This is a genomic window from Xanthomonas hortorum (genome assembly GCF_011305375.1).
GTDB classification, from domain to species: domain Bacteria; phylum Pseudomonadota; class Gammaproteobacteria; order Xanthomonadales; family Xanthomonadaceae; genus Xanthomonas; species Xanthomonas hortorum_E.
In genome coordinates this window covers 309,059-365,398 of the sequence record NZ_VCME01000001.1, presented here as the reverse complement: position 1 = coordinate 365,398, position 56,340 = coordinate 309,059, and the positions used below count along the sequence as shown (strand labels likewise).

The following is a 56,340-nucleotide window of genomic DNA, read 5'->3' as shown; positions in this document are numbered from 1 at the left end:
CGCTGATCGTCGATGGTTTCTGCAAGCAGGTGTTCCGCGAACTGCCGATGGAGTTCGCAGTGGAAGCCAAGAAGCTGCTGGAAGTTTCCTTAGAAGGCAGCGTCGGCTGACACCTTTCCCCTTCTCCCCTCGGGAGAAGGTGGCGCGCAGCGCCGGATGAGGGTACGGGCGAAGCCAAGTGCACCCAAACAGCACGCTGCTTCGCACGAACCCTCACCCCAACCCCTCTCCCGGCGGGAGAGGGGCTCAATCACTGGATACGAATATGCTCAAGATCAACAATCTCCACGCCAGCATCGCCGGCAAAGAAATCCTCAAAGGCCTGTCGCTGGACATCAAGCCGGGCCAAGTGCACGCCATCATGGGGCCCAACGGCGCGGGCAAATCCACGCTGGGCAACGTGCTCGCCGGGCGCGATGGCTACGAGGTCAGCGCAGGCAGCGTGCAGTTCGAAGGCAAGGACCTGCTCGACCTTCCGCCGGAAGAACGTGCAGCCGCCGGCTTGTTCCTGGCCTTCCAGTACCCGGTTGAAATCGCCGGCGTCAACAACACCTATTTCCTGCGTGCCGCGCTCAACGCGCAGCGCAAGGCGCGTGGCGAGGAAGAGCTGGACTCGATGCAGTTCCTCAAGCTGGTGCGCCAGAAACTGGCGGTACTGCATCTGAAGGACGAGCTGTTGCATCGCGGCGTCAACGAAGGTTTTTCGGGTGGCGAAAAGAAGCGCAACGAGATCTTCCAGCTGGCCGTGCTCGAGCCCAAGCTCGCCATCCTGGACGAAACCGATTCGGGCCTGGATATCGACGCACTCAAGAGCGTGGCCGACGGCGTCAACGCGCTGCGCTCGCCGGAGCGCTCGTTCCTGGTGATCACCCATTATCAGCGCCTGCTCGATTACATCACCCCGGACGTGGTGCATGTGCTGGCCGAAGGCCGCATCGTGCAGAGCGGTGGCCCGGAACTGGCGCTGGAGCTGGAAAAACACGGCTATCACTTCCTCAAGGACCGCGTGGTGCCCGAGGCGGCTGCCTGATGAGCGCCCTGCTGGAATCCCTCGCCCGCGGTTTCTGCGGCAATGATGTACGGCGTGCCGAACTCGATGCCGCGCTGCAGACCGGCCTGCCCGGCCCGCGCGCCGAAGCGTGGAAATACACCTCGCTGCGGCAGCTGGAGCGGCGCAGTTTTCAGACTGCGCCCTTGGTACCGACGCTGGTCGATGCCTCCGTGCTGGACGATATCGCCTCGCCACGGCTGGTGTTCGTCAACGGGCGCCCGTCCGACGCACTGAGCGACCTTTCGACGCTGCCCGACGGCGTGCAGCTGGAGACCTTGTCTGCCTCGCTGGCTGCCAGCGATGACGCGCAGCAGCTGCTCGGTCGCCGTTTCGAAGGCAGCGATGAAATCTTCGCCCGCCTCAATGCCGCGCTTGCCGACGAAGGCGTGCTGGTGCGCGTGCAGGAAGGCACGCAGATCGATATTCCGCTGCACCTGGTCTTTATCAGCGTGGCCGGCGAGCACGACCTGTCCTGGCATCACCGCCACTTGATCGAACTGCGTGCCGGCGCGGCGCTGAGCGTGGTCGAACATCACCTGCATGTCGGCGATGCCGCGCATCTGGATAACAGCCTGATGCATGTGCATCTGGCCCAGGATGCGGTGTTGTCGCATGCACGCGTGCAGGCCGACAGTGCGCACGCCACTTCACTGTTGCGTACCGATGCCGTGCTGGCGCGCAATGCGCGCTACCAGCGCGTGGATCTGGAACTGGGCGCCAACCTGTCACGGCACGAACTCAACGTGCGCCTGGAAGGCAACAACGCGCAGCTCACCGCCAATGGCGTACTGCTCGGCAACGGCCGCCGCCATGTCGATACGCGTCTGGGCATCCAGCACATCGCACGCGATACCAGCTGCGAGCTGGTCTGGCGCGGCGTGGGCGCCGATCGCAGCCGGGTGGTGTTTCATGGCGGCATCCACATTCGCCCCGGTGCAGACGGCAGCGATGCGCGACTGTCGAACAAGAATCTGCTGCTGTCGGCCAACGCCGAGATCGACACCCAGCCGGTGCTGGTGATCGATGCCGAGGAAGTGCAGGCCGCGCACGGTGCCACCGTCGGCCAGCTCGACGACAACGCCTTGTTCTATCTGCGCTCGCGCGGTCTGCCGCAGGCCGATGCACAGCGTTTGCTGAGCGCCGCGTTCTGCCACGAACCGCTGCGTGTGCTGCCCACCGCGCTGACTGCGGTACTGGCGTTGCAGCTGGACCGCGCACTGACCTCGGCAGGCGTGGCATGAACGCGCCCGCCGTCCCGCAACTGGCCGCGCCGGATTGGGAGCGTGTGCGCTCGGATTTCCCGTTGTTGATGCGGCAGGTGCACGGCAAGCCGCTGATCTACTTCGACAACGCCAACACCGGCCAGAAGCCGCTGCAGGTGATTGCCGCGACCGACGAGTTCTATCGTCGTCAAAACGCCAATGTGAGCCGCGCGGTGCATGCGCTGGGCACCGAAGCCACTGATGCGTTCGAAGGCGCGCGCAGCAAGCTCGCACGTTTTCTCAATGTGCGCGCCGACGAGCTGGTGCTGTGCAGCGGGACGACCTTTGCGATCAATCTGGTCGCTTATTCCTGGGCGCTGCCGCGCCTGGGCGCCGGCGATGTGATCCTGATTTCGCGCATGGAGCACCACGCCAACATCGTGCCGTGGCAACTGGTGGCGCAACGCACCGGTGCGACCATCCGCGTGGCCGAGATCACCCCAGACGGCGCGCTGGATCTGGATGCCTTGCGCAAGGCGATGACGCCGGAGGTCAAGCTGCTGGCGATCACGCACGTGTCCAATGTGCTGGGCACGGTCAACCCGGTGCGCGAGATCTGCCGCGAGGCGCGCAAGCGCGGCATCGTCACCGTGGTGGACGGCTCGCAGGCCGCGCCGCATCGGCGTATCGACGTGGCCGGCATCGGTTGCGATTTCTACGCCATCACCGGCCACAAGATGTGCGGGCCAACCGGCACCGGCGCGCTGTGGGCACGTCGCGAACACTTGCAGGCAATGCCGCCGTTTCTGGGCGGCGGCGAGATGATCAAGGAAGTCAGCTTCGAGGGCACGGTGTTCAACGATGCCCCGCACAAGTTCGAAGCCGGCACGCCCAACATCGCCGGTTTCATCGGCCTGGGCTCGGCGGTGGATTACCTGGAGTCGGTCGGGCTGGCGCACGTGGAAGCACGCGAAACCGAGTTGCTCGCACACTTCACCGAAGAACTGCAGCGTATCGAGGGCCTGCGCATTTTCGGCACCACGCCGGACAAGGCCGCAGTGGTCTCGTTCCTGATCGAAGGCGCGCATGCGCATGATCTGGCCACCCTGCTCGACCTGGAAGGCATCGCCATCCGCTCGGGCCAGCATTGCGCACACCCGCTGCTGCAGTACTACGGCGTCGCCGCCACCTGCCGCGCCTCGCTGGCGTTCTACAACACGCACGACGAGATCGAGCGCTTTGTTGCTGCGTTGGTGAAGGTGCGTCGGTTGCTGGCTTGAGGCAGTGATTGGTGAGTCGGGATTAGGGATTCGGAGAACCTTTCGCCGAGTTGCGGTGCTTGCGCCAGACGTCCGTGCGCTGGCGCACGTGCCCCCACGATAGACTCAGAGCAACGCCCCAATTCGGGTATCCGGCAAGGCACAAGGAACAGCGTTTCTTGCGCTTTGACCAATCCCCAATCCCGACTCCCGCTAAACTGCTCCCCATGCAGACCACCACTTTCCGCACCGCCACCGTCGACGATATCGACGCCCTCGTTTCGCTGGTGACGTCCGCCTATCGCGGCGATGTCAGCCGCGTTGGCTGGACCACCGAAGCCGACTTCCTCGACGGCGCGCGGATCGATCCCGCCGTGCTGCGCGAAGACCTGTTGCGTGACCGCAGCCTGGTGCTGCTGGTCGAACAAGACGGGCGACTGCTGGCCTGCGCGCATATCGCCGACGACCACGGCGCCGGGTATTTCGGCATGTTTGCCGTCGACCCGTCGCTGCAAGGCAGCGGGCTCGGCAAGACGCTGCTGGCCGAAGCCGAGCGCATCGCCTTCAGCGAGTGGCAGCTACCGGTGATGCGCATGACGGTGATCGACATCCGCGATGAGCTGATCGCGTTTTACGAGCGACGTGGCTATCGCCGCACCGGCATCACCAAGCCGTTTCCATATGGCGACGAGCGTTTCGGCGTGCCGCTGCGCCAGGATCTGCGCTTCGAAGTGCTGGAAAAACCGCTCGGCGGCGCAGCGCTGTGAGCGAGACCTGGACCTTCGTCTGCGCCAGCGAGGCGCTGCTGCCCGGCGAGTTGCAAACCGTCTGGGATGAGGTGACCGACGCCCCGATCGTGGTCTTCAACCTCGACGGCGAGCTGTATGCGCTGGAAGACCGCTGCAGCCACGAAGATTACGAATTGTCGCCCGGGACGTTCGACCCGGCGGCCGGCACCATCGAATGCCTGCTGCACAGCGCCCGCTTCGATATCCGCGACGGCCGCCCGTTGTGCGCACCCGCCTACACCGCCGTGCCCAAGTTTCCGGTCAAGCGCGAACACGGCGGCATCTGGGCACGCGACGACCGCTGAGAGCGGTGAGATCTAGTGAGTGCGGTAGGTCGGCTGTGGCTGTGATCGTGGCTTTGCCCGTAGAAGCCAAGGTTAAAAAGCCTAGTGAGTCGAGCGCGCGGTGCCCTCGCCGCTCGCGGGACACGCCGTGAATCCGTCCCTGGAGGCTCAGTGGCGGCATCCATGCCGCCACATGGTCCCGCAAGCGGCGAGGACACCGCACCAGACAGATTGCTGGTTGCTTGAAAACATGCACACCGACCACCTCGACTGGTCCTTGCCCGCCCCACCGTCGCGGGACCTTACGCGGCATGGATGCCGCGTAAGAGCCTACACGGACGTACTTGCGGCGTGTCCCGCGATGGTGGGTGGGCAAGGGCCCTGCAGCCAAACAGCAGATCAGCGGCCCTTGCAGCAAACCGGCATGAAGTAGTTTGGTCAGCCATTCAAATAGCGCACAAACCTTTCTGCCACAACGCTTCAGGCAGCGGGAACCACCGCGCGACGTCGGCCGACGACAAAGATTGCAAAGAAGAATGATTTGCATTTAAGATCGCAGCCCTTCAGGCCTTCTTAACAACTGGCCTGCCCTGCGATCCCATGCGCCCAGCTCTGCCAGACCGTTTTCTGCTGCGTTCGCCCCGCCTGCGCCCTTCCGCGCGGCGCCTCGACGTGTGCGACATCGGGTCATGCCAGCACATCGCATCGGGCTAGCCGGCGCGCACTGTCGATCCACCTTTTCAATCCTCACCCCCATTCCCGCATCCGCCGAGCCATCGCCAGGCCGGAGCCTCGCTTTCCTCTTCGAGACGCCTCATGACTCCCAGGATTTCCCCGCTCACCTCGGCCGTGCTGCTGACGCTGTCCGCTCCTGCCTTCGCCCAGCCTGGCGATGCGCCGGCGCCTCCAGGCGCGGTCGATCTGGACGCCATCCGGGTGCAGCAGGAACGCGCGCAAAAACCATCCTCGCCCAAGTACACCGAGGCCCTGCGCGACACGCCGCAGACGATCACCGTGGTCACCAAGCAGACCATGGACCAGCAGAACCTGCTGTCGCTGCGCGATGTGCTGAGCACCCTGCCCGGCATCACCTTCGGCGCGGGCGAAGGCGGCGGCGGGTATGGCGACAGCATCAACCTGCGCGGCTTCACCGCCAGCAGCGACATCACCACCGACGGGGTGCGCGACAGCGCGCAGTACAGCCGCAGCGACACCTTCAACCTGGAAGCGGTGGAGCTGATCAACGGCGCCAACTCGGCCATGTCCGGCGCCGGCTCTGTCGGCGGCAACATCAATCTGGTCACCAAGACCGCCGGCCAGGGCGACTTCACCAATGTCGTGGTCGGTGGCGGCAGCGACCGCTACGGCCGGCTCACCGCCGACAGCAATTACGACTTCGAAAACGGCACCGCCGTGCGCTTGAACGCGATGGGCCATACCCAGGACGTGCCGGGCCGCGATGAAGAATTCCGTCACCGCTGGGGCTTTGCGCCGTCGGTCGCGTTCGGCCTGGGCTCGGATGCGCGCTTTACGCTGAGCTACCTGCACCAGCACGACAACAACCTGCCGCAGTACGGCGTGCCGTTCGCGCTGAGCCCGTTCAACAACGGCCCGCTGCCGGGCGTGGACCGCGAAACCTATTACGGCTACCGCAACGTGGCACGTCAGGAAATCGACGTGGACATGCTGACCGGCGTGCTGGAAATGGACTTCGACGACAACGTCAAACTGCGCAGCCTGGCGCGCGTGCAGCGCGTGGACCAGACCACCTCGGCCACCGCACCGGAAGGCACCTGGTGCCTGCCCAACAACACCAACGCCTACACCGGCCGCGCCTGCGTCGGCCAGCCACCGGCCACCTGGAACCCCAACAGCGGCCCGCGCGGCCTGGTGCGCGAGACCGAAAATTTCATCGCGCACAGCCAGACCGACCTGACCGCCACCCTGCATACCGGCGCGATCGAGCATCGCCTGGTTGCAGGCATCGCCTTCAGCAAGGAAGACTTCGAGCTCAATAGCGGCAGCATCTTCCGCAACGCCGATGGCTCCACCACCGGCATCACCTATCCGCTGCAGTCGTTCGACAATCCGTACAACATCTGGACCGGCCCGCAGAACTACTTCCGCACCGGTCGCAGCAAGGGCAGCCTGACCAATCAGGCGGTGTATCTGTTCGACACGCTGCAGTTCAACGAGCAATGGATGCTCAACCTGGGCGGCCGCTACGAGCACAACGAAGGCGACAGCACCACCTACACCGTCAACGCCGCCGGCAATGTCACTGGTGTGACCCCGGGCTTCCCGGCCGGCAGCGAAGAGGACCTGTTCTCGTATCGCGCCGGTCTAGTGTTCAAGCCGGTCGAGAACGCCAGCCTGTATCTGTCCTACGCCAACAGCAAGACGCCGTCCAAGGCCTCGGTCAACGGCTCGTGCACGCCGATCGCTACCGCCACGGCGGGCGCCAATTGCAATGTCGAGCCGGAAAGCGCGGTCAACATCGAACTGGGCGGCAAGTGGGACGTGTTGAACGAGCGTCTGGCGCTCACCGCGGCGGTGTTCCGCAACGAGCGCGAAAACTACAAGGTCAACAGCGGCGACCCGCTGATCCCCGAACAGGTGCTGGACGGCAAGGCCCGTGTGGACGGCATCGCGCTGGGCGCGGCCGGCTACCTGACCGAGCGCTGGTCGATCTTCGCCAACTACACCTTCCTCGATAGCGAAGTGCTGCAGAGCGTGTCCAACCGCACCGAAAGCCTCACCGGCGATCCCATCGCCGGGCGCGAGCTGGTGCAGACGCCGCGCAATGCCGGCAACATCTGGACCACCTATCAGCTCAACCAATGGACCTTCGGCTACGGCGTCACCTACCAGGGTGGCTTCTATCCGAATAATTCCTCGGTGGCCGGCTACGTCAAGACCGACGATTACTGGGTGCACCGTGCGATGGTCGGCCTGCGCGTCAACGACTGGCTCAGCCTGCAGTTGAACGTCAACAACCTGTTCGACGAGGAGTACTACACCAGCATCCGTAACAACCTCACCGTCAACGCGGCAGGCACTGTCACTGCCGGCAATGGCTGGGCGCTGCCGGGCGATGGCCGCTCGGCGGTGTTGAGCGCCACCTTTAGTTTCTAAGCCTCCGGCACGCCGTCCGCACAGTGCGGGCGGCGTGGAGATCTGCGCATGTTGCTGCCCATTCCCGATGTCCTCACTCCCGCACAACTTGCCGAGTTGCGTGCGCGGCTGGACGCGGCCGACTGGGCAGACGGCCGCATCACCGCCGGCCATCAATCGGCGCAGGCCAAGGACAACGCGCAACTGCCCGAAGACAGCGCCATTGCGCGCGACGCCAGCGCGCTGGTGCTGGAGGCGCTGGCGCGCAGCAGCACGTTCTTTTCGGCGGTGTTACCACGGCGCATCTATCCGCCATTGTTCAATCGCTACAGCGGCGGGCAATCGTTCGGGTATCACGTCGACAACGCAATCCGCTACGACCGCAGCCGCGGCGGCGCAGACCCTGTGCGCACCGACGTTTCCGCCACGTTGTTTCTCAGCGACCCGGATAGCTACGACGGCGGCGAGCTGGTGATCGAAGACACCTACGGCACGCAATCGGTGAAGCTGCCGGCCGGGCACCTGGTGATCTATCCCGGCACCAGCCTGCATCGGGTGATGCCGGTGACCCGCGGCACCCGCGTGGCGTGTTTTTTCTGGACCCAAAGCATGCTGCGCGATGATGCGCAGCGCCGCCTGTTGTTCGAGCTGGATGTCTCGATCCGCCGGCTGACGCAAGACACGCCCGGTCACCCATCACTGATCCAGCTCACCGGCGTGTATCACAACCTGTTGCGGCAATGGGCCGATGTCTGAGCACGCACCGGACACCGCGCAGCTGATCGACCTGCTGCGCACCCAACCCGATCAAGCGCTTGCACTGCTGCGCAAGGCCGCTGCGCGCCAGGATGTGGAGGCACAGCTGCTGCTCGCGCAGATATACGCCGAAGGTCGCGGCGTCGCGGCCGATCCGGCCATGGCGATGCTGTGGTACGAAGTCGCCGCCAATGCAGGGCATGCGGAAGCGATGAATCAGTTGGGGCGTTGCCACGAACTCGGCTTCGGCACCGCATGCAATATCGTATTGGCCGCGCTGTGGTATCGCCGCGCCGCCGAGCACGGGCTGGATTGGGGCATGTATAACCTCGCGCATCTGTATGGCTCCGGCCGTGGCGTGGCGCAGGACCACGCGCAGGCGTTGGCGCTGTACCGCACTGCTGCCGAGCGCGGGCATGCCAAATCGATGAACTTTCTGGCGCGTTATCTGGATAAAGGACTGGCCTGCGATGCCGATCCAATCGCTGCGCGCGACTGGTATTGCCGCTCCGCAGAAGCAGGCGATTTCCGCGGCCAGGCCAGTTACGCCACCTTGCTGGCAGATGGTGGCGACCTCGATCAGGCCGAACACTGGATGCAGCGTGCGATCGCAGGCGGGCATGCCGGCTTTCTGCAACAACTCACACCGCTGCTGGCGAGTGCGCGCCATCCACGCTTGCAGGCATTGCTGAGCGAAATCGCTGCACGGCAATCGCTGCTGCAGGTATCCACCGCAGCGAATGCGGCCTGAGCGCAGCATGTCGACCTCCAACGACACCATTGCCACCACCCAGCAACGTCGCGGTTTCTGGCTGCGCATGCTGCATCAATGGCACTGGATCAGTTCGGCGCTGTGCCTGATCGGCATGCTGCTGTTTACCCTCACCGGGCTGACCTTGAATCACGCCACGCGCATCGAAGCCAGCCCTTCGACCGAACAGCGCACGCTCACGCTGCCGCCTGCCTTGCTCAAGACTTTGGGCAACCGGCAGGACGGCAATGCACCGCTGCCGCCGCGGGTGGCGCAATGGCTGGGGCGCGAACTGGATATCAGCGTCGGCACACGCAGCGGCGAATGGTCGGCCGACGAGGTGTATCTCGCGTTGCCACGGCCAGGTGGCGATGCGTGGTTGAGCCTTGACCGCAGCACCGGTGCGATCGAGTACGAACGCACCGGACGTGGTGCAATCGCCTATCTCAACGATCTGCACAAGGGACGCAATGCGGGGCCGGCCTGGGGCTGGTTCATCGACGTGTTCGCCATCGCCTGCCTGGTGTTCTGCATCACCGGGCTGTTCCTGCTGCACCTGCATGCGCGCCAGCGCCGGATGACCTGGCCGCTGGTCGGCCTGGGTCTGCTGATTCCGCTGCTACTCGCCCTGCTGTTGATCCACTGACTTTTTCCCACCGGAGACGACCATGCGCGCCACCCTGACCATCGCCCTGAGCGGCCTGCTCGCCATGCCGGCGTATGCGGCCACGCTCGACATCAATGTCGAAATCCCCAAGCTCAACGTCGCCGAATATCACCGCCCGTATGTGGCGATCTGGCTGGAAGGTGCAGACCAGAAAGTCGCTGCCAATCTGTCGGTCTGGTATCAATCCAAGGACACCGCCGAAGGCCACGGCACCAAGTGGTTGCCGGACCTGCGCCAGTGGTGGCGCAAGAGCGGTCGTACCCTGGATGTGCCGGTCGATGGCGTCACCGGCCCCACCCGTCCGGCCGGCGCACACGCGCTGTCGTTCTCCGATACCAAGGGTGCGTTGAAGTCGCTGCCGGCCGGCCAGTACACGCTGGTGGTAGAAGCCGCGCGCGAAGTCGGCGGCCGCGAATTGGTCAAGGTGCCTTTCACCTGGCCGGCAAACACTTCGCAAACCGCAAAGGCCAGCGGCAGCAGCGAGCTCGGTGCCGTCAGCCTGGTGGCAAAGCCCTGAGCGTTGCGCTGTTGTTGGCAACCGCACGGAGCGTGCGCTGCAAGTAACGGCGCACGCGCGCTTCATCGCTTTGGCAAAGACATATCGCTTCCCACGCATCCACGCAGCGCCGCACCCTCGCGCTGATCAGACACGTGATTCACCGTCCTCATCGTCCTTCAAGGAGTTGTCATGAAACGTTCTCTCGTCCTGATCGCCATGCTCGCCGCACTGCCGGTCAGTGCACTCGCCCACAAGGCCTGGTTGCTGCCGTCGCAGACCGTCATCGCCGGTGAAGCGCCATGGATCACGGTGGATGCGGCGGTCTCCAACGACCTGTTCTACTTCAACCACGTGCCGCTGCGCCTGGATAACTTGAGCATCACCGCGCCGGATGGCAGCGCGCTCAAGCCGGAAAATCCGGCCACTGGCAAGTACCGCAGCGTGTTCGACCTGCAACTCACCCAGCCCGGCACCTACAAGCTCAGCATCGTCAACGCCGGCCTGTTCGCCAACTGGAAGGAAGACGGCAAGCCCAAGCGCTGGCGCGGCGACGAAGCCCGCTTCGCCACCGAGGTCCCGAAGAATGCGCAGGACCTGCAGGTCTCGCAGTCCTTCAATCGCGTGGAAACCTTTGTCACCCGCGGTGCGCCCACCACCACGGTCTTCAAGCCCAGCGGCAAGGGCATCGAGTTGATCCCGGTGACCCATCCCAACGATCTGGTCGTCGGCGAGGCGGCGCAGTTCACGCTGCAACTGGATGGCAAGCCGGCAGCCGGGCTGGAGATCGACATCGTGCGCGGCGGCACCCGCTATCGCGATGCGCAGAACGAGATCAAGCTGAAGACCGATGCCAAGGGCGGCTTCAGCGTGACCTGGCCGGAAGCCGGTATGTACTGGCTGGAAACCACCACCGAAGACAAGAAAACCTCGCTCCCGCAAGCCAAGCAGCGTCGTCTGGGTTACGTCGCCACACTGGAAGTGCTGCCGCAGTAATCCGCACGCACGCGGCAGGACTGCACGCAGCGTGCATCCTGCCGCACCGCCTTCATAAGATTTCTCCATGCCTGCATCGTCTTCCGCCGACCACGCCATCGCCACCCTCGGCGGCCGCAGCATGGGCACCACCTGGAGCGTCAAACTGATTGCGCCGCGCGGGCGCGACCTGCATCCGTTGCATGCCTGCATCCAGGCCGCACTCGATCGGGTAGTCGCGCAGATGAGCACCTGGGAAGCGGATTCGGATATCAGCCGCTACAACCGCGCTGCTGCGGGTCAGTGGCAAACCCTACCTGATGAATTCCATACCGTGCTGAGCGCAGCGCTGCAGATCGCACAAGCCAGCGAGGGTGCCTTCGATCCCACGGTCGGCCCGATGGTCGAGCTGTGGGGCTTCGGTGCCTCGGGTGGGCGACGGCAGGTGCCTGCAGCCGATCAGATCGCCTTGGCCAGCGCACGCTGCGGCTGGCAACGTGTGCAACTGGATGGCATGCGTGTGCGGCAGCCCGGCGCACTGGCGCTGGATCTATCCGGCATTGCAAAGGGATTCGGTGTGGACTGCGTGTATCGCGCGTTGCTGCGGGCCGACATCGACAGTGCATTGATCGAAGTGGGCGGTGAACTGTTCGGCTATGGACGCAAGCCCGATGGCATTGCGTGGCGCGTGCTGGTCGAATCCGCACCCGACGAAGACGCCGGTGCTGCATTGCCGCCACGTGTGCTGTCGCTGGACGGACTGGCGGTCGCCACGTCCGGTGATCGTTGGCACCGCTTCGATGCCGGCAGCACCCGCTATGCGCACACCTTCGACCCACGCATCGGCGCGCCCGTTCCGCATGCGCCCGCAGCAGTCACCGTGCTCGCACGCAATGCGATGCAGGCCGATGCCTGGGCCACTGCGATGACCGTGCTTGGCGCCGATGCCGGGATTGCCTATGCGCGCACTGCAGCGTTGGCCGTGCGTTTTCTTACGCGCAAGGACGGCGTTCTGCTTGAATCCATGAGTCCGGCCTTCGAGCAACAGTTGGCCGCGTCATGACCGCCAATAACCTCCGCGTGTGGATTGGCAACGGGCTGGTTCTGCTTGCCCTTGCAGCTATCGTCGGCTGGCTTGGCGGCTTGCATGCTGGTGCATGGTGGAGCGCACCAACACCGCATCGCTGGCAGTTGGCAGGTCTTGTTATGACGCTCTACCTGGGCCTGTGCGCGGTCGTGCTGTTGCGTGCACGCCGGCGCGTGGGCGCACAGCGCGCAGACGCCAGCGGCGTGCTGATCGTCTGGGCAAGCCAGACCGGATTTGCGCGTGAACTGGCCGAACGCAGCGTGGCCGCGCTGCAGTCGGCAGGCGTGGGTGCGTACGCACTGCCAATGGACGCCATCGATGTCGATCAACTCACACGTGTGCCGCGGCTGCTGTGCATCGTCAGCACCACCGGCGAAGGCGATGCACCCGATCATGCGCAAGCAGCCGAGCGCGATTGGCTGGCCGGCGATGCGCAGGATCTGACGGCCGTGCAGTACGCCGTGCTGGCGTTGGGCGACCGTGGCTACGCCCAATTCTGCGCATTTGGCCGACGCATCGACGATCGCCTGCAGGCACGCGGCGCCACCCGTTTGTTCCAACGCATCGAGGTCGACAATGCCGACCCGCGCGCCCTGCAGCAATGGCAACGGCGTCTGGCAGAGCTGGCGCCAGCACTTGCGACACAACCCGACTGGAGCCTGCCGGCCTACACCGCCTGGCAGCTACGCGAGCGTGTCCACGTCAATCCCGGCAGTGCGGGCGCACCGATTTACCGCCTTCGCGTGACGCCGTGCGACGGGCCATTGCCGCAATGGAGTGCAGGCGATATCGCAGAAATCGCGCCGCATAACGCACCGAGCGCGGTGGAGTCCTGGCTGCAGCGCAACCAACGCGATGGCGCACAACACATCGACGGCCGCACGCTGCGCGACTGGCTCAGCGGCGCGCAACTTCCCGTCGACGTCGACGTCGACGTCGACGCCGATGTGGATGTGGATGTGGATGTGGATGTGGATGTGGATGCTGGTGCTTGTGGTGCCAATGCTGGAATTGGTGCTGTTGGTGGTGCTGCTGTTGGTGCTGCTGGAGTTGGTGCTGCTGATGTTGGAGTTGGCACTAGTGCTGGTGCTGGTGTCGATGCAAGTGCGGGTGTTAGTGGGGATGGGGATGGGGGCGCAGGCGCAGGCACAACTTCACCATTAGACGCACAAGCGTTGGTGCGCAGCCTGGTCCCCTTGCCCCATCGCGACTATTCGCTCGCATCCATTCCCGAAGAAGGCCACGTCGAACTGCTGGTGCGCGAGCACCGGCACGCCGACGGCAGCCTGGGCCTGGGTAGTGGTTGGCTCTGCGTCCACGCACGCATCGGCACGTCCATTGCGCTGCGCCTGCGCAGCAACCCCGGCTTCCACCCGCCTGCACCCGAGCAACCAATGTTGCTGATTGGCAACGGCACCGGCATCGCCGGACTGCGCGCGCATCTACGTGCCCGTATCGCAGCCGGCGCGCGTCGCAACTGGCTGCTGTTCGGCGAACGCAATGCCGCCCACGACGCGCTCTATGCCGAAGAGCTGCAGCAGTGGCAACGCGATGGCTGGATCGACCGTCTGGATCTGGTGTACTCGCGCGATCAACAACAGTCAGTGCGCTACGTACAACACGCACTGGCCGCTTCCGCCGACCACCTACGTCTGTGGGTCGATCAAGGCGCCTGCATCTACGTCTGCGGCAGCCTGCGCGGCATGGCACCCGAAGTCGACCAGACGCTTGAGTCAATCCTCGGCACCGATGTCAGACAAGACCTGCTGCGCAAAGGGCGCTATCGCCGCGACGTGTATTGAAGGTGACTAACGCCACCTGACGAACGGCCACCAACGGAGTATCTGTCGATGTCCTAGATGTCCAGAATGGATACTGCCCGGAACCGCGACTAGCGTTGGTTGACACTAGAGCGGCAACAAAACGTCGAAAGCCTGGTTGGTCGAGGGCGCGGTGCCCTCACCGCTCGCGGGACACGCCGTGAATCCGTCCGTGGAGGCTCGGTGGCGGCATCCATGCCGCCACACGGTCCCGCAATCGGCGAGGACACCGCATCAGAAAGTCTACTGACTGTTTTATTGAAAGCTATGCACACCGATCAACTCGACTGGTCCTTGCCCGCCCACCGTCGCGGGACCTTACGCGGCATGGATGCCGCGTAAGAGCTTACACGGACGTACTTGCGGCGTGTCCCGCGATGGTGGGCGGGCAAGGGCCCTGCAACCAAGTGAAGATCAACCGCTCTGCAACTGATCTATCCGCACTGTCCAATCACTTCACACCAAGCGGCATTTCAAATAGCCCTACACACCGAGCATCTCGACTGGTCCTTGCCCGCCCACCGTCGCGGGACCTTACGCGGCATGGATGCCGCGTAATACCCGGACGTACTTGCGGCGTGTCCCGCGAGGGTGGGCGGGCAAGGGCCCTTCAGCCAAGCGGCAAATCAGCTGCTCTGCAATAGACCGGCCTGAAGTAGTTTTGTCAGCCGCTCTCAAACCAGAACTCGACCAATACACGGACACTGCGTGATCGCACGCACGACCGACAACTAAACCGGACTCACCCTGATCGCCAGCAATTCGCCACCGCCATCGAGCACATAGCGGGTGCGCGTGGAGGCACTGAGCCAGGCAGTATCTCCAGCCACAATAGGTGGCAAGCCGCTATCGCGTCCAAAGCTGGCCTGACCGGCGAGCAGATGGATCGCCCACGCGCTGCCCGGATCTGCAAAGAACAGCATGGTGCCGACCAGCGGACGATGCAGCAGCTCGGCCTGCAACACATCGCGCCGCCACATCAGGTTGAAATCCTGGGTCGGCCCGTCGAGCAGCGTTGCACTGACCGCTTCTTCGCCAGCGAATCGGACGCGTTGGTAGGGCGGCAGCAAGTCGCAGCTGCGATCACTGCTGCCGGGAGCATCGGTGCCGCCGTCGGCGCCTACATCATGGCCGCCGCGGTCCGCGCCGCTGCCGTCGTTGCTATCGCCGCCATCGCTTTCATTGCCACTGCCATTACTACTGTTGCTACTGCCAGTGCCGGTGACACTCGCACCATCGCCAAACCGTAGCCGCATGCCATTGCCATGCAACAGCACCAACTCGCGATCAATGCCCGGGAATGCGGAAAACGCCGCGTCCCGCTCGATCTCGGCGATCGACAAGCGCAGCGACCACACGTCGGCATCGCCGAGCCGCAGGATCTCGCGCGTCCAGCCCAATTGGTTGCGCCATCGCTCGCGCCGGTACTCGGTGGCCGGAATCACCCGGCTGCTCAGGTCTGTCAGCTGCATCGGCGCATTGTGCCTGATGCCTGTCCGGAGGCGGCGGGTCCCGGCTCCGTGCACGCTGCCCCGTTTGCCGTTTGCCGTTTGCCGTTTTGCCGTTTGCGCGGGCATTCAACACTGCCAAGCCCCAGAAATCTGCACCGCTCCCGGAGCTTTATAGAAAATTCGTCTGGGCCACAGACGGCTCGTTGACCTACGACCGACGCGGCTTCATCGGTGCCGACACGTTCACCTACTCGGTCAGCGACGGCAAGCTGACCGCCAGTGCGAGCATCACCCTTGTGGTGTCGAAGAACCCGCCCCGCGACAATGCGATGAGCATTGTTGTCGGTGCGTCGGCCTCTGCCGGAAGCGTCCAGGGCGGTGGCTACATCGTCGTCAACCTCGGGGCGTCTAGCCAGCCCGTGATCGACTGGACGGCCACGGCCGGAACGTACCCGACGGGACTGGGGAACATTGGATGGGCCGCGCTACTGGGCGGCGCGGTGTCGGGGATCGATCTGCTGGTTGCGCAGACAGGTCTGGTGGTGCGGCGCGACTGAGCGATGGCCGCCGCCCCGCCGGGCGGCGGCCATTAAAATTTATATCGGGGCAAGATGTCCCAAGAACCGGAGACCGATTCATGCAAGACCTTCGATTGATGCTGATCGCCACCCTGACCTTGGGAATACTGATGAATTACCCGTCCGCAGCGTATAGTCCTGTCGTGACCGAAACTCCCCACGGCGGCATGTCGCGAGAGGCCCTGGAACGTGCCTACATCGAGTCTTACGAACAATCTGGGTTCCGCCTCGCTAGCAGCAAAAAGTATTCAAATCAGTATGGTTCCTGGAGCACCGTATTGGAGTTCCAGTTAGAGAGTGCACCAGAAGCGCTGGGTGCGCCCGGCACTACTCTGGTCATCTCGGGTAGTAACGCGCCAAGGTGTCAGCTATGCAACCTGAGCAGGGAAACTTTCAGGGCGCCCGACGAGCACAGCTCTGATCCGGCAATCTTCGCGCGGGGGCAGCGCGTTCTCATCAAAGCCGATACGGATGCGCTGGCAAAGGTACGGAAACGATTGGGCGTGAGCTTGCCCGCCATGGATATGCCCACACCCTGACACTGTCCTTTCTAATGAGACACGTGCTACCCCCTTGGCAGCAATGGGGTAGATGGACTAGTGGTGGCAACGGCCTAGCCGAGTCAGGCCGCCTGGAGCGCTTCACGTCAATATCCTGGCGTACGTCCCCAGCGTCCAATGGGCTTGCAGCCCGACGGCAGCTCGGAGAACCCCTTGCGCATTGCCGGCGCCGATCGAGTCTCGGTGCGTCGGCCTCTGCCGGAAGCGTCCAGGCCGGTGGCTACATCATCGTCAACCTGGGAGCGTCCAACCAGCCCGTGATCGACTGGACGGCCACGGCGGGAACGTACCCAACGGGACTGGGGAACACTGGATGGGCCGCACTACTGGGCGGCGCGGTGTCGGGGGTCGATCTGCTGGTTGCACAGACAGGTCTGGTGGTGCGGCGCGACTGAGCGATGGCCGCCGCCCCGCCGGGCGGCGGCCATTGAAATTCATATCAGAGGCAAGATGTCCCAAGAACCGGAGACCGATTCATGCAGGACCGTCGATTGATCCTTATCGCCACCCTGACCCTGGGATTATTTGTGAACCACCCATCCGCAGCAGTTACTCCCGTTGGCGAAGTGCCTCATAACGGCATGTCACCGCAGGCCCTGGAACGCGCCTACGTCGAATCTTATGAGCAGTCTGGATTCCGTCTGGCAGGCCGCGACAGGCAGGTGGATCCCGGCGGCACCTGGACGATCGACCTCGTGTTCCAGTTGAACAGTGCACCAAAGGGACCCAACGAGCCTGGCACCACGCTTCGTCTCTCGGGCAGTCAACAAACCATATGCGCATGCGACCTGAGAAGGCAAAGCTTCGTCGGGCCTGATGCCGAAAGTCCCGATATGGCGGCATACGTTCGGGGACTACGTGTTCTCATCAAAGCTGATACGGCCGCTCTGGCAAAGGTACGGCAACGGTTAGGGGTGAGCTTGCCTGCTATCGATGTGCCCACACCCTGACGCTACTGCTCCGAGACACGCGCTATCCCTCGGCAGCAACGTGGGATGGATGTGCTACCGGTGACAACGGCCTTACCGAGTCAGGCCCCCCGGAGCGCTTCACGTTTCCATCCTGACATGCGTCTCCAGCGTCCAATGGACTGCAGCCCGACGGCAACTCGGAAAACCCCTAGCGCGTTGACGGCACCGGTCGAGTCTTGGTGCTTCGGCCTCTGTTGGAGGCGTCCAGGGCAGTGGCTAAATCGTCGTCAATCTGGCGACGACCAGCCAACCCGTAATCGACTGGACGGCCACGGCGGGAACGTGCCCGACGGGACTGGGGAACACTGGATGGGCCGCACTGCTGGGCGGCGCGGTGTCGGGGATCGATCTACTGGTTGCGCAGACGGGTCTGGTGGTGCGACGCGACTGAGCGATGGCCGCCGCCTCCGACGGGCGGCGGCCGTTGAAACTTATATCGGATGCAATATGTTCCAGAGAACGGAGAACGCCACATGCAAGCCCGTCGATTGATCGTCATTACTACCCTAACCCTGGGGTTATTGATGAACCACCCATCCACAGCACAAGGTCGCCCCTCCGTCACAGAAGTGGCTAATGCCGGAACGTTAGGACAGGTCCCGGAAGGTCGGCCCATCAACCCACAGTGGTCTCATGTTGGCATGTCGATGCAGGCGCTGGAGCGAGCCTACGTCGAATCTTATGAGCAGTCTGGGTTCCGGCTGGCCAGGCGGGATGTGTCGCCGCCCCCAGGCAACTGGTTGATAGAACTCACGTTTCAGTTGAAGAGTGCGCCGAAAGGCCCCGACGCGCCTGGCACCACGCTGCGCATCTCTAGCCCCCAGCCAGCCAGATGCGCATGCTCCGTGAGCAGGCTAACCTTCAGATGGGCTGATGTCGGTAGTTCCGATCTAGCTGCATCCGCTCGGGGAGAACGTCTTCTCATCAAAGCCGATACCGCCGCGCTGGCAAAGGTCCGGCAACGGTTGGGGGTAAGCTTGCCCCCCTATTGATATGCCCGCACCCTGACGCTAGTGCTTCCGAGACTCACGCTATGCTTCGGCAGCAATGGGGATAAACAGGCTACCGGTAAAAACAGCTTCGCCGAGGCAGGACGCCTTGAGCACTCACTTCCAAGATGTTGGCATGCGTCATTGTCGCCGAGGCTTTCCCAGCACATCGATGCCTCAACGTACGCAGGATTCTCGTGCGCCACTGTGTTCCTGCAGTGCTTCAACTACTGCCGCATTGCCCCGCGCCTGGCTCGTATCCGCCCAACGAAAAACGCCCGGCTGCACATCCAAGTGCAACACCGGGCGATTCCACGTCCTTGTCGGCTTCCAGCCATCCCCGGACATCCTGTCCAGTTAGGTTGCGGCCACGCATCCTCGCGTCGAACCGTATCTCGGATCCCTTCCCCTTAACGCCGTCCCACCGGTTTCACCGCCGCCCCCTTGGCAGCCTTCTTGGCGGGAGCCATCGTGGCTCCTACTTCGATCAGGTCTCGATTCCGTTCGACCGTCTTGAGTCCGATGCCCTTGACCAGTGCCAGTTCCTCGGCACTTTTGAAGGGACCGTTTGCCTGACGGTGCTCGACGATTGCCTCGGCTTTTGACCGCCCGACATTCGTCAGCACCTTGTCCAATTCCTCAGCAGACGCGGTGTTGATATCGACCTTGTCGAGTGCATACGCATTCGAGGACAACAGCAACGCCAGTAGCAGGGACTTCAGGACTACGGTAAATGACTTCATTGCAACGCTCCTTGTGGCTTGGGTGATGGTCCTAGCCAGCATTCCTGCCGGCGGAGCCAGTGTCCCGCGCCACATGCAGCAATCCTATCGCCAACGAACTTTTCACACAGCAGGTGAACTGCGCGCCGCCTTGTAGGGAAATACCTACCCCCTCCCCTCGCAAAGGCGGCCAGCAGGCCCCGGCGTAGAATGTGGCGTTACTTCACGCATTCGGAGCCTTCATGGACAGCGCCAAGATCGACCAATTCATCAGCGACACGTGGGATCGGGAGATCGTCCCGCAATTGGTCGATTACATCCGCATTCCCAACAAGTCGCCGATGTTCGACACCGATTGGGCCGCGCACGGCTACATGGAGCAGGCGGTCACCCTGATGGAAACCTGGGCGCGGGCGCAGGCGATCGAGGGCATGCAGGTCGAGGTGGTGCGCCTGGAAGGCCGCACACCGTTGATCTTCATCGAAATTCCGGCCACCGGCGCCGAATCGGGCGGCGACACCGTGCTGCTGTACGGCCACCTGGACAAGCAGCCGGAAATGACCGGCTGGGACGCCGACCTCGGCCCGTGGGAGCCGGTGCTGCGCGACGACAAGTTGTACGGGCGCGGGGGCGCCGACGATGGCTATGCGATCTTCGGTTCGCTGGCGGCGGTGCTGGCGCTGCGCACCCAGGGGCTGCCGCATGCGCGTTGCGTGGTGCTGATCGAAGCCTGCGAGGAATCCGGCAGCTACGATCTGCCGGCCTACGTGGACCACCTTGCCGAGCGCATCGGCAAGCCGTCGCTGGTGGTGTGCCTGGATTCGGGCTGCGGCAACTATGAGCAACTGTGGTGCACCACCTCGCTGCGCGGGCTGACCGGCGGCAACCTCAGCGTGAAGGTGCTGGAGGAAGGCGTGCACTCAGGCGATGCCTCCGGCGTGGTGCCGTCCAGCTTTCGCTTGCTGCGCCAGCTGCTCTCGCGCATCGAGGACGAAGCCAGCGGCCGCATCCTGCTGGAAGGCCTGCATGTGGAGGTACCGGCAGAGCGACTCACCCAGGCCAAGGCCGCGGCGGCGACACTGGATACGGCCATCTTCGACAAATTCCCGATGGTCGAGGGCCTGGTGCCGATGCATGACGACCTCACCGAGCTGGTGTTGAATCGCACCTGGCGACCGGCGCTGTCGATCACCGGTGTGGATGGCATGCCGCCGCTGGCTTCGGCTGGCAATGTGTTGCGCCCACAAACCGCTGTGAAGTTGTCATTGCGCTTGCCGCCGACCGCCGATGGCAAGGTGTGCGGCGAATTACTCAAGGAAGCGCTGCTGCGCGACCCGCCCAACGGCGCACAGGTGACGCTGGAACTGGAAAAGGCATCGTCCGGCTGGAATGCGCCCGAGATGGCGCCGTGGCTGGAAAAAGCCATCGACGACGCCAGCCTGGCGTTCTTCGACAAGCCGGCGATGTACATGGGCGAAGGCGGCTCGATCCCGTTCATGGGCATGCTGGGCGAGAAGTTCCCCGGCGCGCAGTTCATGATCACCGGCGTGCTCGGCCCGCATTCCAATGCACATGGCCCGAATGAGTTCCTGCACATCCCGATGGGCAAGCGCGTGACCGCCTGCGTGGCAAAGGTGATTGCCGAGCATCATGCCGCCTGCCTGCGTGGCGAGACCAGCGGCTCGCCGGTGGCGGCAGACAGCGGCACCCGTCACGGCGGGCATGGCTGCTGCTGAGTTGGCGGTTTAGCCGACGCAAGCCATCGGCGTGCGCTGAGCGATGGAAGTGCTAGATCGCACTGAGTGAGGGGTCGTACGCAGGGGCGTGGGTCGTTTGGCTGAGTGGTTCTTACGCATCGCCTTGCTGCGTACCCTCACCCCAACCCCTCTCCCGGTGGGAGAGGGGCTTGAAGCTTGCTCTTAGTGAAGTGCTAGTCTGCCGATCCCACTTACCTCAGTGCCTGCGATGAACAATCTCTTCGGTAGCGACAGCTGGCTTTACATCATTCTGGTCGGTTTCGTGGTCGGGTTGCTGGCCCGTTTCATTACGCCGGGCACGCAGCGCCTGGGTTGCCTGTTGACCATCGTGCTGGGCATTGCCGGTGCGGTGGTCGCCAGCTGGTTCGGGCGCTACATGCGCTGGTACCACGCCGGCGAACCGGCCGGCTTTCTCGGTGCATTGCTGGGTGCGATCGCGATTCTGGCGTTGCTGCGGCTGTTCAGCGGCAGCAAGCGTTGATCGCCCCGCCGCCACTCTGACGTGGCGGCGCCTCACTTCACGGCACAGCATTTACTCATGACGTCATCGTTGCTTCCTGATACCGCGCGCGATGTGCTCCGTCTGCAATGGGCGCGGCACGCGTTGAACGATCCGAAGGTCACCCTGCAACGCGCGTCGGTCGATGCGGGATTTCGCAGTTATTGGCGCACCCAAGGGAGCGGCATGGATCGCATCCTGATGGATGCGCCACCCGAGCTGGAAAATGTGGCGCCGTGGTTGCGCATGCATGCACTGCTCGGCGAGCACGGCGTGCGCGTGCCGCTAGTGCTTGTGCAAGATCTTGAAACCGGATTCTTGCTGTTGGAAGACCTGGGCGTACCGACGCTGGCGCAGGTACTGACCGACGCCAATGCCGACGCGTTGCTGGATGACGCGATCGATCAGTTGTTGCTGCTGCAGCGCATTCCACCGCCCGCCGATAGCGGTGTATTCGGCGAGGTGCTGCTGCAACGCGATGCCGGCCTGTTTGAAGAATGGTTTCTCGGTCGCCATCTGGGGCTGCAGCTGAGCTGCGAGCACACCGAGCAACTGCAACTGGTGCAGCGCCGTTTGATGGACAACGCACTGGCGCAGCCGCGCGTGTTCACCCATCGCGATTTCATGCCGCGCAATCTGATGCCGGTCAGCAAGGGACCGGCGGTGCTGGATTTTCAGGACTGCGTGATCGGCCCGATCGCCTACGACCCGATCAGTCTGTTCAAGGACACCTCGGTGAGTTGGCCGATCGCACGCGTGGATGCTTGGCTGCAGCGCTATCACGCACGTGCCCTAGCGGCCGGATTACCGGTGCCGCCGCTGGCGCAATTCCTGCGCGACGCGGACTGGATGGGCGTGCAGCGGCATCTGAAAAACCTGGGCATCTTCTCGCGCCTGAGCCATCGCGACGGCAAGCATTGGTATCTGGATAACGTGCCGCGCTTCATCGCCTATCTGGACGACGTGCTGCCTCGCTACAGCGAACTGGCGCCGCTGATCGGGCTACTGGAAGACTTGGTCAAACCTGTCTTGGCGGCACGCTCCACGCAGGCCGGCGCATGAAGGCCCTGATCTTCGCGGCCGGATTTGGCGAGCGCATGCGTCCGCTCACCGAACGCACGCCCAAGCCGTTGTTGAAGGTCGGCGGCACGCCGCTGATCGTCTGGCATCTGCACAAGCTGGCCGCGCTGGGCGTGGACGAGGTAGTGATCAATACCTCGTGGTTGGCCGAGCAATTTCCGCAAGTGCTGGGCGACGGCAGTGCGTTCGGGCTGCGCCTGACCTATTCCTTTGAGGGCGCCACACCGCTGGAGACAGGTGGCGGCATGCTGCATGCGTTGCCGTTACTGGGCGATGCGCCGTTTCTGTTGGTCAATGGCGATATCTGGACCGACTTCGATTTCGCGCGGCTGTCGAGCGCGCCGGCAGGACTGGCGCAACTGATGCTGGTCGATCAACCTACGTATGCGGCGCGAGCGGATTTCGCGTTGCAGGCTGATGGCAAGGTCAGCGCCGATCTGCCTGCAACCCAAACTTACGCCGGCATCGGTGTCTATCGGCCTGCACTGCTGCGCGATTGGCAATCGGTCATCGGCCAGCTACCAGAGCAGACCGGCACGGCACCGCGGTTTGCGCTGGCACCGATCCTGCGCGCGCAGATGGCGGCAGGCTTGATCGACGGCATCCACCATCCGGGGCGCTGGACCGATGTGGGCACACCGCAGCGGTTGGCGGAACTGGATGCGGAACTGCTGCACGACGGCAGCTGATCGCACCATACAGCTGCAAAAATCCGCAATCGAGAGTGGCTGACAAAACCTCTTGAAGGCTGTATCCATGGCGGCAACGTGTTGGCCGCCGAGATTTCGAGTCGTCGCGGCGTTTAAATGCAGTCGAAGGCTTGGGCCAACAGCCTAGTTGGTCGAGTGCGCGGTGCCCTCGCCGCTCGCGGGACACGCCGTGAATCCGTCCGTGGAGGCTCGGTGGCGGCATCCATGCCGCCACACGGTCCCGCAATCGGCGAGGACACCGCACCAGAAAGTGAGCCGGTTACTTTGTTGAAAGCCTGCCTGTTGATCTCGTTGCGTTGCGAAGCTGATCGGACGCGGCATTATTCAAACAGCACCCGTCATGCCTTGCTTGCAACCATGCGTACCGACCATCTCGACTGGCCTTTGCCCGCCCACCGTCGCGGGACCTTACGCGGCATGGATGCCGCGTAAGAGCTTACACGGACGTACTTGCAGCGTGTCCCGCGAGAGTGGGCGGGCAAGGGCCTTGCAGACAAACCGCAGATCAGGCGCTCTGCAACCGACGCATCAATACCGTTCAATCAGCTCACAGCAACAAAGATATCGACTTATGTTGTTTAGATGCATTCAAACGCTGTAAGTCAAAAGCATGGTCAGTCGAGCGCGCGGTGCCCTCGCCGCTCGCGGGACACGCCGTGAATCCGTCCGTGGAGGCTCGGTGGCGGCATCCATGCCGCCACACGGTCCCGCAAGCGGCGAGGACACCGCACCAGAAAGTGAGTCGGTTACTCTCTTGGAAGCCTGCCTGTTGATCTCGTTGCGTTGCGAAGCTGATCGGACGCGGCGTTATTCAAACAGCACCCGTCACGCCTTGCTTGCAAACATGCGCACCGACCATCTCGACTGGTCCTTGCCCGCTCACCCTCGCGGGACCTTACGCGGCATGGATGCCGCGTAAGAGCCTACACGGATGTACTTGTGCGGCGTGTCCCGCGATGGTGGGCGGGCAAGGGCCCTGCAGCCAAACACCAGATCAGCCGCTCTGAAACTGATATATCTGTAGTGTTCAAGACCCCTCGGAACACGCGGTAAACGCAGTCGTTTAGTAGCCGTTCTAAGACCCACGACCCTCAAGCACCCGCCGCAAAAACGGCACAGTGATACGGCGCTTGGCAGCCAGCGATTCGCGATCCAGCCGATCCAGCAAGGCCACCAGCCCGGCCAGTTCGCGTTCGCTATGGGTCAGCAGCCAGTCGATTGCTGCCTCGTCCAGTGCCAGCCCGCGCCGTTGCGCACGATCGCGCAATACCGCAGCACGCCCCGCATCGTCGAGCACCGGCAGGCTGATGCGAATGCATTGCGACAGCCGCGAGCGCAGATCCGGCAGTACCAGCGCCAGGCCATCGGGCATCTGCCGCGCGGTGTACAGCAGCGTCGTGCCGGCAGCGCGCGCACGGTTGTGGAAATCGAACAAAGCCACTTCGTCGTCGCGCTGCCCGGCAATGGTTTCCAAGCCATCCAGCACGACCAGGCTGCGCCCTTCCAGTGCTTCGAGCGCATCGCGCAGCCGGCCTACCGCCGCGTGCAACGGCAGGTAGGCTGGCACGCGGCCGGCCTGCTCGGCCGCCGCGCATAGCGACAACGCCAGATGCGTCTTGCCGGTTCCGGCGGGGCCAGACAGATACAGCCAGTCGCTCACCTGCCCGACCGCCAATGCCTGCAATTGCGCCAGCAGGCCATCGGGCGCAGCGATGTAACTATCGAAGCGCTGGTCGGGCGGCGCGCGCAACGCCAGTGGCAACTGCGGAACACTCACAACCGATCTGCGTCCTTGCCGGGGTCGACGATCACGCTGCGCTCGGTGGTACCCGATTGCAGCACGATGCCGGCGCGCTCGCCTGCGTACAGATCGCTGTGGGTGTACTGCTCATGTGCATAGCGCAGCAACACGTTGGCCACCGCTGCCACCGGCAACGCCAGCAGCATGCCGAGGAAGCCGAACAACTGGCCGCCCGCCATGACTGCGAAGATCACCGCCACCGGATGCAGGCCGATCTTGTCGCCGACGATGCGCGGGGTCAGCACATAGCTTTCCAGCAACTGGCCGACCGTGAACACCACGCCCACGCCGATCAGCAACTTCAGATCCAGGCCCTGCGCCTGCACCACAGCCGCCAGCAAGGCGAGCACGATGCCGGTGGTGGCGCCCAGATACGGAATGAAGCTGATGAAGCCGGCAATGATGCCGATCAGCAGCCCCAGATTGAGCCCGATGATGGACAGGCCGGTGGCGTAGATCACGCCCAGCGCCAGCATCACCAGGAACTGGCCGCGGATGAAACCACCGAGCACATCGTTGGATTCCTGCGCCAGCCGGCTCACGGTGCCGATGTAGGCACGCGGGATGACCGCCGCCACGCGCTCGACCAGGCGGTCCCAGTCACGCAGGAAGTAGAACGCCAGGATCGGCAGCAACGCCAGGTTGATCACCCAGGTCACCATCGCAAAGCCCGAGCGCTGCACGTAACCGAAGAAGGTCTTGGCGGCGCCACCGGCCTGCTCCCAATGGCTGCGGATCCAGTCGATCAAGCGCTCCGGGTCCAGCCAGCCCATCAGCTCCACGCCGGTCTTGGCTTCCAGCCATGGAATCGCGGTACTGATCGCCCAGGTGCGCATCTGCGGCAGCGCGTCGATCAAGGTCATGATCTGGCGCTCGATCATCGGCACCAGGATCATCAGCGCCAGCACGAACAGCAGCAGCGCCAGCACGAACACCAACGACACCGCCATGTTGCGCGAGCGCCCGGCACGCTCGATGCGGTCCACCAGCGGGTCGCCCAGCCAGGCCAGCAGCAACGCCAGCACGAACGGGGTCAGGATCGGCGACAGCAGCGATACCACCCACAGCACGCCGACAATCACCGCAACCCATTTGAGGCGGCGCAGGAACAGGGCAATTTCGGCTTCGGGAGTCAAAGTCATTTCAGGCGGTACTCGGCGTGCTCGTTTTCGAGAATGATCGGGCCCTCGGTCGGTACCGACACCGGTACCAAGGGGCTGTTGTCGCCGAGCATACGGTTGAGGCCGGAAATGCCCGTGAGCAATTCCAGATCCACTTCCATCCGGTCGCCATTGGCACTGACCGGGCGGATGCTGCGCACCACCGATACGCCCTGCAGCGCGGCCGAGACACGCAAGTAATCGTCGGCGCTGGTGATACCGGTGATCACCGCGCGATAGACGCCGGGCACGCCCGAGTCCACCCGCTTGGCATAGCGCTTGACCAAGGCATCAGCCGCACCGTCGGCACCGGCGGCCATCGCGCGTCGCGCGTCGCCATCGTTGCTGGTCCAGCTGGACAGCACGTTGCCGTTGTCGACGAACACCCAGTCGGCAGTCCAACCGGCGTCGGTGCGGTAGAGCTTGCCGATCAGCTGCATCGGCGGGCTGTATTTGGCCGATGCGCGCGACACCGCAGCGGTGTCCTTGCGCCAGATCGCGCCGGCCAGTGCCTGCTCGGCGGCCGCGCCACTTGGCAAACCGAGCCGGTAGCCACGCTCGATGGCCCGGTCCAGCACGCTGCGCGCGGCATTGGCCTGGGTCACGCTGACCAGACGCGGGCCGCTGCCGTCGTCGATGGCCAACCACAGCACCGGCTTGGGACGCGGCAGCGGCCACACCGGCAAGCCCAGCGCTGCGATCAGACTGTCCACATCGGTTTGCCGGAAGCGCGCCACCAGGGTGGTACGGAAGGTGGGCGCACCGGTGCGCGAGGTGCCCTGATCCTGGCGGTAGTCGTAGTGTTCGACGTAGTTGGGCGCATTGCGCAGCGCCTGCGACACCCCGGGGCGATTCATCGCGCCGCGATCGCCGGAGACCTTGCCCAGTACCGCGCCCAGCGCGCGCGCCAGGGCACCAGGGCGATCGGACTCGCTCTGGCTGTTGACCGGCACTTCGGCATCGTAGGCACTTTGCGCCTTGGCGACATCGCCTTCGGTACGCAGATCGGCCTGTGCGAAGGCCGGCAGCACGGGCGCGGCGACCACGAGGGCGAGAAAGAAAGCGAGACTGCGGCGCATCGACGGTTCCATGACTTAAGCGTATCCGGGTGAATTGTTGCCCGAATGGGACGCCAGCGCCAACGTGGCTGCTAAAATCGCCACCTTTACCGTCGAGCCCTCCCCGCCCGTGACCAGCCCAACGCCTTCCAATCCCTCGCCCATGACCTACCGTGAGGCAGGTGTCGACATCGATGCCGGCAACGCGTTGGTCGAACGCATCAAGCCGCTGGTCAAGCGCAGCTTCCGGCCGGAGGTGATGGGTGGCCTGGGCGGTTTTGGCGCCTTGTTCGACCTGTCGGGCAAGTACAAGGAGCCGGTGCTGGTGTCCGGCACCGACGGCGTCGGCACCAAGCTCAAACTCGCCCAGCAGCTAGGCCGGCACGACACCATCGGCATCGACCTGGTCGGCATGTGCGTGAACGACGTGCTGGTGCAGGGCGCCGAGCCGCTGTTCTTCCTGGATTATTTCGCCACCGGCAAGCTGGACGTGGACACCGCCGCGGCGGTGGTCGGCGGCATCGCGCGCGGCTGCGAGTTGTCCGGTTGCGCCTTGATCGGCGGCGAAACCGCTGAAATGCCCGACATGTATCCGCCGGGCGAATACGACCTGGCCGGCTTCACCGTCGGCGCGGTGGAAAAATCGCAGCTACTGGACGGCGGGCAGGTGCGCGCGGGCGACGTGCTGATCGGTATCGCCTCGTCCGGCCCGCATTCCAATGGCTATTCGCTGATCCGCAAGATCTACGAGCGCGCCGGCTCCCCGGCCGAGCTGGTGCTGGACGATGGCGTCAAGCTGATCGATGCGCTGATGGCGCCAACCGCGCTGTACGTCAAGCCGATCCTGGCGCTGCTCAAATCGCACAGCGAGACGATCCATGCCATGGCGCACATCACCGGCGGCGGGCTGACCGAAAACATCATCCGGGTGATCCCGGACGGCCTCGGCCTGGACATCGACGCCAAGGCCTGGACGTTGCCGCCGGTATTCGCCTGGCTGCAGCGCGAAGGTGCAGTGGCCGATGCGGAAATGTGGCGCACCTTCAACTGCGGGATTGGCTTCGTGCTGATCGCCGCGCCCGAGCAGGCCGCCGCGCTGGAGCAGGCGCTGGATGCGCAGTCGCTGGCGCATTGGCGCATTGGCCAGGTAGTGACGGCGCAGGGCGATGAGCGCGTGCGGATCGGTTGATCGAGGAGAGCTGCATGGACGCTTCCCCACGCGCACTGCCGGCATCAGCCAGCGCTGACGATCTCCAGCATCTGAAACTGCTGTCGATCTTTCACTATGTGCTGGCCGCCATCACAGCCCTGTTTTCGTTTTTCCCGTTGATCCATCTATTCATGGGCATTGCAATCATCACCGGGCACCTGCCCATGACAAATGCCAATGCGGACGCACCATCAATGGATCCGCGATTGTTCGGCTGGTTCTTCGTGGCGTTCGCGGCTGTGTTCATTGGCTGCGGCCTGACGCTAGCGGCGTTCATGGCCTACGCGGGCCGCTGCATTGCCCAGCGCAGACGGCATCTGCTGTGCCTGATTGTGGCCGGCATTTCCTGCTCCTTCATGCCGTTCGGCACCGTCGTCGGCGTGTTTACCCTGGTGGTGCTGCTGCGCCCGCAGGTCAAGACCTTGTTCGCTCCGACCGCCACCGCAGCGTGACACGCACTGCCCCATGACATCAGCGAATCCGACCGAATGAGTCTGCGTCTGGCCGTGCTGGCTTCCGGCCGCGGCAGCAATCTGCAAGCCATCCTCGATGCGATCGCCTGCGGCCGCCTGCAGGCAGAGGTGGTCGGGGTGTTTTCCGATCGCCCGCAGGCGCCGGTCCTGCAGAAAGTGGGCGAGGAACGGCGCTGGAGCGCCAGCCCGCGCGACTTCGCCGACCGCGCTGCGTTCGACGCCGCGTTGGGCGATGCCATCGCCGCCGCGCAGCCGGATTGGGTGATCTGCGCCGGTTACATGCGCATCCTCGGCGAGCCGCTGGTGCGTCGCTTCGCCGGGCGCATGCTCAATATCCACCCCTCGCTGCTGCCCAAGTACCGCGGCCTGCACACCCACGCCCGCGCACTGGAGGCCGGCGATGCCGAGCATGGCGCCAGCGTGCATCTAGTGGTGCCGGAACTGGATGCCGGCACTGTGATCGCACAGGCGCGCGTGCAGGTGCTACCCGACGACACCGCCGACCAGCTGGCCGCCCGCGTGCTGGCGCGCGAACACCCGTTGCTGCTGGCCACGCTGGACCTGCTCGCCAGCGGGCGCGTGGCGGTGCACGGCGATAGCGTCCACATCGACGGTCAGTGCCTGTTTACGCCACTGCGACTAGAGTCCGATGACACCGCACTCGCCTGAATGCGGATACGCCCTCCTCATCCTGCCTCGGACATCCTCGCGGGCCCCGTGCCTCGCTCTCAGCGCATGAACGTCATCCCGATCGCCGCCGCGCTGTTGACCACTGCCCTGCTCGCCCAAGCCGGTACCGGCCGTGCGCAACAGGCCCCTGCCGTGCCTGCGCCAGCTACTCCTGCTCCTGCCCCGGTTGCGGCACCGCCGGCTGCGCCGGCCTCTGCAGCTGCACTGCCTGCCAGCACCTGGACGCCACCGTCACTGCAACCCTTCGTGGCGACCTACCAAGCGTTTTATCGCGGCAAGGAAGCCGGCGATGCCACCATGCAGGTCAGCCACGGCGAGGGCAGCCAGTGGCGCATCGACATGTCGGTGCGCGGCCGCAAGGGTTTTGCCAGCATCCTGGGGTTGAACCTGGAGCAGAGCACCGTGTTCCAGGTCGATGGCGACACCTATGTGCCGCTGAGCCAGAGCACCGTGCGCAAGGCGATGTTCTTCGGCAAGAAGGTCACCGGCGTCTACAACTGGCAGACCGCCAACGCGCAGTGGGACGGTGATCTGAAGAAAGAGCGCCAACAGCCGATTCCGCTGCAGCGTGGCGACCAGAGCGCGCTGTCGTTGAACCTGTCGCTGATGCGCGACGCGCAACCCGGGCGCAGCCTGAGCTATCGCTACGTCGATGTCGGCCGGGTGCGCAAATACGATTACAAGGTCGCCGATGCCACCGAAGTGGTGCAGGTCGGCGACCTGAGCTACGACGCGTTGCGCGTGTACCGCGTCAACAGCGGCGACAACGAAACCATCCTCTGGATCGCCAACGGGGTTCCTACGCCGGTGCGCATCCTGCAACGTGACAAAGGTGAGGATCAGGTCGATCTGCGCCTGGTCGAATACCAAGGAGTCTGAGCCATGAAATCCATTTCTCGCACGTCTTCGCTGATTGCCGCTGCCGCACTGGCCGTGGCCAGCCTGCCCGCATTTGCCGTGCAGCCGTTCCAGGCCGATTATTCGGCCAACTACATGGGCATGCAGGCCAACGGCACCATGACCCTGGCCGCGGCCGGCGCCAATCAGTGGCGTTACACGCTCACCATCCAGAACCAGCTGGCCAATCTGACCCAGAGCACCGTGTTCGAAGAGAGCAACGGTCAACTGCGCCCGGTCAGCAGCAACGACACCTCGTCGATGATGGTCAAGCGCCGCAACGTCACTGCCAATTACGACTGGAAGACCAGCCAGGCGACCTGGGGCGGCGACATCAAGCCGGACCGCCGCGGCCCTGTGAAGTTGCAGCCCGGCGATATGGATGCATTGCTGATCAACCTGGCGATCACCCGCGACCTGGCCGCCGGCAAGCCGCTCAACTACCGCATGGTGGACGAAGGCCGCATCAAGCCGATGAGCTACAAGGTTGTCGGCAAGGAAACCATCACCGTCAACGGCAAGCAGGAACAGGCGACCAAGGTGTCGCGCGTGGACGGCGACAAGGAACTGATCGCCTGGGTGGTCAAGGACCTACCGGTGCCGGCGCGTTTGCTGCAGAAGGAAAAAGGCCAGGACGCACTGGACCTGACCATCAAGGCGCTGCGCTGAGCGCGCCAAAGCTTCGACCAGAGGCTTCATTGCCAGCGTAGTTCCGGTCGTAAAGTTGTTTAGTGCAGTTGGTAGATTCGTTTAGTGCAGTCAAATGCTTGCTGAGTCGAGGGCGCGGTGCCCTCACCGCTCGCGGGACACGCCGCAAGTACGTCCGTGTAGGCTCGGTGGCGGCATCCATGCCGCCACACGGTCCCGCAATCGGCGAGGACACCGGACCAGAGAGTTAATCGGTTGCTTTCTTATAAGCAGAGTTAACCGGTTGCTTTATTACAAGCTTGGCCGTCGATCGGCTTGCGTTGGAAAGATGACAAAAAGCGCCGTTATCCGAACGCGGATCTCGTGCCTCGCTTGCACCATGCACACCGACACTCTCGACTGGTCCTTGCCCGCTCACCATCGCGGGACCTTACGCGGCATGGATGCCGCGTAAGAGCCTACACGGACGTACTTGCGGCGGTGTGCGGGCAAGGACCCTGCAGCCAAACAGCAGATCAGCCGCTCCACAAGTGATCTGTTCGCACAGACTGATCACTTGCTCCAAAGGTGATCCATCCGCACCCACCTATCACCCCTCAGGGCTTGGCCGCAGCCTTGTCATCGCTGGTACTGAACACCGTGCGGCAATCCACACGGATCTGCGCATCGGTGCTGCGCCAATAGAACAGGTCGCAATGGCGCTTTCCTTCGACCGTCTTCTTGACCGCCACCGCGTAGAACGACTGCGCAATCTCGTCACGGCTGGCAGTGCCGTCGTTGTTCCAGTCCATGTCCTTGAACTCGACGCCTTGGGTGATCGCCATGCCCACCGACCAGGCGTAGGCCAGCCACGCCAGGATCAGCACGATCACGCCGAGCAGCACCTTGCGGCGAGTGGTGAAACGTCCGCGCAGGATCATGCGGTGCGCTGGATGGTCGCGCCCAGCGCCCCCAGCTTCTCCTCGATGTTTTCGTAACCACGGTCCAGGTGGTAGATGCGATCGATGGTGGTGTCGCCGTCGGCGACCAGCCCGGCCAGGATCAACGACGCCGAGGCGCGCAGATCGGTTGCCATCACCGGCGCGCCGCTGAGGCGTTCGGCGCCGCGCACGATCGCGGTATGGCCTTCGACCTGGATATCCGCACCCAGGCGCAGCAGCTCGTTGACGTGCATGAAGCGGTTTTCGAAGATGGTCTCGTTGATCACGCCCACCCCGTCGGCCACGCAGTTGAGCGCCATGAATTGCGCCTGCATGTCGGTGGGGAATGCCGGGTACGGCGCCGTGGTCAGACTCACTGCGCGCGGGCGTTTGCCGTGCATGTCCAGCGTGATGCTGTCGGCGGTGGTGGTGATGGTGGCGCCGGCTTCGGTGAGCTTGTCCAGCACCGCATCCAGGGTGTCCGGACGCGCGCGACGTACGGTGACGCTGCCACCGGTCATTGCCGCAGCGACCAGGAAGGTGCCGGTCTCGATACGATCCGGCAGCACCGCGTGGTGGCCGCCACCCAGGCGCTCGACGCCCTGCACCACGATGCGCGGCGTGCCGGCGCCTTCGATCTGCGCACCGAGCGCGATCAGGCAGTCGGCCAGGTCGGTGACTTCCGGCTCCATCGCCGCGTTCTCCAGCACCGTGGTGCCTTCGGCCAGCACCGCAGCCATCAGCACGTTCTCGGTGCCGGTGACGCTGACCATGTCGAACACATAGCGCGCGCCCTTCAGGCGCCCGTTGCTGGTGGCCTTGATGTAGCCATTTTCCACGTTGATGTCCGCACCCAGCGCCTGCAGGCCCTTGATGTGCTGGTCGACCGGGCGCGAGCCGATCGCGCAGCCGCCAGGCAGCGACACTTCGGCGTTGCCGTAACGCGCCAGCAGCGGGCCCAGCACCAGGATCGAGGCGCGCATGGTCTTGACCAGCTCGTAGGGCGCGACCTGATGGGTGACCGAACGCGGGTCGACCAGGATCGAGCGGCCCTTGGCCAGCGTGCCCTCGTCGATGGTGACCTCGGCGCCCAACTCGCTGAGCAGCTTCACCGTGGTGATCACATCGTGCAGGTGCGGCACGTTGCTGATCTCCACCGGCGCATCGGCCAGCAGGGTCGCGCACAGGATCGGCAGCACCGCATTCTTGGCGCCGGAAATATTGACCTCACCGTGCAGCGCTTGGCCGCCGGTCACTACGATTTTTGCCATGGGATCTCAGGGAATCTGAAAAGGATGTCGGGGGAATGAGAGGAGTCGCCGGGAGCCTGTCGGGCGCTTGCGATCGAGGCGGATGAGCAGCCCGACCAGCCAAGACCCGACAACCGCTCAGCCTTCGTCGGGGGTTAGCGTCTTGAGCTGCAGCGCGTGGATCGCCCCGCCCATCAACTCGCCCAGGGTCGCGTAGACCATGCGATGGCGCGCCAACGGCGCCTTGCCGGCGAATGCGGGGCTGATCACGGTCGCCTCGAAGTGCACGCCGTCGTCGCCGTGCACGTCGACGCGGGCTTCGGGCAAGCCGGATTCGATGAGTTTACGGATGGTTTCGGCGTCCAAAGGGCGTTTCCTCATAAAATGAGCGCACATTCTACTCTTCACCCGAGTCCCGCATGGCCGTCTCGCACCTGCCCACCGCCACCGTCAGCGACGCCAGCCTGGTCGCCAGTGGCCAGCGCGTGCTGGAGATCGAGCGCGAGGCGCTGGCCGGCGTAGGCGCGCGGATCGGCAGCGACTTCGCCGCGGCCTGCCGGCTGGTACTGGCCTCGCGTGGGCGCGTGGTGGCCACCGGCATGGGCAAATCCGGGCATATCGCGCGCAAGATCGCCGCCACCCTGGCCTCCACCGGCACCCCTGCGTTCTTCGTGCATCCCGGCGAAGCCGGCCATGGCGACCTGGGCATGATCACCGAGGCCGACATCGTGCTGGCGCTGTCGTACTCGGGCGAGTCGGACGAAGTGCGCATGCTGCTGCCGGTGCTCAAGCGCCAGGGCAACCCGATCATCGCCATGACCGGCCGGCCGAGCTCTTCGCTGGCCCAGGCTGCCGATGTGCATTTGGACGTGAGCGTCTCCGCCGAAGCCTGCCCGCTGCATCTGGCGCCCACCTCCAGCACCACCGCCTCGCTGGCGATGGGCGATGCCCTGGCGGTGGCGCTGCTTGATGCGCGCGGCTTCACCGCCGATGACTTTGCGCGCTCGCATCCGGCCGGCAGTCTGGGCCGGCGCCTGCTGCTGCATATCACCGATGTGATGCACAGCGGCGATGATTTGCCGCGCGTGCGCGAAGACGCCAGCCTGAGCGAGGCGCTGATGGAAATGAGCCGCAAGCGGCTGGGCATGACCGCGGTGGTGGACAAGGAAGGGCGGCTGATCGGTCTGTTCACCGACGGCGACCTGCGCCGCGCGCTGGACAGCGACATCGATGTGCGCAGCGCCGGCATTGCCGACGTGATGACGCGCAGCCCGCGCACCATCGGCGCCGATCAACTGGCAGCCGAGGCCGCGCGGCTGATGGAGGATTACAAGATCAACGGTTTGATCGTGGTCGATGCGCAGCAGCGCGCGGTCGGCGCATTGAACATTCACGACCTGTTGCGCGCCAAGGTGGTTTAACAGGTTCAGTTTCAAACGTTGGAACCCCGTTCTCACCGATTCGTACCGATGCCCTATTCCCCACTGCAGCACCTGCCCGCCGAGCTGATCGACCGCGCCGCGCGCGTTCGTCTGGCCTGTTTCGACGTCGACGGCACCCTGACCGACGGCCGCCTGTATTACGACCACGCCGGTAACGAGAGCAAATCTTTCAACGTGCTGGACGGCCAGGGGCTCAAGCAGCTCGACCACGCCGGCATCCATGTCGCGTTGATCACTGCGCGCGCCAGCCTGTCGGCGGAAAAGCGCGGCCAGGATCTGGGCCTGCATGTGCAGATCGGGGTCAAGAACAAACGCCTGGCGGTGCTGGCCCTGTGCCAGGAGCACGGCCTGTCGCTAGACCAGGTGCTGTTCATGGGCGACGACCTGCCCGACCTGCCGGCCTTGCTGGCGGTCGGCCTGCCGGTGGCACCCGCCAACGCGCATCCGTGGATCGCCGAGCGCGTGCAGTGGCATACCCAGGCCCGTGGCGGCGAAGGTGCCGCGCGTGAAGTCTGCGATGTGGTGCTGGCTGCGCAAGGCCAGGTCGAGGGCATCATCGAAAGGTTCTCCGCATGAGCTGGAACTGGCGCACCACCCTGGGCGTGGTGCTGTTCGCCGCCGCCGTGATCTCCGGCTGGTCGGCCTGGCAACAGCGCGCGCGCCCGGTGGCGGCGGCGGTCGACGACTCGCGCGCCGATTACGTGTTGCGCGATTTCGAACTGATTGCGCTGGACAAGCAAACCGGCAAGGAATCGATGACGCTGCGTGCGCCGGAAATGCACCGCAACCGCGCAGACCAGACCTCGGACATCACCACGCCGGTGTTTCTGCTGCCCGACAACGCCAATCAACCGTGGACGCTACGTTCCAAGACCGGCTGGATCAGCCCCAAGGGCGACGAATTGCGCCTGCGTGGCGATGTCTCCGGCGACAGCCCCACCACCGGCGCGACGCCGCCGACCACGTTCCGCACCCAGAGCCTGGACGTGTTCCCGCAGCAGAACCTCGCCAAGACCGCCGCCCCGGTGAGCATGAGCCGGCCGGGTATCATGCAGAGCGGGGTCGGCTTCGAGGCCGACCTCAAATCACGCCAGTACAAGCTCCTTTCTCAGGTCAAGACCCGCTATGAACCGAATGCTGCCCGCTAAACTGGCGTTTGCCGCGCTGCTGCTGCCCGCCCTTGCGATGGCCAAGACCAGCGACCGCAATCAGCCGATGGCGATCGATTCCAACGCCAACGATTGCAACATGCTCGACGACAGCGGCAAGTGCCGCTTCAGCGGCAATGTGGTGATCACCCAGGGCACGCTGGAAATCCACGCCGACACCGCCGATATTTTCCAGAAAAACGGCCAGACCGACCGTGTGGTGCTGGTCGGCAAGCAGGCCACACTCAAGCAGCAGATGGACGACGGCGCGATGATGAACGGCCAGGCCGACAACATCGAGTACCAGGTCGCCAACGAAGTCATCGTGCTGACCGGCAATTACAAGGTCGACTCGCCCAAGGGCACCAACGCCGGCCAACGCATGGTCTACAACACCAAGACCGGCAACATGCAGAGCGGCGGCGACGGCAGCCGCGTGCGCACCATCATCCAGCCGAAGAATGCGGCGCCTGCGGCGGCGACGCCTGCTCCGGCACCTGCCGCCAAGCCCGCCGCGGCCAAGCCGCAGGGGAAGAAGTAATGCTGGTCGCCACCGGTCTGCGCAAGAAGTACAAGCAACGCGAAGTGGTCAAGGAATTCGGCCTCACGCTCGAGGCCGGCGAAGTGGTCGGCCTGCTCGGCCCCAACGGCGCCGGCAAGACCACCTGCTTCTACATGATCGTCGGCCTGGTCGAGGCCGATGCCGGGCGTATCGAGCTGGACGGCCGCGACCTCACCGCCGAGCCGATGTACGCGCGCGCCAAGCTGGGCGTCGGTTATCTGCCGCAGGAGCCCTCGATCTTCCGCAAGCTCACCGTGGCCGACAACATCCGCCTGGTGCTGGAGCTGCGCGAAGACCTGGACAGTGCGGGGCGCGAGAAGGAACTGACCTCGCTGCTGGAAGAACTGCAGATCACCCATGTGTCCGACCAGTTGGGCGCCAGCCTGTCCGGTGGCGAGCGGCGCCGTTGCGAAATCGCGCGCGCGTTGGCCGCCAAGCCGCGCATGATGCTGCTCGACGAACCCTTTGCCGGCGTGGATCCGATTTCTGTCGGCGAGATCCAGCGCATCATCATCCACCTCAAGGAACGCGGTATCGGCGTGTTGATCACCGATCACAACGTGCGCGAAACCTTGGGAATCTGCGATCGCGCGTATATTCTCGCGGAGGGGGGCGTGCTGGCGCAGGGGGCACCAGATGCATTGCTAGCCAATCCCGACGTCCGTCGCGTGTATCTGGGGGAAACTTTCCGCCTTTGAGCGCGTCGCCGCGCCATCGATTTTCTCAGTCAGTGCCTGCATGAAAGCCCGGCTTCAGACATCGCTAGGACAACAGTTGGTCATGACGCCGCAATTGCGTCAGGCGATCAAGCTATTGCAGATGTCCACCACCGAGCTGGAACTGGAAATCGCCGAAGCGGTTGAGACCAATCCGCTGCTGGAGTGGGCCGACGAGGCCGCGCATGCGGCCAGCGAATCTCCGATCGCATCGTCGTCGGCCTCCTCCACCGACGACACCCCACGCGAAGACCCGACGCCTGCAGAGCGCGACGACGACTGGTCGCAGGACGAGTTGCAGTGGACCGGATCGGGCAGCGGCGGCAGCTTCGACGACGACGAGTCCGGCGATGCCGCCGAGCGGGTGGCCGAGTCGGAAACGCTGGCCGATCACCTGCTGTGGCAGCTTCATTTGTCGCCACTGTCGCCACGCGACCGCCAGATCGGCGCGATGCTGATCGACGCCCTGGACGAAGACGGCTACCTGCGCGAACCGCTGTCGGCCATCCTCGAAACGCTCGCGCTCGGCGCGGCGGTGGACGAGGCCGAAGTGCTCACCGTGCTGCACCAGATCCAGCGCTTCGATCCGGTGGGTGTGGGCGCGCGCAACCTTGGCGAATGCCTGGCGCTGCAACTGGCCGTGCTCGACCCCGCCACCCCGGGCCGCGAGTTGGCGTTGCAGATCGTCGCCGGCCCGCTGGAGCGTCTGCCGCGCAGCGGTGTGTCCGGGCTGGCCCACGAACTCAAGCGTTCCACCGCCGATGTCGACCAGGCGGTGCAGCTGGTGCGCTCGCTGGACCCGCGCCCGGGCAAGCAGATCGGCGACCTGTCGCAGGACACCTACGTGGTGCCGGACTGCGTGATCTGGCGCCAGCGCGGCGTGTGGCGGGCCTCGCTGGCCGGCCGCGCGCAGCCCAAGGTCACCATCCACCGCGGCTACGAGAACCTGATCCGCAGCTGTGGCGAATCCGATGCCGGCTATCTGCGCGGCCAGTTACAGGAGGCGCGCTGGCTGCTCAAGAGCCTGGAAGCGCGCGGCGAAACCCTGCTGCGGGTGGTGCGCTGCCTGCTGAAGCACCAGTCCGGGTTTCTGGAATTCGGCGCGCAGGCCTTGCGTCCGTTGACCCTGCGCGAGATCGCCGGCGAGCTCGGCCTGCACGAATCGACCATTTCCCGCGCGATCGCGCGCAAATACGTGCGCACCCCGCGCGGCACCATTGCGCTGCGCTCGTTCTTCGCCTCCGGCATCGATACCGACAGCGGCGGCGAGGCCTCCAGCACCGCCATTCAGGCGATGATCCGGCGCCTGATCGATGCGGAAAACCCGCGCAAGCCGTTATCCGATGCCAAGTTGGCAGATCTGCTGAAAACTTCCGGCGTACCTGTAGCGCGGCGCACCGTTGCGAAGTATCGTGAAGCCATGAACATTTCCGCCTCCCACGACCGCGTGCGCATCGCCTGACGTTGCAACCACCGCAACGCCGGCCTGTGCCGGGTTTGTCGGACCACCGGAAAGGTTCATTGGCCCACCGACCAATGGAGGTATCCGATGCGTATCGAGACGTATGGCCACCAGCTTGAAGTGACCCCCGCCCTGCGGGAGTACGTGGCAAGCAAGCTGCAGCGACTGCAGCGCCATTTCGACCAGCACTGTGAAGTTCGAACGCAGCTGGCCGTTCGCAAGCCAGACCACCACGTGGTCGCCACCGTCAACCTTCCCGGTCGCACCCTGCACGCAGATGCCAGCGGCTTCACCATGTATGCGGCCATCGACCTGCTGGTCGACAAGCTGGACCGTCTGGTGCTCAAGCACAAAGAAAAGAAATGTAACCACCACGCACGCGAGGTGCGCGACAATCTCGCATGACGCTTCTCGCTTGATGCCCTCATGCCTTTAACCGATCTGATGGCGGCCGTGCGCACCGTGGTGTCGCCGGCCGCCGATCGCGACACTGTCCTGCATACCGCTGCCGATCTGCTGTCCTGTCGTCAGGCCGGCGCGGACGAGCTCTACGCCAACCTGTGCGAACGCGAGGCGCTGGGCAGCACCGCCATCGGCCACGGCATCGCCATTCCGCATGGGCGCTGCCCCAACCTCACCGAGCCACGCGGCGCGCTGCTGCGACTGAACACGCCGGTGGCCTTCGGCGGCGATGAACCGGTGGACCTGATCTTCGCGATGGCAGTGCCTGCGCACTACACCCATCAACATCTGATGCTGCTGTCGGAACTGGCCGAGCGCTTCTCGGATGCGGAATTTCGTCTGCAATTGCGCGCCGCACCCAATGCGGACGCCTTGATGGCGTTGCTCATCGACGCGCCACCACCACAGGCCAGCGCCGCATGAATACCAGCATCACCGCACGCGAACTGTTCGACCAGCAGCGCGACAAGCTGGCGCTGCGCTGGGTGGCCGGCCAGAAAGGCGAACACCGCGAGATCGAAGCCGGCAGCAACAATGCGCGGCGCCCGTCGCTGGCCGGCTATCTCAATGTGATCTACCCCAACAAGGTGCAGATCCTGGGCACCGAAGAGCTGGCCTGGCTGGACTCGCTGGATGCACGCCAGCGCTGGGAGACGATCGAGAAGATCATCCAGGTGCAGCCGCTGGCGCTGGCGCTCAGCAAGAATCAGTCGTGCCCGGAAGACCTGCGCGCGGCCGCGGACGAATCCGGTACGCCGTTGTGGATCTCGCCCAAGCGCGGCCACGAACTGCTCAATCATCTGTCCTACCACCTGGCGCGCACGCTGGCACCACGGGTAACGTTGCATGGCGTGTTCATGGAGATCTATTCGATCGGCGTGCTGATCACCGGCGAGGCGGGTTCGGGCAAGAGCGAGCTGGCGCTGGAACTGCTCAGCCGCGGCCACCGCCTAGTGGCCGATGACGCGCCGGAGTTCACCCAGATCGCCCCCGACGTGCTCGATGGCACCTGCCCCGAATTGCTGCAGGACCTGCTGGAAGTGCGCGGCCTGGGCGTGTTGAACGTGCGTGACATGTTCGGCGACACCGCGGTGAAGAAGAACAAGTACCTGCGCCTGATCGTGCACCTGACCCGCCCGATGACCGAGCCCACCCCATCCGGTTACGAGCGTCTGACCGGCGATTCCGGCAGCCGCCATGTGTTGGATCTGGACGTACCGCTGATCACCCTGCCGGTGATGCCCGGCCGCAACCTGGCGGTGCTGACCGAGGCGGCAACGCGGCTGCATATCCTGCGTACCAAGGGCATCGACCCGGCGGCGATGTTCATCGCCCGCCATAGCAACCTGCTGGAGCGACGCACGCCATGAGTACCGCGCCCTCCACGTTGATGATCGTGAGCGGGCTGTCCGGCTCGGGCAAATCGGTCGCGTTGAAGACCTTCGAAGATCTGGACTACTACTGCTCGGACAATCTGCCGGTGGAACTGCTGCCGGATTTCGTGCGCAGCCGCCTGCGTGGCAACCCGCTCGGCGATCAGCGACTGGCGGTAGGCATCGATGTGCGCAGCCGCAGCGATCTCACCCAATTGGCGCAATGGCGCCAGGCCGCGCAGGAATACGGCATCGAAGCACGGCTGCTGTTTTTCGAAGCCAGCGACGAGGCGCTGATCAAGCGCTACGCCGACACCCGCCGCCGCCATCCGCTCAGCCACCTCGGCCTGGCGTTGCCGGAAGCGATCACCCGCGAGCGTCAGTTGACCGAACCGCTGCGCGCGCAGGCCGATGCCATCATCGACACCAGCGCGCTCAATGTGCACCAGCTGCGTCGCCGCGTGGTCACCGAGTTCGCGCTCGGCACCAGCGACCGGCTCTCGCTGCTGTTCGAATCGTTCGCCTACAAACGCGGCGTACCGGCCGAGGCCGACTTCGTATTCGATGCGCGCGTGTTGCCCAATCCGCATTGGGACCCGGAGCTGCGCCCGCTCACCGGCCGCGATGCCGGCGTGCGCGAGTATCTGGACAAGGAGCCCGATGTGGTGCGCTACAGCGCGCAGATCGTGGACCTGCTCGATACCTGGCTGCCGCGGCTGCGCAACGACACCCGCAGCTACGTGACCATCGCCTTCGGCTGCACCGGCGGCAAGCACCGCTCGGTATATCTGGCCGAGCGCATGGCGCGGCATGCACGCGAACAGGGCTGGCCGGAAGTGGCGACGTTTCATCGTGAGCAGGACTGAAATCCCGGGAATCGAGAATGGGGATTCGGGAATCGTCAAAGCGGTGCCCCGCAATTCTGCAAGTCTGCAAAAAGTAAGTCGTCGCTACAACTTCGCAGCGCATGCTGGTGCAGCTGCCCAACAGATGCGGACTGCAGCGCTCGCTTTCAGTTCGACGCGCATCACGACACAACCCACATCACATGTCATCACGAAACAGGCAGCAGCGCGCTGATTGCACGGGGGCAGCCAACGCATTGCAGCGCTCGCCTAAACGGCTATTCATCTCGCAACACATCGGTGCCGGCAAACGCTATCGCGCAGTCATGCCGACCTGTTAACGTTTCGGCATGGCCTGTGGCATTCTCCTCATTACTCATCCCGGCATCGGCGCGGCGTTATTGAACGTGGCGACGGGGCTGTTGCGGCATTTGCCGCTGAAGACCGAAGCATTCGATGTACCGCTGGATGCAGACCTGGACGCCTTGCTGCCCCAGGCGTCATCGGCGATGCGTCGGGTCGACAGTGGCGACGGCGTGCTGGTCATGACCGACCTGTATGGCGCCAGCCCCAGCAATCTCGCCAACCGGTTGGCCAAGCTGGGCACGCCGGTTCGCCGGGTGTCCGCGCTGAGCCTGCCGATGCTGCTGCGGGTGATGAACTACCCCGAACAAGGTTTGCAGGAGCTGCCCGCCACCGCGGCGGCAGGCACCCGCAACGGAGCGATCATCGACGATGCTTGAACGCGAACTCATAGTTTCCAACCGACTCGGACTGCATGCGCGGGCAACCGCCAAGCTGGTGCAGACGCTGTCGTCCTATCGCAGCAATGCCACCCTGGCGGCCAAGGGCCGCGAGGTGAATGCCAAGAGCATCATGGGCGTGATGTTGCTCGCCGCCGGCCAAGGCACCAGCGTGGTGGTGCGCCTGGATGGCGAGGACGAAGCCGAGGCCTTGCAGGCGCTGGTGGACCTGTTCGAGCGTCGCTTCGACGAGGACAGCTGAGCATGCGCCACCTCGCTGCGGTGCACACGGACACCACGCGGCCGCGCCAAGGCCGCGCATGAGTCTGCGCTTGCGCGGACACGGTGCCTCGCGCGGCAACGCACTCGGGCGCGCACGCGTGCGCCAGAGCCACATGCTGGAAATCGCCGAGCAGCGCGTGCCCGCCAACCAGGTGGAAACGCAGCTGCAGCGTTTGCATGTGGCCATCGAAGCGGCGCGCACCGAAATGCAGCAACTGCGCGACCGCCTGCATGGCGCGCTGGCGCGCGAGGTCGGCGAATTCCTCGAGCTGCATGCATTGCTGCTCGACGACCCGGAGCTGCTGCAAGGTCTGGACGAGTTGATCCGCACCCATCGCTACAGCGCCGACTACGCCTTGCGCGTGCAGCGCGACCGGCTGGCGGCGGTGTTCGACGGCATGGAGGATGCGTACCTCAAAAGCCGCATGGACGATCTGGATCATGTGATCGGCCGCATCCACGCGTTCTTGCACAAGCGCGCGCCCGACCTCAAGGGCGTGGCCGGCGAAATCCTGGTCTGCGACAACGTGGCGCCGTCCGAACTGGCGCAGCTGCAATCGCAGGGCGTGGTCGGCATCGTCACCACCGCCGGCAATACGCTGTCGCATAGCGCGATCCTGGCGCGCAGCCTGCATCTGCCGTTGGTGGTGGGCGTGAGCGATGCGCTGCAGCGCATCGACGATGGCGATGTCTTGATCGTCGATGCCGGTTCGGGCCAGGTGATCGTCGATCCCAAACCCGAACATCTGCGCGACTACCGCGAGCGTCTGCGCGCGCTGGCAAAAGAGCAGCGCGAGCTGGGCCGGCTGCGTTCCAAACCCACGCGCACGCGCGACAACGTCGACATCACGCTGCTGGCCAATGCCGAATCGCTGGAAGACGTGGCAAAAGCGCATGCGCTCGGTGCCAGCGGCCTTGGCCTGTATCGCACCGAATTCCTGTTCCTGCAGCGCAACGAGCTGCCCGACGAAGAGGAACAGTTCCACACCTATCGCGACACCGTGCTGGGCATGAGTGGCCGCCCGGTCACCATCCGCACGCTGGACCTGGGCGCCGACAAGGCAGACCGCACCGGCCTGACCCTGAGCGACGAAGACAACCCGGCGCTGGGGTTGCGCGGCGTGCGGCTGTCGCTGGCCCGCCCTGCGGTGGCGCAGGCGCAGTTACGCGCGATCCTGCGTGCCTCCGGCTACGGGCCGGTGCGCATTCTGGTGCCAATGGTCAGCGGCCGTGAGGAAATCCAGCTGCTGCGCCGGCAGATCAAGAAGCTGGCACTGCAACTGCGCGAACAAGGCCACGAGATCGCCGAGCACATTCCGCTGGGCGCGATGATCGAGGTGCCGGCTGCGGCGCTGGCGCTGGACTGCTTTATCGACGATATCGATTTTTTGTCGATCGGCACCAACGATCTGGTGCAGTACCTGCTGGCAGTGGATCGCAACAACGAAGCCTTGGGCGAGTTGTATTCGCCATTGCATCCGGCGGTGCTGCGCCTGATCGCGCAGGTGATCGCCACCGGGCGCGCGTATGGCAAACCGGTGGCGGTGTGCGGCGAGATTGCCGGCGACCCACGCTTCGTGCCGATGTTGCTGGCGTTGGGGCTCACCGAGTTCAGCCTGCATCCGGCCACGTTGCTGGAAGTGCGCCGTGCAGTGCGCGACACCCACCTGGGCGAGTTGCGCGTGCAGGGCGAAAAATTGCTGCGCGCACGCGACCGCAAGGGCATCGAGAAGTGGTTGGCGACCGTTGCGCAGGGTTTGCTGCGCTGAGAGCACCAGCAAACCTGCTGCGCTCACCGCCAGACGGGTGCAGCCGATACTCGGCATCCTCATGTATCGCGGATAGACGCAGGCTCCGAGCGCTCCGTACGTTCCCAAGCTAACGACCGCTCGCCAGGTTTTTCAGCCGCTCCGGCTTGGCGGCTGCATCGCGCAGGCGATGTTCAAGCGCGTTGCGCGCGGCACTGTATGTTTCGTCACCATGCGCAAGCGATAATGCCGTGCTGACTCAGCACCGCGTCCTGCACTAGAGACGTGTCTACTTTTCAAGGGAGCTGCGCATGGCCGAAGCCGTCCGCCACGACAAGACCGCGCGCCAGCTCCGATTGCTGTCCGACGCACTGGATAGCGGGCGCCTCGGGCCGGTACGCCGGCTGGTCAACACGCTGGCGCCGGCGGAGATCGGCAACCTGCTCGAATCGCTGCCGCCCGGCAAGCGCGAAGTGGTGTGGGGGCTGGTCGATCCGGAAGACGATGGCGAAGTGCTGCTGCATGTCGGCGACGAAGTGCGCGAAAGCCTGCTGGCCGACATGGACACCGACGAGATCGTGGCCGCGGTCGAAGACCTCGACATCGACGATCTGGCCAATCTGGTCGAAGACCTGCCCGACACCGTCATCGACGAAGTGCTCAAGTCGATGGACCGCGAGAACCGCGAGCGGCTCGAACAGGTGCTGTCGTACCCGGAGTACACCGCCGGGCGATTGATGAACCCGGACGTGGTGACGGTGCGCGCCGACGTCAATGTCGATGTGGTGCTGCGTTACTTACGCCTGCGCGGCGAGCTGCCCGACCACACCGATCACCTGTACGTGGTGAGCCGGCGCCATCAATACCTGGGCCGCGTGTCGCTGGCCGCGTTGGTCACGCATGAGGACAACACGCCGGTCAATCGCCTGATCGACGACGAACAACCGGCGATCGATGTGGGCGATGGCTCCGACGAGGTCGCCCGGCGCTTTTCGGATCACGACTGGATCTCTGCGCCGGTGGTGGACGACAACAACATCCTGCTCGGCCGTATCACCATCGATGACGTGGTCGACATCATCCGCGAACAGGCCGAGCACCAGGCCATGAGCGCGGCCGGCCTGGACGAAGACGAGGACATGTTCAGCCCGGCGCGGCGTGCGTTCCGTCGCCGCCTGATCTGGCTGGGCATCAACCTGTGCACTGCGTTTCTGGCCTCCAGCGTGGTCAGCAAGTTCGAAGGCACCATCGAAAAACTGGTGGCACTGGCGGCGCTGATGCCGATCGTGGCCGGCATGGGCGGCAACGCCGGCACGCAGGTGTTGGCGCTGATGGTGCGCGGCCTGGCGTTGGGCCAGATCGGCTCCTCCAACGTGATGACGCTGCTCAAGAAAGAGCTGACCGTGGCGCTGATCAACGGTGTGGTGCTGGGCGTGAGCCTGGGGCTGATCGTGCTGGCCTGGTTCCAACAACCGATGCTGTCGCTGGTGATCGGCACTGCGCTGACCTTGAACATGCTCACCGCAGCGTTCGGCGGGGTGCTGGTACCGGTGACGTTGAAACGCCTGGGCTTCGACCCGGCGCTGGCCGGCGGCGTGATTCTGACCACGCTGACCGATGTGATGGGCTTCTTGAGCTTCCTCGGCCTGGCCACGCTGATTCTGCTGCCGTAGCGCGGGCTGTGCACGTTGAGATGACACTGCAACACAAAATCGCCGCACCGCGGCATGCCAGCGCACCTGCGTGCGGCGATACTGCAGGCATGTTATCGGTTCGGTCAGGAGTGCTGCGTGATTCGTCGCTGCCTTGTTCTTGTGGTCTTCACGCTGGTGCTTGCCGGCTGTTCCAGCATGGGTGAGCGCCACCACGATGCGCGCCGTGGCCACTTCGTCACCCGCACGCTGGAGATCGAAGGACGGCTGTACCGCTATCAGGTGTTCGTGCCGGCCTCGAAGATGCCGCAACCGCTGCCCATCGTGCTGTTTCTGCATGGCTCGGGCGAGCGCGGCGACAACGGGCGCGATCAGGCCGAAGTGGGCGTTGGCCCTTACCTGAGCGAACACACGGCCGAGTTTCCCGCATTGGTGGTGCTGCCGCAGGTGCCCGACGACGAAGAGTGGCTGGGCGTCAATGCACGCATGGCGATCGCTGCACTGGATGCGACCAGCGCCGAGTTCGCTGCCGACCCGCAGCGCACCTATCTCACCGGCATCTCGATGGGCGGCTACGGCGCCTGGGAAATCGGGCTGATGCAGCCGCGGCGTTTCGCGGCGATCGTGCCGATCTGCGGCGCGCTCAAGGCACCGCGCGATGAGCGCCGCACGCTCTACGTCAGCCTGGTGGCAAAGGAAGCCGACCCGTACACCGCCGCGGTCACCCAGCTCAAGCACGTACCGATCTGGATGTTTCATGGCGCCAAGGACGATTCGGTACCGCCGCACGACGACCGCGCGCTGTATCGCGCCGCCAAAGGCATCGGCGCCAATGTGCGTTACAGCGAATATCCCGAGGGCAACCACAACGCCTGGGACGCGACGTACGCGGACCCGGCGATGTGGGAATGGATGTTCAAGCAGCGCCTGCGTTGAGCAGGCCGCTCATCGCGCGGATGCCGTCTCCGCTCGATCAATGGTGGTACCCGGTGTCCGCCGTGACCTTGCCGCGGAACACGCGATACGACCACACCGTGTAGCCCAGGATCAGCGGCAGCAACACCACCAGGCCGACCAGCGCGAACATCTGCGACGACGGCGGCGCAGCAGCCTGCCAGATCGTGTAGACCGGCGGCACCAGATACGGCCACATGCCCAACACCAGGCCCGCAAAACCGAGTACGAACAAGCCCATCGCCAACAGAAACGGCGGCGTATCCGGCCGCCCCGCCTCGGTCGAACGCCAGAGTGCGAACCCCACGAGGGCGACCAGCACCGGCACCGGCATCAGCCACAGATAATGCGAGCCGCTGAACCAGCGCTCCATCACATGCGACTGCAGCGACGGCAGCCAGGCGCTGACCAGGCCGATAAAGATCAACACGCTGATGGTCAGCGGCCGGCTCAACTGACGCGCGAGCTGTTGCACATGGCCTTCGGTCTTGAGGATCAGCCAGGTGCTGCCGAGCAAGGCATAGCCGAATACCAGCGCCGCACCGGTGAGCATCGCGAACGGACTGAACCAGCCCCAGATACCGCCGACATAGCGGTCGTTCTCGATCGGCAAGCCCTGCACCAGCGCGCCCAGGATCACCCCTTGCGCAAAGGTGGTCAGGATCGAGCCGGCGGCAAAGGCATTGCTCCACAGCCGCCGCGAGCGCTGCGCCTTGAAGCGGAACTCGAACGCCACACCGCGGAACACCAGCGCCATCACCATCAACAACACCGGCAGATACAGCGCCGACAGAATCACCGCATACGCCTTAGGAAACGCGGCAAGCAGCCCTGCCCCGCCCAACACCAGCCAGGTTTCGTTGCCGTCCCAGATTGGCGCGGCGGTGTTCATCATCAGATCCAGCTGCGCCTCGTCCTTGCGAAACGGCGCCAGGATGCCGATACCGAGCACAAAGCCATCCAGCACCACGTACATCAGCACGCCGAAGCCGATCACCGCAAACCACGCCACCGGCAAAACACTCGTCATGTCCATCATGCGGCTCCGTCGATCGGTTCATCGGCCGCTGACAGCGGCCGTGCAGGCGTGTGCTCGCCGTGGTCCAGTTGCGGGGCGTCGTGCGGGGTCGGCCCGATCTTGCCGATCTTGACCAGGTACCAGATGCCCCAGCCAAACACGAACGCATAACCGGCGACGTACACCGTCAGCGAGATCGCGGTCATCAGCGTCGACTGCGGGCCCACCGCGTCGGCGGTACGCAACAGCCCATAGACCACGTACGGCTGCCGACCCATCTCGGTGACGAACCAGCCCGACACCAGCGCGATAAAGCCGCTCGGCAACATCCAGCGCCAGGTCGCCAGCAGCCAGCGCCACTGCAGCAACTTGCCGCGCCACCACGCGAACGCCGACACCCAGGCCACCAGCAACATCAACGAGCCGATCCCCACCATGATGCGGAAGGCGAAGAACACCGGGGTCACCGGCGGGCGATCGGCCGCCGGCACCGAAGTCAATGGCGCGATGCTACCTTCAAGGCTGTGGGTCAGGAGCACACTGCCCAGGCGCGGAATCGCCACCTCGTAATCGTTATGCTCTGCCTGCGCATTGGGCAGCGCAAACAGCACCAGCGGGAAACCCTTGCCCTGCTCTTCGTCATGCCAATGCGCTTCGATCGCCGCGATCTTCATCGGCTGGTGCTTGAGCGTGTTCAAGCCATGCATGTCGCCGACGAAGATCTGCAGCGGCACGGTGATCGCCGCGAAGGCCACCGCCAGCTTGAGCATGCGCAACCCGGCCTCGCGGTGCACGCCGCGGTGCAGATACCACGCACCCACCGCACCCACCACAAAGCAGGTGGTGATGAACGAGCCCAGCGCCATGTGCGTCAGCCGGTACGGGAACGAAGGGTTGAAAATGATCTGCAGCCAGTCCTGCGGATGCACGATGCCGTCGATCACTTCATAGCCGGCAGGGGTCTGCAGCCAGCTGTTGGACGACAGGATCCAGAAGGTGGAAAACAACGTGCCCAGCGCCACCATGCAGGTTGCGAAGAAGTGCAGGCGTTCGGAGATACGCCCCCAGCCGAACATCATCACGCCCAGGAAACTGGCTTCCAGAAAGAACGCGGTGAGCACCTCGTAGCTCAGCAACGGGCCGATCACGCTGCCGGCGATCCGGCTCAACTCCGGCCAGTTGGCGCCGAACTGGAAGGCCATCACGATACCGCTGACCACCCCCATGCCGAACGACACCGCGAAGATCTTCTGCCAGAAGAAATACAGCTCGCGCCACACCGGCAGACGCGTGCGCAGCCAGCGCCATTCCAGAAAGGCCAACAGGCTGGACAGCCCGATGGTGAATGCCGGAAACAGCACGTGGAATGCGATGACGAACCCGAACTGGATCCGCGATAACAGCAAGGCATCCATGGAGAGCCCTCCTGGAAAGTGAGGAAGCATCCGCGCGCAGACGGCAGGTCAATCGCCACAAGACAGTGCGGTGTTCGATCGCGACGTCTGCGCTACGGGATCATCATAAGGACGGTCGTGCTCGTTCCCGATGCGACACGGCGTCGCATCTGCGGCAAATTGCCGCGCTTGCGCTGCAACGCGATGCTACGCCCGGCGTGCGATGCAGCACGGATTTCCTGGGCGCGAATGGGATCGCAGCAAGGCTGTTGCAGCAAGCCGCTAGCTCGTTGACCAGTGCACCGAGCGCAATCGAGCCGACCGTCGACAGCAACCGCGCGCAGGTGCCTGCCGACGAAGCCGGCAGCGCCGCCGCGTCCCGACGGCCGTTACCGTAAGGCACGCAACACCGCAGACCTACCCTCTCACTCTCCCATCCGAATGCAGGTGTGCTGGAAAACGCTACGGCCGCGTCCGCTCCCAGACCCGCAGGAAATTGCCGCTATACACATCGACGATGCGTTGGGTGGGCCAGCCGGCATCCATCATCGCCTGCGTGAGCCTGGGCAGATCCGCACCGCTGCGCATCCCGGTCGGCAAGCTGGAAATGCCGCCATCGAAATCGCTGCCGAAACTCAAGTGTTTCCACGGATCTTCGACAATCCCCATGTCGGCGATCTGTCGGGCGAAGGCTTCGTAATAGCCGATGACAAACGCCAGATCGGCATCCATGTTTGGCTTGCCGTCCGCCAGATAGGAATGTTGCAGAAAGTACGGCGCCAGAATGACGCTGATGCAGCCGCCGGTCTGCACGATGGCGCGGATGGCCTCATTGTCGAGCCCGCGGTCGAGATGGCGCGACGGCCGCGTCTGCGCACCACGGGTGATGCTGCGCGATGCGCCATGCGAGGCGAAGGCCGGCACGTTGCGGCGCACGCAGATGGCGCAGGCGTCGAGTATTCCCTGGCTCGACGTATGCGAAAGATCCACCAGCAGTCCCACCTCGATACAGCGCTCCACGACCTCCCTGCCGAACTCCGACAGCCCCGCGCCCTCGATCCCGCGCCACGGATTGAGCGGCGCATAGCCGGACTGGGAAATGTCGGTATGGCTGAAATGATTGAGCGTCACATAGGCGGCCCCGGCCTTGGCAGCGATGCCCAGGCGCTCCAATCGCAGCGCCTGGGTGCGGATGCCGCGTGGACCAAGCATATGCGCGCCTTCCAGCGACAGGATGGCGCAGCAAAGACCCTCGGCCCGAATCGCGCGTAGCTCAGCGGCGCTGCGTGCCAGCCGCATCCGACCGTTGCTTGCCGCCACCACCGCCTCGACATAGTGCTGGTGATCCACCCAGTGCTTCCAAGGGTCGAGAAAAGGCGCGCCGATCAGGTTTTCCCATAGCGCGTGGGCGCTGAAACACGCACCGCCGTAACCGCCCGCGAGAAAGTCCGGGCCACTCACGTGGTGCATCAGCGGTTGATTGCGACCTCTCGGCGAGGTTTTGAACATCAGCCAGATGATCAGCGAGCGTCGATGCGCTTTCCAGTCGCCTTTCCAGAAATCGTAGCCGGCCACGCGCGACAGATACAGGGAGTCCAGATGTGTGTCGACTGGATAGGCTAGCGCATGCACTTCCTCCAGCGTGTGGGCGGCAGGCAAGGCAGCAGAATCCTCGGACGAAACGGCACTCATGCACGAACCCCGGCGATGACTCCTGAAACAATCAAGGAATAAACGCGGCCATCAAAACTACTAGGCAGTTTTGTTAGCCACTCTAAAAAGATGCACTTTTATCGTTATTGATTAGTAAGTAGATATTCTTCTAATCAACGCAATGCAACGAACAGCAGCGACCAAAGGACAGTAACTGAACTGGATCAGCAGATCCAGAAGATCGCCTGTCTGACAGCAAGCAAACCGCAAGATTGCTAGCGTGTTTCTCGTTTCGACGGTGTGCACGAGCGCACTGCGGCCTGTTTCCGCTGCGGCACGATCATGCGCTCCGCACGTGGACCCGGATGGTCACGTCCGGCCACGGACGCGTCGCGCCACTTCGCTGACCACCGCAATGACCGCAGTCAAACCGACCATCGACAGGAACTGCGCACGGGTGTCTGCCGACGAGGCCAGCAGCACGAAGATCACCGCCAGGATCGCCAGCGCCAGCAGGGTCAGAAACGGATACCCACGCATACGGAACGGCAACGTGATGCCGGCGCGGTCGGCGCGTGCGCGCAGGATCAGCTGCGACAGCAACGAGATCGTCCACACCAGCAGGCAGGTGGCGCCGACGATGTTGAGCAGCATCGGCAACACCTTGTTGGGATACAGCAACTCCAACGCCGCCGCCGCGAAGCCGAACAGCACGCTGGCGATCACCGCCACCAACGGAACCTGCTCGCCGCTGGTCCTGCCGAGCAGGCGCGGGGCTTCGCCGCGTTGCGCCAGCGAAAAGATCATCCGCGAGGCGCCATACAGATTGGCGTTGAGCGCCGACAACAAGGCCACCACGGCGACCAGGGTGATGGCAGTGGCCGCGCCGGGGATGCGCGCCACCTCCAGCACTGCGGCAAACGGCGAGCTGAGCGCTGCACTTGTCCACGGCACCACCGCCACGATCACGCTGATCGAGCCGATGTAGAACACCAGGATGCGCCAGGCCACGGTGCGAATGGTGCGTGCCAGGCTGCGACCCGGATCGGCTGTTTCCGCGGCGGCCACCGCCACGATCTCGGTGCCACCGAAGGCGAACACCACCACCAGCAACGCCGAGCCGACGCCCACCAGACCCTTCGGCGCGAATCCGCCGTGCTGGGTGAAGTTGGACAGCCCCGGCGACACCACACCCGGCAACCAGCCCGCCAGCAAGGCCACGCCGATCAGCAGGAACACGATGATCGCGGCGACCTTGAGGATGGCGAACCAGAATTCGAACTCGCCGAAGTTGCGCACGCCCAGCAGATTGATCGCCGTGAAGGTCGCCATGAACACCACCGCCAGCAGCGGCACCGGCAACGCCGGCCACACCGAGGCGAGCAAGCCTGCCGCGCCGACCGCTTCGGCGGCGATCACCACCACGATCTGCAGCCACCACAACCAGCCCACCGTCGCACCGGCGGTTGGCCCCATCGCATCGGCCGCATACACCGAAAACGCGCCGCTGGTCGGCTTGGACGCGGCCATTTCGCCCAGCGCATTCATCACGATGATCACCAGGGCCCCGGCGATCAGATACGACACCAGCACCGCCGGCCCCGCCGCGTGGATGCCCACGCCCGAGCCCAGAAACAGCCCGGCACCGATTGCCGTGCCCAGGCCCATCATCATCAATTGCCGCGGTTTCAGCGCATGGCGCAACGCGGGCGCGGCGGACGGAGCGTTCTCAGCAACGGGATCGGTCGGAAGCGGCATGGACGGGCTTGAAGAGATGGAATCGCGACACGATACCGCGTCGCGGCGCCTGCCGCGCCTCTTGACGCGAGCCTGGCGAAAGAGTGGACAAGCCAGGCAATCACGCCTTGCCTCATCGTATCAGCAGGTCGTTCGCACTGGCCTCCAAGTGCGTGACACGCTCCAGACCCCCCTTCACTGCACGCAGCTGGTGAGCAAATCCGCCGCACGCTGCATGCCGCATACAAAGATCCCCGGGCAAGCCGGGGATCGGTGTCACTGCAACGTCTTGTGGCCGATCATTCCGCCAGGTTCTTGCCGGCACCTGCAGTGGCGATCACCTTGGCCTTGACCTGCGCGGCCGGGGTGATGCTGTAGGTGTAGCCCAGCGGCTCCGGGAACACCTTGGTGGTGATCCAGTTGGTGGCGTTGGCGTAGGGCTTGCTGCCGTCAGGCGTGCCCCAGGTGATGCCGCTGCCGACGTAGTTGTTGATCAGGTCCCAGTAGCCGATCTCGCTGCTGTCACGCGAGGTCACCGGGTTCTTGATGTTCTCGAAGTAGTTGGATTCGATCTTCGCCACGCCGCCCATGCGCACGTTGATGCCGGAGGTGGTGACGTTGTTGAAGTAGTTGTTGTAGATATGGCTCAGCCCGCGCCGCTGCAGCGGCACGCGCGACTCGACGTTCTCGAAGCGGTTGTGATGATAGGTGGTGCGCGCGGCCGAGTTCTTGGTGTCGCTGTCGCTGTAACCGTTGAGCGCGACCTTTTGATAGTTGTAGACGTGGTTGTAGGACACGGTGACGTGGTGCACGCCCTTCTTCATGTCGATGCCGCCATCGAAGGACGCATCGCCGGCACCGGAGCACTTGGTCAACGAGGCGAACACGGTGTTGTGATCGACCCAGATCCTGGACGGCGAGCCGCTGGAATTGCCTTCCAACGAAATCGAATCCGCAGCTTCGCCGCCTTGCAGCAAGCCGATGGTCATGTTCTGGATGATGATGTTGTTGGCGTTGCCCACCACCCACACACCGAAGTTGGCCGCCGAGCCATTCGCGCCCTTGATGGTGACATCGCTCTTGTTCTTGATCTGCACGGTCTTGGCCGGCAACTTCCACTGCGCGCAGACGTCCTTGATGGTGCTGAAGTCGAACTTGCCGGTGTAATTGAGCACCAGCCCGCCACTGCCGGAATAGCTGTCAATGGCAGCCTGCATCGCTTCGAAGGTGGCGACGTTGACCGGGGTCTTGTTGCCGCCGCCGGTGGTGGCGGCACCGTACCCGACCGGGCCGGCGATGGCACTCGCGGCGCAAGCGGACAGTGCAAGCGCGAGTGCGCCATTGAGTGTCTTGATGATCATGCAGCCTCTCCCAAATAAAATCGAAAAGCGATGCGTGGCGTCGGCGCGAGTGCATCGACGGTGGCAAAGCGGTGCGTGGGGGCCGCATTCTTCGCGCGGTTTAAAACATAAAACAATTATCCATCTCTGAAACTTTGACGCAGCACGGTGTTCTCCTTACAGGACATGCAAAAGAGACAGCGAGAGACACGCAGGACAGGACACTGCAGTGATGTGCGCGATGTTTTTTCTATGTATGCAAACGCATGCCGATGCTGTGGTTGCTCACAAGCGTGTTCGACTGCGCGTGGTACGCGCAATGCGTTTTTCAAGCATGCACGCGGCTAACGAGGTGCTGTGCTTGGGAAGCTGCACACGACCGCGCGTTGTCGAAGTTGTCGGCGAAGTTGTTGACGACATTGACGCACAGCAGCAAAGCGCTACCGCACGAACATGCGTGCAGATTTGGATGCTATGACGCGCCGCTTTGCTGACGCTGATGCGTGATAGGGCATGCGATGCCAAAGCAACGCAGCCAAGGCGCAGTCGACACGCGAGAAGTTAGGGAACCGGCATGCCGAGCACGCTCAAGCTCGCATGCAGGCCCTCACACGCACACAAACGCCATCAACTTACACAGCGCGGCTGGCCAACACCGACGCGTGCACCAGCTGCTCGCCGGGCCATGGGGTGTGATCGTCGAGGAAATTGCCGACCAGGCGCATGCAGGCAGCGCGTTCTTCCACGTGCGGCATATGGCTGGAATTGGCGAATACATGCCACTGCGCGTCCGGGATCAGGCGTGCGTAAGGCTCGACGGTTTCCGGCGTGGCCTCATCGTATTTGCCCGATAGCACCAGCGCGGGCGCGGTGATGCGGTGCAGGCGTTCGATGATGCTCCAGTTGCGCAGGCTGCCCACCACATGGAATTCGGTCGGGCCGTTCATGGCGTGATAGACGGTGGGGTCGGCATCGATGGCGGCGAAGGTGCGCGCCACTTCTGCCGGCCACGGCAGCAGGCGACACACATGCTGCGCATAGAACACCTGGCTTGCGGCGCGATAGGCCGGGTGGTCCAGCGTGCCCGCGGCCTCGTGCTCGTCCAGTGCCGCCTGGATGTCTTCGGGCAGGCGCGCACGCAAGCGCAACGCGGCGGCGCGCCACAAGCCCATCGATGCCGGCGAGTTAGCGATCACCAACGCACGCAGACCGGCCGGCCGGCGCACCGCATGTTCGGCCGCCAGCATCCCGCCCCAGGATTGCCCCAGCAACGCGTACTGCGACAGCCCAAGCTGGGTGATCAGGGTGTGCAGCTCATCCAGAAACAGCCCCACCGTCCAGAAGCCGGGGTCGGCATTGGGCAGATGGGTGGACTTGCCGTTGCCGAGTTGGTCGTAATGGATGACCGCGCGGCCATTGGCAGCCAGGTCCTTGAAGCTGTCCACATAGTCGTGGGTGCAGCCGGGACCGCCATGCAGGACGATCAGCGGGCAGGCGTCACTGCGCAGGTCGCCGGTGATGCGGTACCAGGTACGGTACCCACGGAATTCGACGTACCCCTCAGTGGACTGCATGACCTGCGCCTGCCTACGGCAATAGTGAGCGCTCAGCCTAGCGCCCCGGCCTGCGCGCGCTAACTGGTAAAACTCTCAGGTTCGTCGCAGTTTCAGATGCGCGGTTGCGCGCGCCATGGTGTATGAACCGGGCGACGCATCCAGCCCGCCGATCGCACGCTGCGATCGATAGCCGCAGGCTTGGTTTACGGCTCCAGCAATCGATAATGCATCCCGCGCACCACTGCCTCGACGCGATTGCGCGCACCCAGTTTGCGTGCGGCCGAGTTCAGATGCAGATTCACCGTGGCGGTAGAGCGATTGAGCGCGGCCGCGATGCTTTTGGCGGTCAGCCCCTTGGCCGAGTACTGCAGGCACTCGCGCTCGCGGCGGGTCAATGCGATGTGGTGACAGCGGCGTTCCTGCGGATCCAGCAGTTCCTGCGCGCGGGCCTGAAACGCGTGTGCCAGTAACAAGAAGGGCGACAGCTGCGCTTCGGCCAGCCGTGGCGCCTCGGCCGCAACCGCATCGACCGCGCCACTGAAGGTCGCGAATGCACCGCCAGGCAAATGCAAGGGCACG

At 64.3% G+C, this 56,340-nt stretch carries 56 protein-coding genes and 1 pseudogene (2 of these 57 only partly in view); 41 read left to right on the top strand and 16 right to left on the bottom strand.

Annotated elements, in window-relative coordinates:
* From sufB to FFY45_RS01400, 6 genes are all read left to right on the top strand, one after another.
* A protein-coding gene (sufB, locus tag FFY45_RS01425; RefSeq protein ID WP_176339052.1) for a Fe-S cluster assembly protein SufB crosses the window boundary here: on the top strand, positions 1-110 show its 3' end. 1,348 nt of this gene lie to the left of the window's left edge; only the last 110 of its 1,458 coding nucleotides appear in the window; its start codon lies beyond the left edge, outside the window; its stop codon occupies positions 108-110.
* Between the two features lie 155 nt (positions 111-265).
* Positions 266-1,030 (top strand): Fe-S cluster assembly ATPase SufC, encoded by a 765-nt coding sequence (gene sufC / locus FFY45_RS01420; protein ID WP_006448897.1) that lies wholly within the window; start codon positions 266-268, stop codon positions 1,028-1,030.
* The gene (sufD, locus tag FFY45_RS01415; RefSeq protein ID WP_176339051.1) at positions 1,030-2,292 is read left to right on the top strand and encodes a Fe-S cluster assembly protein SufD; all 1,263 of its coding nucleotides are present in this window, start codon (positions 1,030-1,032) and stop codon (positions 2,290-2,292) included. Before sufC ends, sufD begins: the two co-directional genes overlap by 1 nt.
* Entirely contained in the window at positions 2,289-3,533 is a 1,245-nt protein-coding gene (locus FFY45_RS01410) for a cysteine desulfurase (protein ID WP_176339050.1), read from the top strand. Before sufD ends, FFY45_RS01410 begins: the two co-directional genes overlap by 4 nt.
* Positions 3,534-3,739: 206 nt before the next feature.
* The gene (locus tag FFY45_RS01405; protein ID WP_176339049.1) at positions 3,740-4,279 is read left to right on the top strand and encodes a GNAT family N-acetyltransferase; all 540 of its coding nucleotides are present in this window, start codon (positions 3,740-3,742) and stop codon (positions 4,277-4,279) included.
* A complete protein-coding gene (locus FFY45_RS01400; RefSeq protein WP_006448901.1) occupies positions 4,276-4,605 on the top strand; it encodes a non-heme iron oxygenase ferredoxin subunit in 330 nt (109 codons plus the stop codon). The genes FFY45_RS01405 and FFY45_RS01400 overlap by 4 nt, the downstream gene beginning before the upstream one ends.
* An 88-nt stretch (positions 4,606-4,693) precedes the next feature.
* On the opposite strand, the pseudogene FFY45_RS22420 reads toward FFY45_RS01400, so the two are convergent.
* Positions 4,694-4,897, bottom strand: a pseudogene (locus tag FFY45_RS22420) (hypothetical protein); the annotation flags it as partial.
* A 503-nt stretch (positions 4,898-5,400) separates the two neighbouring features.
* On the opposite strand from FFY45_RS22420, the gene FFY45_RS01395 reads away from it, so the two are divergent.
* From FFY45_RS01395 to FFY45_RS01360, 8 genes are all read left to right on the top strand, one after another.
* Positions 5,401-7,719: a TonB-dependent receptor gene (locus FFY45_RS01395; protein ID WP_176339048.1), complete on the top strand. Its 2,319-nt coding sequence runs from the start codon at positions 5,401-5,403 to the stop codon at positions 7,717-7,719.
* Positions 7,720-7,767: 48 nt separating this feature from the next.
* A complete protein-coding gene (locus FFY45_RS01390; RefSeq protein ID WP_006450675.1) occupies positions 7,768-8,454 on the top strand; it encodes a Fe2+-dependent dioxygenase in 687 nt (228 codons plus the stop codon).
* The gene (locus tag FFY45_RS01385) at positions 8,447-9,205 is read left to right on the top strand and encodes a tetratricopeptide repeat protein (RefSeq protein ID WP_176339047.1); all 759 of its coding nucleotides are present in this window, start codon (positions 8,447-8,449) and stop codon (positions 9,203-9,205) included. The genes FFY45_RS01390 and FFY45_RS01385 overlap by 8 nt, the downstream gene beginning before the upstream one ends.
* Positions 9,206-9,212: 7 nt before the next feature.
* The gene (locus tag FFY45_RS01380; protein ID WP_176339046.1) at positions 9,213-9,851 is read left to right on the top strand and encodes a PepSY-associated TM helix domain-containing protein; all 639 of its coding nucleotides are present in this window, start codon (positions 9,213-9,215) and stop codon (positions 9,849-9,851) included.
* A gap of 22 nt (positions 9,852-9,873) precedes the next feature.
* Complete coding sequence (locus tag FFY45_RS01375; RefSeq protein ID WP_176339045.1) at positions 9,874-10,389, top strand: DUF2271 domain-containing protein; 516 nt, start codon at positions 9,874-9,876, stop codon at positions 10,387-10,389.
* Positions 10,390-10,560: 171 nt separating this feature from the next.
* Positions 10,561-11,364 carry a DUF4198 domain-containing protein gene (locus FFY45_RS01370; RefSeq protein ID WP_115040582.1) on the top strand — a complete coding sequence of 268 codons (804 nt, stop codon included), beginning with the start codon at positions 10,561-10,563 and terminating at the stop codon, positions 11,362-11,364.
* Between the two features lie 67 nt (positions 11,365-11,431).
* Positions 11,432-12,406, top strand: coding sequence for an FAD:protein FMN transferase (locus FFY45_RS01365; RefSeq protein WP_176339044.1), 975 nt, complete (start codon positions 11,432-11,434; stop codon positions 12,404-12,406).
* On the top strand, positions 12,403-14,232 hold the full coding sequence (locus tag FFY45_RS01360) for a flavodoxin domain-containing protein (RefSeq protein ID WP_176339043.1): 1,830 nt from the start codon (positions 12,403-12,405) through the stop codon (positions 14,230-14,232). The genes FFY45_RS01365 and FFY45_RS01360 overlap by 4 nt, the downstream gene beginning before the upstream one ends.
* Positions 14,233-14,981: 749 nt before the next feature.
* On the opposite strand, the gene FFY45_RS01355 is transcribed toward FFY45_RS01360, so the two are convergent.
* Positions 14,982-15,722 (bottom strand): HutD/Ves family protein, encoded by a 741-nt coding sequence (locus FFY45_RS01355; protein WP_176339042.1) that lies wholly within the window; start codon positions 15,720-15,722, stop codon positions 14,982-14,984.
* A 71-nt stretch (positions 15,723-15,793) separates the two neighbouring features.
* Here FFY45_RS01355 and FFY45_RS01350 point away from each other — a divergent pair, with 71 nt between their 5' ends.
* From FFY45_RS01350 to FFY45_RS01340, 3 genes are all read left to right on the top strand, one after another.
* Positions 15,794-16,258 (top strand): Ig-like domain-containing protein, encoded by a 465-nt coding sequence (locus tag FFY45_RS01350; RefSeq protein WP_176339041.1) that lies wholly within the window; start codon positions 15,794-15,796, stop codon positions 16,256-16,258.
* Positions 16,259-16,338: 80 nt separating this feature from the next.
* The gene (locus tag FFY45_RS01345) at positions 16,339-16,818 is read left to right on the top strand and encodes a hypothetical protein (RefSeq protein WP_176339040.1); all 480 of its coding nucleotides are present in this window, start codon (positions 16,339-16,341) and stop codon (positions 16,816-16,818) included.
* Positions 16,819-17,315: 497 nt separating this feature from the next.
* On the top strand, positions 17,316-17,789 hold the full coding sequence (locus FFY45_RS01340; RefSeq protein WP_176339039.1) for a hypothetical protein: 474 nt from the start codon (positions 17,316-17,318) through the stop codon (positions 17,787-17,789).
* A 1,420-nt stretch (positions 17,790-19,209) separates the two neighbouring features.
* Here the strand turns inward: FFY45_RS01340 and FFY45_RS01335 are convergent.
* A complete protein-coding gene (locus FFY45_RS01335) occupies positions 19,210-19,584 on the bottom strand; it encodes a ComEA family DNA-binding protein (RefSeq protein ID WP_006452365.1) in 375 nt (124 codons plus the stop codon).
* A gap of 179 nt (positions 19,585-19,763) precedes the next feature.
* Here FFY45_RS01335 and FFY45_RS01330 point away from each other — a divergent pair, with 179 nt between their 5' ends.
* The 4 genes from FFY45_RS01330 to murU all read left to right on the top strand — a co-directional run bounded on the left by FFY45_RS01330 (position 19,764) and on the right by murU (position 23,546).
* Positions 19,764-21,257, top strand: coding sequence for a M20 family metallopeptidase (locus tag FFY45_RS01330; RefSeq protein ID WP_176339038.1), 1,494 nt, complete (start codon positions 19,764-19,766; stop codon positions 21,255-21,257).
* A 229-nt stretch (positions 21,258-21,486) separates the two neighbouring features.
* Positions 21,487-21,759: a GlsB/YeaQ/YmgE family stress response membrane protein gene (locus tag FFY45_RS01325; protein WP_176339037.1), complete on the top strand. Its 273-nt coding sequence runs from the start codon at positions 21,487-21,489 to the stop codon at positions 21,757-21,759.
* 57 nt (positions 21,760-21,816) lie between these two features.
* Positions 21,817-22,839 (top strand): aminoglycoside phosphotransferase family protein, encoded by a 1,023-nt coding sequence (locus FFY45_RS01320; RefSeq protein ID WP_176339036.1) that lies wholly within the window; start codon positions 21,817-21,819, stop codon positions 22,837-22,839.
* Positions 22,836-23,546, top strand: coding sequence for an N-acetylmuramate alpha-1-phosphate uridylyltransferase MurU (murU, locus tag FFY45_RS01315; protein ID WP_176339035.1), 711 nt, complete (start codon positions 22,836-22,838; stop codon positions 23,544-23,546). The genes FFY45_RS01320 and murU overlap by 4 nt, the downstream gene beginning before the upstream one ends.
* 1,096 nt (positions 23,547-24,642) lie before the next feature.
* On the opposite strand, the gene hda is transcribed toward murU, so the two are convergent.
* The 3 genes from hda to FFY45_RS01300 are packed head-to-tail and all read right to left on the bottom strand — an operon-like array spanning position 24,643 to position 27,619.
* Positions 24,643-25,344, bottom strand: coding sequence for a DnaA regulatory inactivator Hda (gene hda, locus FFY45_RS01310; protein WP_176339034.1), 702 nt, complete (start codon positions 25,342-25,344; stop codon positions 24,643-24,645).
* Positions 25,341-26,510: an AI-2E family transporter gene (locus FFY45_RS01305; protein ID WP_176339033.1), complete on the bottom strand. Its 1,170-nt coding sequence runs from the start codon at positions 26,508-26,510 to the stop codon at positions 25,341-25,343. Before FFY45_RS01305 ends, hda begins: the two co-directional genes overlap by 4 nt.
* Positions 26,507-27,619: a DUF2066 domain-containing protein gene (locus FFY45_RS01300; RefSeq protein WP_176339032.1), complete on the bottom strand. Its 1,113-nt coding sequence runs from the start codon at positions 27,617-27,619 to the stop codon at positions 26,507-26,509. The genes FFY45_RS01305 and FFY45_RS01300 overlap by 4 nt, the downstream gene beginning before the upstream one ends.
* Before the next feature lie 22 nt (positions 27,620-27,641).
* On the opposite strand from FFY45_RS01300, the gene purM reads away from it, so the two are divergent.
* The 5 genes from purM to FFY45_RS01275 all read left to right on the top strand — a co-directional run bounded on the left by purM (position 27,642) and on the right by FFY45_RS01275 (position 31,525).
* Positions 27,642-28,775: a phosphoribosylformylglycinamidine cyclo-ligase gene (gene purM / locus FFY45_RS01295; RefSeq protein ID WP_176339031.1), complete on the top strand. Its 1,134-nt coding sequence runs from the start codon at positions 27,642-27,644 to the stop codon at positions 28,773-28,775.
* A 14-nt stretch (positions 28,776-28,789) separates the two neighbouring features.
* Complete coding sequence (locus tag FFY45_RS01290) at positions 28,790-29,248, top strand: hypothetical protein (protein WP_176339099.1); 459 nt, start codon at positions 28,790-28,792, stop codon at positions 29,246-29,248.
* A 36-nt stretch (positions 29,249-29,284) separates the two neighbouring features.
* Positions 29,285-29,938 carry a phosphoribosylglycinamide formyltransferase gene (gene purN / locus FFY45_RS01285; protein WP_176339030.1) on the top strand — a complete coding sequence of 218 codons (654 nt, stop codon included), beginning with the start codon at positions 29,285-29,287 and terminating at the stop codon, positions 29,936-29,938.
* 66 nt (positions 29,939-30,004) lie between these two features.
* Positions 30,005-30,838 carry a DUF3108 domain-containing protein gene (locus FFY45_RS01280; protein ID WP_176339029.1) on the top strand — a complete coding sequence of 278 codons (834 nt, stop codon included), beginning with the start codon at positions 30,005-30,007 and terminating at the stop codon, positions 30,836-30,838.
* A gap of 3 nt (positions 30,839-30,841) precedes the next feature.
* Entirely contained in the window at positions 30,842-31,525 is a 684-nt protein-coding gene (locus FFY45_RS01275) for a DUF3108 domain-containing protein (RefSeq protein ID WP_176339028.1), read from the top strand.
* Between the two features lie 575 nt (positions 31,526-32,100).
* Here FFY45_RS01275 and FFY45_RS01270 read toward each other — a convergent pair.
* The 3 genes from FFY45_RS01270 to FFY45_RS01260 all read right to left on the bottom strand — a co-directional run bounded on the left by FFY45_RS01270 (position 32,101) and on the right by FFY45_RS01260 (position 34,040).
* Positions 32,101-32,424, bottom strand: a complete 324-nt coding sequence (locus tag FFY45_RS01270; RefSeq protein ID WP_176339027.1) for an EF-hand domain-containing protein — start codon at positions 32,422-32,424, stop codon at positions 32,101-32,103.
* Positions 32,421-33,695 (bottom strand): UDP-N-acetylglucosamine 1-carboxyvinyltransferase, encoded by a 1,275-nt coding sequence (gene murA, locus FFY45_RS01265; RefSeq protein WP_074057366.1) that lies wholly within the window; start codon positions 33,693-33,695, stop codon positions 32,421-32,423. Before murA ends, FFY45_RS01270 begins: the two co-directional genes overlap by 4 nt.
* Positions 33,696-33,812: 117 nt before the next feature.
* On the bottom strand, positions 33,813-34,040 hold the full coding sequence (locus tag FFY45_RS01260; protein ID WP_016905061.1) for a BolA family protein: 228 nt from the start codon (positions 34,038-34,040) through the stop codon (positions 33,813-33,815).
* Between the two features lie 53 nt (positions 34,041-34,093).
* Here FFY45_RS01260 and FFY45_RS01255 point away from each other — a divergent pair, with 53 nt between their 5' ends.
* The 15 genes from FFY45_RS01255 to FFY45_RS01185 all read left to right on the top strand — a co-directional run bounded on the left by FFY45_RS01255 (position 34,094) and on the right by FFY45_RS01185 (position 47,045).
* The gene (locus FFY45_RS01255) at positions 34,094-35,095 is read left to right on the top strand and encodes a KpsF/GutQ family sugar-phosphate isomerase (RefSeq protein WP_176339026.1); all 1,002 of its coding nucleotides are present in this window, start codon (positions 34,094-34,096) and stop codon (positions 35,093-35,095) included.
* Between the two features lie 48 nt (positions 35,096-35,143).
* On the top strand, positions 35,144-35,692 hold the full coding sequence (locus FFY45_RS01250; protein WP_046933221.1) for a KdsC family phosphatase: 549 nt from the start codon (positions 35,144-35,146) through the stop codon (positions 35,690-35,692).
* Positions 35,689-36,264, top strand: coding sequence for an LPS export ABC transporter periplasmic protein LptC (gene lptC / locus FFY45_RS01245; RefSeq protein ID WP_023904633.1), 576 nt, complete (start codon positions 35,689-35,691; stop codon positions 36,262-36,264). The genes FFY45_RS01250 and lptC overlap by 4 nt, the downstream gene beginning before the upstream one ends.
* The gene (gene lptA / locus FFY45_RS01240; RefSeq protein ID WP_104550254.1) at positions 36,242-36,805 is read left to right on the top strand and encodes a lipopolysaccharide transport periplasmic protein LptA; all 564 of its coding nucleotides are present in this window, start codon (positions 36,242-36,244) and stop codon (positions 36,803-36,805) included. The genes lptC and lptA overlap by 23 nt, the downstream gene beginning before the upstream one ends.
* Positions 36,805-37,524, top strand: coding sequence for an LPS export ABC transporter ATP-binding protein (gene lptB / locus FFY45_RS01235; protein WP_023904635.1), 720 nt, complete (start codon positions 36,805-36,807; stop codon positions 37,522-37,524). Before lptA ends, lptB begins: the two co-directional genes overlap by 1 nt.
* A 40-nt stretch (positions 37,525-37,564) precedes the next feature.
* Positions 37,565-39,004 (top strand): RNA polymerase factor sigma-54, encoded by a 1,440-nt coding sequence (locus FFY45_RS01230; protein WP_176339025.1) that lies wholly within the window; start codon positions 37,565-37,567, stop codon positions 39,002-39,004.
* Between the two features lie 87 nt (positions 39,005-39,091).
* Positions 39,092-39,409: a ribosome hibernation-promoting factor, HPF/YfiA family gene (gene hpf / locus FFY45_RS01225; protein ID WP_176339024.1), complete on the top strand. Its 318-nt coding sequence runs from the start codon at positions 39,092-39,094 to the stop codon at positions 39,407-39,409.
* Positions 39,410-39,430: 21 nt separating this feature from the next.
* The gene (locus FFY45_RS01220; RefSeq protein WP_006451269.1) at positions 39,431-39,889 is read left to right on the top strand and encodes a PTS sugar transporter subunit IIA; all 459 of its coding nucleotides are present in this window, start codon (positions 39,431-39,433) and stop codon (positions 39,887-39,889) included.
* Positions 39,886-40,836, top strand: a complete 951-nt coding sequence (gene hprK, locus FFY45_RS01215) for an HPr(Ser) kinase/phosphatase (protein ID WP_006451268.1) — start codon at positions 39,886-39,888, stop codon at positions 40,834-40,836. The genes FFY45_RS01220 and hprK overlap by 4 nt, the downstream gene beginning before the upstream one ends.
* Positions 40,833-41,705 carry an RNase adapter RapZ gene (rapZ, locus tag FFY45_RS01210; protein WP_023904637.1) on the top strand — a complete coding sequence of 291 codons (873 nt, stop codon included), beginning with the start codon at positions 40,833-40,835 and terminating at the stop codon, positions 41,703-41,705. Before hprK ends, rapZ begins: the two co-directional genes overlap by 4 nt.
* A 329-nt stretch (positions 41,706-42,034) precedes the next feature.
* Positions 42,035-42,427 (top strand): PTS sugar transporter subunit IIA, encoded by a 393-nt coding sequence (locus FFY45_RS01205; protein WP_006451266.1) that lies wholly within the window; start codon positions 42,035-42,037, stop codon positions 42,425-42,427.
* A complete protein-coding gene (locus FFY45_RS01200) occupies positions 42,420-42,689 on the top strand; it encodes an HPr family phosphocarrier protein (protein WP_005913389.1) in 270 nt (89 codons plus the stop codon). The genes FFY45_RS01205 and FFY45_RS01200 overlap by 8 nt, the downstream gene beginning before the upstream one ends.
* Positions 42,690-42,747: 58 nt before the next feature.
* Entirely contained in the window at positions 42,748-44,478 is a 1,731-nt protein-coding gene (gene ptsP / locus FFY45_RS01195; protein ID WP_115040600.1) for a phosphoenolpyruvate--protein phosphotransferase, read from the top strand.
* Between the two features lie 290 nt (positions 44,479-44,768).
* Positions 44,769-46,130, top strand: a complete 1,362-nt coding sequence (gene mgtE / locus FFY45_RS01190) for a magnesium transporter (protein ID WP_023904639.1) — start codon at positions 44,769-44,771, stop codon at positions 46,128-46,130.
* 54 nt (positions 46,131-46,184) lie between these two features.
* The gene (locus FFY45_RS01185) at positions 46,185-47,045 is read left to right on the top strand and encodes a carboxylesterase family protein (RefSeq protein WP_176339023.1); all 861 of its coding nucleotides are present in this window, start codon (positions 46,185-46,187) and stop codon (positions 47,043-47,045) included.
* 37 nt (positions 47,046-47,082) lie between these two features.
* Here the strand turns inward: FFY45_RS01185 and cydB are convergent, their stop codons facing one another.
* The 7 genes from cydB to FFY45_RS01150 all read right to left on the bottom strand — a co-directional run.
* Positions 47,083-48,099, bottom strand: coding sequence for a cytochrome d ubiquinol oxidase subunit II (cydB, locus tag FFY45_RS01180; protein WP_176339097.1), 1,017 nt, complete (start codon positions 48,097-48,099; stop codon positions 47,083-47,085).
* Entirely contained in the window at positions 48,099-49,496 is a 1,398-nt protein-coding gene (locus tag FFY45_RS01175) for a cytochrome ubiquinol oxidase subunit I (protein WP_176339022.1), read from the bottom strand. Before FFY45_RS01175 ends, cydB begins: the two co-directional genes overlap by 1 nt.
* Positions 49,497-49,937: 441 nt before the next feature.
* Positions 49,938-51,167, bottom strand: coding sequence for a membrane dipeptidase (locus FFY45_RS01170; protein WP_176339021.1), 1,230 nt, complete (start codon positions 51,165-51,167; stop codon positions 49,938-49,940).
* Between the two features lie 330 nt (positions 51,168-51,497).
* The gene (locus FFY45_RS01165; RefSeq protein WP_176339020.1) at positions 51,498-52,886 is read right to left on the bottom strand and encodes an amino acid permease; all 1,389 of its coding nucleotides are present in this window, start codon (positions 52,884-52,886) and stop codon (positions 51,498-51,500) included.
* A gap of 278 nt (positions 52,887-53,164) precedes the next feature.
* Positions 53,165-54,226 carry a pectate lyase family protein gene (locus FFY45_RS01160; RefSeq protein WP_176339019.1) on the bottom strand — a complete coding sequence of 354 codons (1,062 nt, stop codon included), beginning with the start codon at positions 54,224-54,226 and terminating at the stop codon, positions 53,165-53,167.
* Positions 54,227-54,837: 611 nt separating this feature from the next.
* Positions 54,838-55,779: a proline iminopeptidase-family hydrolase gene (locus FFY45_RS01155; RefSeq protein ID WP_176339018.1), complete on the bottom strand. Its 942-nt coding sequence runs from the start codon at positions 55,777-55,779 to the stop codon at positions 54,838-54,840.
* 185 nt (positions 55,780-55,964) lie between these two features.
* Positions 55,965-56,340, bottom strand: partial view of a LuxR family transcriptional regulator gene (locus FFY45_RS01150; RefSeq protein WP_176339017.1) — the end only. It continues 389 nt past the right edge of the window; the window shows 376 of its 765 coding nt (coding positions 390-765); its start codon lies off the right edge, out of view — the gene reads right to left on this strand; the stop codon is at positions 55,965-55,967.

Excerpts from the sequence above, each read along its gene's own strand:
- FFY45_RS01175 (WP_176339022.1), bottom strand. The coding sequence starts at position 49,496 with ATGGATGCCTTGCTGTTATCGCGGATCCAGTTCGGGTTCGTCATCGCA.
- hpf (WP_176339024.1), top strand. The coding sequence starts at position 39,092 with ATGCGTATCGAGACGTATGGCCACCAGCTTGAAGTGACCCCCGCCCTG.
- FFY45_RS01335 (WP_006452365.1), bottom strand. The coding sequence starts at position 19,584 with ATGCTGGCTAGGACCATCACCCAAGCCACAAGGAGCGTTGCAATGAAG.
- sufD (WP_176339051.1), top strand. The coding sequence starts at position 1,030 with ATGAGCGCCCTGCTGGAATCCCTCGCCCGCGGTTTCTGCGGCAATGAT.
- FFY45_RS01330 (WP_176339038.1), top strand. The coding sequence starts at position 19,764 with ATGGACAGCGCCAAGATCGACCAATTCATCAGCGACACGTGGGATCGG.
- FFY45_RS01370 (WP_115040582.1), top strand. The coding sequence starts at position 10,561 with ATGAAACGTTCTCTCGTCCTGATCGCCATGCTCGCCGCACTGCCGGTC.
- ptsP (WP_115040600.1), top strand. The coding sequence starts at position 42,748 with ATGAGTCTGCGCTTGCGCGGACACGGTGCCTCGCGCGGCAACGCACTC.
- mgtE (WP_023904639.1), top strand. The coding sequence starts at position 44,769 with ATGGCCGAAGCCGTCCGCCACGACAAGACCGCGCGCCAGCTCCGATTG.
- FFY45_RS01200 (WP_005913389.1), top strand. The coding sequence starts at position 42,420 with ATGCTTGAACGCGAACTCATAGTTTCCAACCGACTCGGACTGCATGCG.
- FFY45_RS01170 (WP_176339021.1), bottom strand. The coding sequence starts at position 51,167 with ATGAGTGCCGTTTCGTCCGAGGATTCTGCTGCCTTGCCTGCCGCCCAC.
- rapZ (WP_023904637.1), top strand. The coding sequence starts at position 40,833 with ATGAGTACCGCGCCCTCCACGTTGATGATCGTGAGCGGGCTGTCCGGC.
- FFY45_RS01270 (WP_176339027.1), bottom strand. The coding sequence starts at position 32,424 with ATGATCCTGCGCGGACGTTTCACCACTCGCCGCAAGGTGCTGCTCGGC.
- murA (WP_074057366.1), bottom strand. The coding sequence starts at position 33,695 with ATGGCAAAAATCGTAGTGACCGGCGGCCAAGCGCTGCACGGTGAGGTC.
- FFY45_RS01320 (WP_176339036.1), top strand. The coding sequence starts at position 21,817 with ATGACGTCATCGTTGCTTCCTGATACCGCGCGCGATGTGCTCCGTCTG.
- FFY45_RS01375 (WP_176339045.1), top strand. The coding sequence starts at position 9,874 with ATGCGCGCCACCCTGACCATCGCCCTGAGCGGCCTGCTCGCCATGCCG.
- hprK (WP_006451268.1), top strand. The coding sequence starts at position 39,886 with ATGAATACCAGCATCACCGCACGCGAACTGTTCGACCAGCAGCGCGAC.
- lptC (WP_023904633.1), top strand. The coding sequence starts at position 35,689 with ATGAGCTGGAACTGGCGCACCACCCTGGGCGTGGTGCTGTTCGCCGCC.
- lptA (WP_104550254.1), top strand. The coding sequence starts at position 36,242 with ATGAACCGAATGCTGCCCGCTAAACTGGCGTTTGCCGCGCTGCTGCTG.
- sufC (WP_006448897.1), top strand. The coding sequence starts at position 266 with ATGCTCAAGATCAACAATCTCCACGCCAGCATCGCCGGCAAAGAAATC.
- FFY45_RS01185 (WP_176339023.1), top strand. The coding sequence starts at position 46,185 with ATGCCAGCGCACCTGCGTGCGGCGATACTGCAGGCATGTTATCGGTTC.
- FFY45_RS01290 (WP_176339099.1), top strand. The coding sequence starts at position 28,790 with ATGGACGCTTCCCCACGCGCACTGCCGGCATCAGCCAGCGCTGACGAT.
- FFY45_RS01340 (WP_176339039.1), top strand. The coding sequence starts at position 17,316 with ATGCAGGACCGTCGATTGATCCTTATCGCCACCCTGACCCTGGGATTA.
- FFY45_RS01345 (WP_176339040.1), top strand. The coding sequence starts at position 16,339 with ATGCAAGACCTTCGATTGATGCTGATCGCCACCCTGACCTTGGGAATA.
- lptB (WP_023904635.1), top strand. The coding sequence starts at position 36,805 with ATGCTGGTCGCCACCGGTCTGCGCAAGAAGTACAAGCAACGCGAAGTG.
- FFY45_RS01365 (WP_176339044.1), top strand. The coding sequence starts at position 11,432 with ATGCCTGCATCGTCTTCCGCCGACCACGCCATCGCCACCCTCGGCGGC.
- FFY45_RS01385 (WP_176339047.1), top strand. The coding sequence starts at position 8,447 with ATGTCTGAGCACGCACCGGACACCGCGCAGCTGATCGACCTGCTGCGC.
- FFY45_RS01390 (WP_006450675.1), top strand. The coding sequence starts at position 7,768 with ATGTTGCTGCCCATTCCCGATGTCCTCACTCCCGCACAACTTGCCGAG.
- FFY45_RS01410 (WP_176339050.1), top strand. The coding sequence starts at position 2,289 with ATGAACGCGCCCGCCGTCCCGCAACTGGCCGCGCCGGATTGGGAGCGT.
- FFY45_RS01205 (WP_006451266.1), top strand. The coding sequence starts at position 42,035 with ATGGCCTGTGGCATTCTCCTCATTACTCATCCCGGCATCGGCGCGGCG.
- FFY45_RS01220 (WP_006451269.1), top strand. The coding sequence starts at position 39,431 with ATGCCTTTAACCGATCTGATGGCGGCCGTGCGCACCGTGGTGTCGCCG.
- purN (WP_176339030.1), top strand. The coding sequence starts at position 29,285 with ATGAGTCTGCGTCTGGCCGTGCTGGCTTCCGGCCGCGGCAGCAATCTG.
- FFY45_RS01255 (WP_176339026.1), top strand. The coding sequence starts at position 34,094 with ATGGCCGTCTCGCACCTGCCCACCGCCACCGTCAGCGACGCCAGCCTG.
- FFY45_RS01355 (WP_176339042.1), bottom strand. The coding sequence starts at position 15,722 with ATGCAGCTGACAGACCTGAGCAGCCGGGTGATTCCGGCCACCGAGTAC.
- FFY45_RS01160 (WP_176339019.1), bottom strand. The coding sequence starts at position 54,226 with ATGATCATCAAGACACTCAATGGCGCACTCGCGCTTGCACTGTCCGCT.
- FFY45_RS01325 (WP_176339037.1), top strand. The coding sequence starts at position 21,487 with ATGAACAATCTCTTCGGTAGCGACAGCTGGCTTTACATCATTCTGGTC.
- FFY45_RS01280 (WP_176339029.1), top strand. The coding sequence starts at position 30,005 with ATGAACGTCATCCCGATCGCCGCCGCGCTGTTGACCACTGCCCTGCTC.
- FFY45_RS01250 (WP_046933221.1), top strand. The coding sequence starts at position 35,144 with ATGCCCTATTCCCCACTGCAGCACCTGCCCGCCGAGCTGATCGACCGC.
- FFY45_RS01360 (WP_176339043.1), top strand. The coding sequence starts at position 12,403 with ATGACCGCCAATAACCTCCGCGTGTGGATTGGCAACGGGCTGGTTCTG.
- FFY45_RS01275 (WP_176339028.1), top strand. The coding sequence starts at position 30,842 with ATGAAATCCATTTCTCGCACGTCTTCGCTGATTGCCGCTGCCGCACTG.
- FFY45_RS01300 (WP_176339032.1), bottom strand. The coding sequence starts at position 27,619 with ATGGAACCGTCGATGCGCCGCAGTCTCGCTTTCTTTCTCGCCCTCGTG.
- murU (WP_176339035.1), top strand. The coding sequence starts at position 22,836 with ATGAAGGCCCTGATCTTCGCGGCCGGATTTGGCGAGCGCATGCGTCCG.
- FFY45_RS01165 (WP_176339020.1), bottom strand. The coding sequence starts at position 52,886 with ATGCCGCTTCCGACCGATCCCGTTGCTGAGAACGCTCCGTCCGCCGCG.
- FFY45_RS01395 (WP_176339048.1), top strand. The coding sequence starts at position 5,401 with ATGACTCCCAGGATTTCCCCGCTCACCTCGGCCGTGCTGCTGACGCTG.
- FFY45_RS01155 (WP_176339018.1), bottom strand. The coding sequence starts at position 55,779 with ATGCAGTCCACTGAGGGGTACGTCGAATTCCGTGGGTACCGTACCTGG.
- FFY45_RS01380 (WP_176339046.1), top strand. The coding sequence starts at position 9,213 with ATGTCGACCTCCAACGACACCATTGCCACCACCCAGCAACGTCGCGGT.
- cydB (WP_176339097.1), bottom strand. The coding sequence starts at position 48,099 with ATGGACATGACGAGTGTTTTGCCGGTGGCGTGGTTTGCGGTGATCGGC.
- FFY45_RS01230 (WP_176339025.1), top strand. The coding sequence starts at position 37,565 with ATGAAAGCCCGGCTTCAGACATCGCTAGGACAACAGTTGGTCATGACG.
- FFY45_RS01305 (WP_176339033.1), bottom strand. The coding sequence starts at position 26,510 with ATGACTTTGACTCCCGAAGCCGAAATTGCCCTGTTCCTGCGCCGCCTC.
- FFY45_RS01405 (WP_176339049.1), top strand. The coding sequence starts at position 3,740 with ATGCAGACCACCACTTTCCGCACCGCCACCGTCGACGATATCGACGCC.